This window comes from Haemophilus influenzae (assembly GCF_003494325.1).
GTDB lineage: Bacteria > Pseudomonadota > Gammaproteobacteria > Enterobacterales > Pasteurellaceae > Haemophilus > Haemophilus influenzae_I.
Genome location: NZ_QQIK01000002.1, coordinates 229,291 through 286,961, shown reverse-complemented (window position 1 = coordinate 286,961; position 57,671 = coordinate 229,291). Strand labels below are relative to the sequence as shown.

Annotated in this window: 40 protein-coding genes and 5 pseudogenes (2 of these 45 only partly in view); 18 read left to right on the top strand and 27 right to left on the bottom strand. The window is 38.2% G+C overall.

The genetic code is table 11. From position 1 onward, the window contains the following. The 4 genes from DV356_RS04555 to DV356_RS04540 all read left to right on the top strand — a co-directional run. Positions 1 to 299, top strand: partial view of a TusE/DsrC/DsvC family sulfur relay protein gene (locus tag DV356_RS04555; protein WP_038441149.1) — the 3' portion only. The gene continues 31 nt to the left of window position 1, outside the view; 299 of the gene's 330 nt are visible here — the last part of the coding sequence; its start codon lies beyond the left edge, outside the window; the stop codon is at positions 297 to 299. 107 nt (positions 300 to 406) lie between these two features. After that, positions 407 to 616 (top strand): TOBE domain-containing protein, encoded by a 210-nt coding sequence (locus tag DV356_RS04550; RefSeq protein WP_118806591.1) that lies wholly within the window; start codon positions 407 to 409, stop codon positions 614 to 616. A 162-nt stretch (positions 617 to 778) separates the two neighbouring features. After that, complete coding sequence (locus tag DV356_RS04545) at positions 779 to 3,211, top strand: TonB-dependent receptor plug domain-containing protein (protein ID WP_118806590.1); 2,433 nt, start codon at positions 779 to 781, stop codon at positions 3,209 to 3,211. 103 nt (positions 3,212 to 3,314) lie between these two features. Then, the gene (locus DV356_RS04540) at positions 3,315 to 6,095 is read left to right on the top strand and encodes a M16 family metallopeptidase (protein ID WP_118806589.1); all 2,781 of its coding nucleotides are present in this window, start codon (positions 3,315 to 3,317) and stop codon (positions 6,093 to 6,095) included. 123 nt (positions 6,096 to 6,218) lie between these two features. Here DV356_RS04540 and thrS read toward each other — a convergent pair whose 3' ends face one another. Next, positions 6,219 to 8,150, bottom strand: coding sequence for a threonine--tRNA ligase (gene thrS / locus DV356_RS04535; protein ID WP_118806588.1), 1,932 nt, complete (start codon positions 8,148 to 8,150; stop codon positions 6,219 to 6,221). Positions 8,151 to 8,434: 284 nt separating this feature from the next. On the opposite strand from thrS, the gene DV356_RS04530 reads away from it, so the two are divergent. Next, a complete protein-coding gene (locus DV356_RS04530; RefSeq protein ID WP_118806587.1) occupies positions 8,435 to 9,019 on the top strand; it encodes an FMN-dependent NADH-azoreductase in 585 nt (194 codons plus the stop codon). Positions 9,020 to 9,084: 65 nt separating this feature from the next. On the opposite strand, the gene topA is transcribed toward DV356_RS04530, so the two are convergent. Continuing rightward, the gene (gene topA, locus DV356_RS04525; RefSeq protein ID WP_118806586.1) at positions 9,085 to 11,691 is read right to left on the bottom strand and encodes a type I DNA topoisomerase; all 2,607 of its coding nucleotides are present in this window, start codon (positions 11,689 to 11,691) and stop codon (positions 9,085 to 9,087) included. A 95-nt stretch (positions 11,692 to 11,786) separates the two neighbouring features. On the opposite strand from topA, the gene DV356_RS04520 reads away from it, so the two are divergent. Then, positions 11,787 to 12,704 carry a LysR family transcriptional regulator gene (locus DV356_RS04520; protein WP_118806585.1) on the top strand — a complete coding sequence of 306 codons (918 nt, stop codon included), beginning with the start codon at positions 11,787 to 11,789 and terminating at the stop codon, positions 12,702 to 12,704. A gap of 63 nt (positions 12,705 to 12,767) precedes the next feature. Here the strand turns inward: DV356_RS04520 and pntB are convergent, their stop codons facing one another. The 11 genes from pntB to rng all read right to left on the bottom strand — a co-directional run bounded on the left by pntB (position 12,768) and on the right by rng (position 32,114). After that, the gene (gene pntB / locus DV356_RS04515; protein WP_118806584.1) at positions 12,768 to 14,192 is read right to left on the bottom strand and encodes a Re/Si-specific NAD(P)(+) transhydrogenase subunit beta; all 1,425 of its coding nucleotides are present in this window, start codon (positions 14,190 to 14,192) and stop codon (positions 12,768 to 12,770) included. Between the two features lie 10 nt (positions 14,193 to 14,202). After that, positions 14,203 to 15,741, bottom strand: a complete 1,539-nt coding sequence (gene pntA / locus DV356_RS04510) for a Re/Si-specific NAD(P)(+) transhydrogenase subunit alpha (RefSeq protein ID WP_005631652.1) — start codon at positions 15,739 to 15,741, stop codon at positions 14,203 to 14,205. 261 nt (positions 15,742 to 16,002) lie between these two features. Next, entirely contained in the window at positions 16,003 to 18,468 is a 2,466-nt protein-coding gene (locus DV356_RS04505) for a glycogen/starch/alpha-glucan phosphorylase (protein ID WP_118806583.1), read from the bottom strand. Positions 18,469 to 18,712: 244 nt separating this feature from the next. Further along, entirely contained in the window at positions 18,713 to 20,143 is a 1,431-nt protein-coding gene (gene glgA / locus DV356_RS04500; protein WP_118806582.1) for a glycogen synthase GlgA, read from the bottom strand. 107 nt (positions 20,144 to 20,250) lie between these two features. Beyond that, positions 20,251 to 21,552: a glucose-1-phosphate adenylyltransferase gene (gene glgC, locus DV356_RS04495; RefSeq protein WP_192882157.1), complete on the bottom strand. Its 1,302-nt coding sequence runs from the start codon at positions 21,550 to 21,552 to the stop codon at positions 20,251 to 20,253. A gap of 22 nt (positions 21,553 to 21,574) precedes the next feature. Next, on the bottom strand, positions 21,575 to 23,554 hold the full coding sequence (gene glgX, locus DV356_RS04490; protein WP_118806580.1) for a glycogen debranching protein GlgX: 1,980 nt from the start codon (positions 23,552 to 23,554) through the stop codon (positions 21,575 to 21,577). A 98-nt stretch (positions 23,555 to 23,652) separates the two neighbouring features. Next, complete coding sequence (gene glgB / locus DV356_RS04485) at positions 23,653 to 25,845, bottom strand: 1,4-alpha-glucan branching protein GlgB (protein WP_118806579.1); 2,193 nt, start codon at positions 25,843 to 25,845, stop codon at positions 23,653 to 23,655. Between the two features lie 9 nt (positions 25,846 to 25,854). Further along, entirely contained in the window at positions 25,855 to 27,945 is a 2,091-nt protein-coding gene (gene malQ / locus DV356_RS04480) for a 4-alpha-glucanotransferase (RefSeq protein ID WP_192882156.1), read from the bottom strand. A gap of 70 nt (positions 27,946 to 28,015) precedes the next feature. After that, on the bottom strand, positions 28,016 to 28,468 hold the full coding sequence (locus tag DV356_RS04475) for a YcgN family cysteine cluster protein (protein WP_005650678.1): 453 nt from the start codon (positions 28,466 to 28,468) through the stop codon (positions 28,016 to 28,018). Between the two features lie 77 nt (positions 28,469 to 28,545). Beyond that, complete coding sequence (glnS, locus tag DV356_RS04470) at positions 28,546 to 30,216, bottom strand: glutamine--tRNA ligase (RefSeq protein ID WP_065251704.1); 1,671 nt, start codon at positions 30,214 to 30,216, stop codon at positions 28,546 to 28,548. 422 nt (positions 30,217 to 30,638) lie between these two features. Then, on the bottom strand, positions 30,639 to 32,114 hold the full coding sequence (rng, locus tag DV356_RS04465) for a ribonuclease G (RefSeq protein ID WP_065251675.1): 1,476 nt from the start codon (positions 32,112 to 32,114) through the stop codon (positions 30,639 to 30,641). A 115-nt stretch (positions 32,115 to 32,229) separates the two neighbouring features. Here rng and putP point away from each other — a divergent pair, with 115 nt between their 5' ends. Together putP and cmoB are read left to right on the top strand one after the other, a co-directional pair. After that, on the top strand, positions 32,230 to 33,744 hold the full coding sequence (gene putP / locus DV356_RS04460) for a sodium/proline symporter PutP (RefSeq protein ID WP_065251676.1): 1,515 nt from the start codon (positions 32,230 to 32,232) through the stop codon (positions 33,742 to 33,744). Further along, complete coding sequence (gene cmoB / locus DV356_RS04455) at positions 33,741 to 34,706, top strand: tRNA 5-methoxyuridine(34)/uridine 5-oxyacetic acid(34) synthase CmoB (protein WP_065251677.1); 966 nt, start codon at positions 33,741 to 33,743, stop codon at positions 34,704 to 34,706. The genes putP and cmoB overlap by 4 nt, the downstream gene beginning before the upstream one ends. A 42-nt stretch (positions 34,707 to 34,748) precedes the next feature. On the opposite strand, the gene cdd is transcribed toward cmoB, so the two are convergent. After that, complete coding sequence (cdd, locus tag DV356_RS04450; RefSeq protein ID WP_065251678.1) at positions 34,749 to 35,627, bottom strand: cytidine deaminase; 879 nt, start codon at positions 35,625 to 35,627, stop codon at positions 34,749 to 34,751. Between the two features lie 273 nt (positions 35,628 to 35,900). Here cdd and DV356_RS04445 point away from each other — a divergent pair, with 273 nt between their 5' ends. Continuing rightward, positions 35,901 to 36,383: a Dps family protein gene (locus DV356_RS04445; protein ID WP_005650692.1), complete on the top strand. Its 483-nt coding sequence runs from the start codon at positions 35,901 to 35,903 to the stop codon at positions 36,381 to 36,383. Between the two features lie 571 nt (positions 36,384 to 36,954). Here the strand turns inward: DV356_RS04445 and pepT are convergent. Then, positions 36,955 to 38,193, bottom strand: a complete 1,239-nt coding sequence (pepT, locus tag DV356_RS04440; protein ID WP_038439878.1) for a peptidase T — start codon at positions 38,191 to 38,193, stop codon at positions 36,955 to 36,957. A 296-nt stretch (positions 38,194 to 38,489) separates the two neighbouring features. On the opposite strand from pepT, the gene potA reads away from it, so the two are divergent. The 4 genes from potA to DV356_RS04420 all read left to right on the top strand — a co-directional run bounded on the left by potA (position 38,490) and on the right by DV356_RS04420 (position 42,434). Continuing rightward, complete coding sequence (potA, locus tag DV356_RS04435) at positions 38,490 to 39,608, top strand: spermidine/putrescine ABC transporter ATP-binding protein PotA (RefSeq protein ID WP_048955135.1); 1,119 nt, start codon at positions 38,490 to 38,492, stop codon at positions 39,606 to 39,608. Further along, positions 39,592 to 40,452, top strand: a complete 861-nt coding sequence (gene potB, locus DV356_RS04430) for a spermidine/putrescine ABC transporter permease PotB (RefSeq protein WP_005650698.1) — start codon at positions 39,592 to 39,594, stop codon at positions 40,450 to 40,452. Before potA ends, potB begins: the two co-directional genes overlap by 17 nt. Continuing rightward, positions 40,452 to 41,222, top strand: a complete 771-nt coding sequence (gene potC, locus DV356_RS04425) for a spermidine/putrescine ABC transporter permease PotC (protein WP_005650699.1) — start codon at positions 40,452 to 40,454, stop codon at positions 41,220 to 41,222. Before potB ends, potC begins: the two co-directional genes overlap by 1 nt. Positions 41,223 to 41,351: 129 nt before the next feature. Next, positions 41,352 to 42,434: an extracellular solute-binding protein gene (locus DV356_RS04420; protein ID WP_005688477.1), complete on the top strand. Its 1,083-nt coding sequence runs from the start codon at positions 41,352 to 41,354 to the stop codon at positions 42,432 to 42,434. 80 nt (positions 42,435 to 42,514) lie between these two features. On the opposite strand, the pseudogene DV356_RS04415 reads toward DV356_RS04420, so the two are convergent. After that, positions 42,515 to 43,921 (bottom strand): annotated as a pseudogene (locus tag DV356_RS04415) (ATP-binding cassette domain-containing protein); the annotation flags it as partial. Between the two features lie 2 nt (positions 43,922 to 43,923). Between DV356_RS04415 and DV356_RS04410 the strand changes: the two are divergent. The 3 genes and pseudogenes from DV356_RS04410 to DV356_RS04400 all read left to right on the top strand — a co-directional run. Continuing rightward, a pseudogene (locus DV356_RS04410) lies at positions 43,924 to 44,772 on the top strand (cysteine desulfurase); the annotation flags it as partial. After that, positions 44,769 to 45,149 (top strand): SufE family protein, encoded by a 381-nt coding sequence (locus DV356_RS04405; protein WP_118806577.1) that lies wholly within the window; start codon positions 44,769 to 44,771, stop codon positions 45,147 to 45,149. The pseudogene DV356_RS04410 and the gene DV356_RS04405, both read left to right, overlap by 4 nt. Then, a pseudogene (locus DV356_RS04400) lies at positions 45,140 to 45,649 on the top strand (DUF2310 family Zn-ribbon-containing protein); the annotation flags it as partial. The gene DV356_RS04405 and the pseudogene DV356_RS04400, both read left to right, overlap by 10 nt. 87 nt (positions 45,650 to 45,736) lie before the next feature. Here DV356_RS04400 and DV356_RS04395 read toward each other — a convergent pair. Both DV356_RS04395 and DV356_RS04390 read right to left on the bottom strand, forming a co-directional pair. Beyond that, positions 45,737 to 46,267 (bottom strand): annotated as a pseudogene (locus DV356_RS04395) (phosphohexomutase domain-containing protein); the annotation flags it as partial. Positions 46,268 to 46,415: 148 nt separating this feature from the next. Beyond that, positions 46,416 to 47,582, bottom strand: a pseudogene (locus DV356_RS04390) (ATP-dependent metallopeptidase FtsH/Yme1/Tma family protein); the annotation flags it as partial. A gap of 115 nt (positions 47,583 to 47,697) precedes the next feature. Between DV356_RS04390 and DV356_RS04385 the strand changes: the two are divergent. Both DV356_RS04385 and DV356_RS04380 read left to right on the top strand, forming a co-directional pair. Further along, entirely contained in the window at positions 47,698 to 49,899 is a 2,202-nt protein-coding gene (locus DV356_RS04385; protein WP_118806576.1) for a TonB-dependent siderophore receptor, read from the top strand. Positions 49,900 to 49,958: 59 nt separating this feature from the next. After that, entirely contained in the window at positions 49,959 to 51,728 is a 1,770-nt protein-coding gene (locus DV356_RS04380) for an ABC transporter ATP-binding protein/permease (RefSeq protein WP_118806575.1), read from the top strand. Positions 51,729 to 51,866: 138 nt separating this feature from the next. On the opposite strand, the gene rpsO is transcribed toward DV356_RS04380, so the two are convergent. The 9 genes from rpsO to modA form a co-directional block, all read right to left on the bottom strand. Then, positions 51,867 to 52,136: a 30S ribosomal protein S15 gene (gene rpsO, locus DV356_RS04375; RefSeq protein WP_118806574.1), complete on the bottom strand. Its 270-nt coding sequence runs from the start codon at positions 52,134 to 52,136 to the stop codon at positions 51,867 to 51,869. After that, positions 52,120 to 52,467: a substrate-binding domain-containing protein gene (locus DV356_RS04370; RefSeq protein ID WP_005693485.1), complete on the bottom strand. Its 348-nt coding sequence runs from the start codon at positions 52,465 to 52,467 to the stop codon at positions 52,120 to 52,122. The genes rpsO and DV356_RS04370 overlap by 17 nt, the downstream gene beginning before the upstream one ends. Before the next feature lie 9 nt (positions 52,468 to 52,476). Beyond that, a complete protein-coding gene (gene molC / locus DV356_RS04365; RefSeq protein ID WP_118806573.1) occupies positions 52,477 to 53,238 on the bottom strand; it encodes a molybdate ABC transporter ATP-binding protein MolC in 762 nt (253 codons plus the stop codon). Continuing rightward, on the bottom strand, positions 53,231 to 54,244 hold the full coding sequence (gene molB, locus DV356_RS04360; RefSeq protein ID WP_118806572.1) for a molybdate ABC transporter permease MolB: 1,014 nt from the start codon (positions 54,242 to 54,244) through the stop codon (positions 53,231 to 53,233). The genes molC and molB overlap by 8 nt, the downstream gene beginning before the upstream one ends. Beyond that, a complete protein-coding gene (gene molA, locus DV356_RS04355) occupies positions 54,231 to 55,286 on the bottom strand; it encodes a molybdate ABC transporter substrate-binding protein MolA (RefSeq protein WP_118806571.1) in 1,056 nt (351 codons plus the stop codon). Before molA ends, molB begins: the two co-directional genes overlap by 14 nt. A 67-nt stretch (positions 55,287 to 55,353) precedes the next feature. Then, positions 55,354 to 56,199, bottom strand: coding sequence for a ModD protein (modD, locus tag DV356_RS04350; RefSeq protein WP_118806570.1), 846 nt, complete (start codon positions 56,197 to 56,199; stop codon positions 55,354 to 55,356). Positions 56,200 to 56,208: 9 nt separating this feature from the next. Further along, the gene (locus DV356_RS04345; RefSeq protein ID WP_005645090.1) at positions 56,209 to 56,808 is read right to left on the bottom strand and encodes an ABC transporter ATP-binding protein; all 600 of its coding nucleotides are present in this window, start codon (positions 56,806 to 56,808) and stop codon (positions 56,209 to 56,211) included. Between the two features lies 1 nt (position 56,809). Further along, positions 56,810 to 57,607: an ABC transporter permease gene (locus DV356_RS04340; RefSeq protein ID WP_032826922.1), complete on the bottom strand. Its 798-nt coding sequence runs from the start codon at positions 57,605 to 57,607 to the stop codon at positions 56,810 to 56,812. Continuing rightward, positions 57,582 to 57,671 carry the 3' end of a molybdate ABC transporter substrate-binding protein gene (gene modA / locus DV356_RS04335; RefSeq protein ID WP_118806569.1) on the bottom strand. Its footprint extends 648 nt past the window's final position, so 90 of the gene's 738 nt are visible here — the last part of the coding sequence; its start codon lies off the right edge, out of view; it ends in the stop codon at positions 57,582 to 57,584. The genes DV356_RS04340 and modA overlap by 26 nt, the downstream gene beginning before the upstream one ends.

The following is a 57,671-nucleotide window of genomic DNA, read 5'->3' as shown; positions in this document are numbered from 1 at the left end:
CTGACAAAGACGGTTATTTGCTTAATAGCCAACAATGGAACGAAGATGTCGCTCGCTCTATTGCACAGCTGGAAAGTATCGAATTAACAGATGCCCATTGGGAAGTGATTTACTTTGTACGAGACTTTTATCAAGAATATAACACCTCCCCTGCCATCCGAATGTTGGTAAAAGCCATGGCTGAAAAACTGGGTGCAGATAAAGGTAACAGTCGTTATTTGCAACGCTTATTTCCTGAAGGCCCTGCAAAACAAGCTACAAAATTAGCAGGTTTGCCGAAACCTGCAAAATGCCTATAAAAGTGCGGTCAATTTTTTAAAAGTTTTAAACGCTTAGTTTATTTACGACTTGTTTTTTGTAAGATAAAACACAGGCTCTTTTAAACCCTAACTAACAAGGAAATGTTATGAAAATTAGTGCAAGAAACCAACTAAAAGGTAAAGTTGTTTCAATCGAAAACGGTTCAGTAAATGCAATCGTTCACATCGATATCGGTGGCGGTAACGTGCTTTCTTCAACTGTGTCTTTAGCCGCAGTTAAAGAATTAAACTTAGAAGTTGATAAAGAAGCATACGCAATCATCAAAGCAACTTCTGTAATGGTTGGGGTAGAATAATTTCTTCCATAAAACAGAATTGAATATAACCGCACTTTTAAAAGTGCGGTTTTTTTATTTCTTTGATACCTATTTTAAGTCGAATTCCCCTTGTATTCATAAATTTTAAAAATATAATGATAATCATTCTTATTTCTATCTTTTATTTTAGGGAACTATACTATGTATCAAAAAAAGCCATTAATGTTGTTATTCTGCTCAACATTTGTCAGTCCATTTATTATGGGGCAAACTGTTGAAACAACCAACAACCAACAACCAACAACCAACAACCAACAACCAACAACCAACAAAAATATATTGCCCGAAATTGTTGTTTATGGCGACAATAATAAATCGCTTTCTTCCGTTAAAACTCTTTCTTCTGATGAGATAAGTAAAACGCCTACATCAAACGGTAACATCACTGATTATCTTCGTTCCAATCCCCATATTCGTTATGAAAATAGCGACCAAAATGGTTTTCAACGTGGTGAAATCAAGCCTGAAAATATTTCAATTAACGGCGCCGATCCAAATCAAACCGCCTACTTTGTTGATAATGTCAATATAAATAATGATCTTGCTATTGATAGCAGTATTTTTGACGGTGCTATGCAAGTTGTGCCAGGAATTAGTCATACTCAAGCTTATTTTTTTGATGCAACTATGCTTTCTAAAGTGGAAGTACAAGATAGTAATATTTCTGCTAGCTTAGGTGGCTTTATGGGTGGTGCCGTTATCGCTAAAACGAAACAATATAGTGGCACTGATAGCATAAAACTTAAATATCGCACGACAAATTCCTCTTGGGCAAAAATGGAAGCTGGAGACTCAGTACAAAAAATACTGAAGTTGGTACGTCCAGATGATATCGGAGTGGCAGAGTTACAACCTAAATACAATAAACAAACATTCAATATTTTGGCTGAAAAAAGACTAAATGATAATTTAGGAATGGTTTTTGGCTATAGCCGTAGAACATCATCTATTGAACAAAATCGTTTGATTGGTTACAAAACAGCAACCACAGAAGCACAACTAGATAAGCAAAATCATCAACGACTTTCCGATAATCTTTTATTAAATTTCAATTGGACACCACAAGAAAAAGAACGTATTGAACTCGGTTTACGTTATTCAAATTATAAAGAATTGAAATATTTCAAGGAAAATATAGGTAACAATGTAAGCGATTATCATCAAGCATTGGGGACAACACTAGCTTGGGTGCATTCATTTGACTCTGGCGTTTGGACAAATACCTTAGCATACGATCGTTTTAAAGATAAGCGTAAATCATCCTCAAATAATGTTGAAACAACATCGGTGTTAGATGAAGATGGTGAGTCACTGTATAATTTCGAAAAAGGCGGATATGGCAATAGCCGTTTAACCCAAGATAATTTGCATTTTTCTACTGAATATGTGATGGATCCTTTTAATTTAGGTTCTACCGAGCATTCTATTTCTATTGGAAGCATTTATCAGGCAACAAAATATCAATTCTATCGTCCACAAGATGTTCACCAAAAAGTAACCCTAATTATGCTTGATAAAAACGGAAACCTTATAACAAAAACTCCATTACCAAATAGCACAACATCAAAAGGTCGTGTAAAAACCACCTATCAGAATATCGTGGCTTATGCTGAAGATTTAATTAAATGGAATAAATTTGAATTGCGTCCTGGTATTCGCATTGAACGTGATGATTATTTAAAAAATAATAATATCGCCCCGCGCTTTGTTGCACGTTATCACCCTTGGGATGATACAGGATTTACACTAGGTTTAAATCGTTATTACGGTCGTTCTTTTGCTTCTTTAAAATTAGCCAATAGAATCTTAAAGATTAACGATGATTCAACACGTCAGCATCAAAACTTTTCATCCCTTAAAACGCCTTATGCAGATGAATTAAGCTTAAGCTTTGATCAGAATATAGGTAATTTAGCACTGAAACTCGGTTATATTCATCGTGATAATAAGAATCGTATTATGTTGAAGAAAGAAGCGACAAAAAGTTTTTATATTAATGGGCGTCCATTCGGTGTTGATATTTATACTTTCCAACTCAATAACATTGAACCTTGGAAATTAGGTAAAACTTATTGGACAACATCACTCGGTTTTGATTGGCTAAATACAAAACGAGCTGATGGCGAAGAATTTGATCTGAATAAACGTGTTTTTTTAGATGGTAAATTAATGACTTATCGTGAAATGTTACGACAAGTTAATAGTAACACGGAAGATTGGATTGCTCGTCTAGGTATTGATATGACGATACCAGATTACGATATTACTTGGTCAAATAAAGTGTATATGAAAGCACCAATTCGTCGTTATGATCCAATTAATGAAAATAATGATGACGACAATGCTCCTCCACGCTATCGTAGCTATCACTATGGCAGACATACACAATGGGATAGTAGCATTCGTTGGCAACCCACCATTCGTGGTAAACATAGTGTCTATTTGCAAGTAGATATTTTAAATGTACTCAATAAAACACGTAAAAATAAAGTCACTACTATTTCCATTAGCGATGAATACGGTGTTTATACGCCTGGGCGTGAATTTTGGCTAGAAGTTGGCTATCAATTCTAATTATCTTCAATGTATAGGGCTTGTGGGCTTTTGAAATATCCACCAGCCCTACTCTACACTCGTTTTACTTAGCGTAGAGTTTTCTTTTTTCTAGGTAAAAATAATGAAAAAAACAACCGCACTTTTTTTACTTATCTTTTCACTAATTGCTTGTCAATCCTTGGAACTATCGCCCAATAGTGATTTACCTTTTGATCCAAATATTCAGCACGGTAAACTATCAAATGGTTTGCAATACTTTGTATTAAAAAATACTGAACCCAAAGAACGCGTTTATATTCGATTAGTAATTAATGCAGGCTCAATGCACGAAGATGACGATCAAAAAGGCATTGCTCATTTAGTTGAACATATGGCATTTAATGGCTCAAAGAAATATCCAGAAAATCAAATTATTAATACGTTAGAAAAACTTGGAATGAAATTTGCACGAGATATTAATGCTTTCACCGATTTTGAAAATACAGTCTATACTTTAAATTTAGATAGCAACAATCAGCAAAAATTAGAATTGGCGTTTGATGTCATCAATGAATGGATGAATAATATTACTTTTTTACCTAAAGATGTGGATGGCGAACGTGGCGTAGTACAAGAAGAATGGCGGAGACGTTTAAGCCCAATGCTACGTATTGGCAATAAGAAAAGTGCTATTGAAATGGCGGGTTCTCGTTATGTATTGCGTGATCCAATTGGAGATATGGATATTATTAAAACAATTTCAGCTAAACGCGTCGCTGATTTTTACCACAAATGGTATCGACCAGATAATATGTCAGTAATTATTGTAGGCGATATTGATACAAAACAAGTAGTAAAACTATTAAAACAAAACCTATCCCAAGAAAACCCAATTACTAAAACAACATTGGAAAAAATTGATTTTAATATTCCTCTTATCAACAAATGGCGATTAGATTCTATTTCTGAACAAGGCACAACAATTCCGAGTATTGAATTAAGTTTTTTTGAAAATACAATTGAAACCAATACATTAGCGAGTTATAAACAAGAATTAATTCAGCAAATTACCACTCGATTACTTAACTTACGTTTACAGCAATGGGAAAAGGAAACAGAAAATGGCGTAGATTCTGCAAATTTTTATCGTACTCATTTAGGTAAAGAAACGCTACAAAGCATTTTTTCTCTCCAGCTTATAGATACACAATATTCAAAAACGATAGATAAATTATTTGCCTTTATTGCCAGTATAAAACAACAAGGTTTTACCCAAAATGAATTAAACGGCGAGATTAAACGCTTAACTCAACTCAATGAAAAACAATTAAATATTCGTTCTGGTAGTTTAAAAATTGCCGATGATCTCATTACTTCTGTGGCAAATAAGCAAGTGGTATTGAGCGTAAATGATCGTTATGAACTCAATAAACGTTTTTTATCTCAAATTACATTAGCTGATTTACAACGCACGTTAAATCAAACCTTAGCATTAAAAGCAAAATTACTATTAATCACTCAACCTTTGCCACAAAAAGCCTTGCCTTTTGATGTAGCAGAAATAGAAACTCGTTGGAACAATGCAATGAAAATGCAACAACATCAATGGGATGAAAAAAAACAACTCGAAAAATTACCGCACTTAACATTTAACACAGGCTCACTTTCTCAAGAAAAATACTGGGATCGTGGCGATATTTATGAATTTCGTTTAAGTAATGGAAGTAAATTGATCTACCACTATAGTGACAAAACTCCAAATCAAGTACATTTTCGTGCTGTTACTCAAGGTGGTTTACGTTCTATCCCAGATAAGGACTATCACTTATTGCGTGCTGCCGTTAGTGTAGTTGATGAAACAGGTGTTGGAGAACTTTCTCTTTCTGCGGTTAATCAAATTTTTTCGCGTGATCCATTGGTAATTGCAACTGTGATTGATGATGATAAACAAGGTTTTACTGGTGTATCTAAACCTAAAGATTTGGAAAATTTACTGACATTGTTCCGCTTAAAATTACGCTCATCCCCTATATCCAATCTTGCCTTAGAAAAATATCGACGTGAAACCCGTGATTATTTCAAACAGATTGATTTAGAAACACAATTTATGCAAGCCGTTTCAAAACTACGCTTTCCAAATATTGAAACTGTCTATACTCAAAAACAAGCACAGCAATTAGCATTTGATAAAAACCAATTAAGTAACGCTTATCAACGTTATATTTTAAATAAAACAGATTTTACCTATTTTATTATTGGCGATATTGAACTTAATCAAGTAAAGAAATTGGCGGAACGTTATTTAGCTTCTGTTGAATCAAAAACTCAGATACGTCATTTTGTCCCAACTATTATTCATACACCAACTCAATCATTTATTATGAATGGCTTGAAAGAACCGAGAGCTGATGTAGAAATATACCTTACCGCAGATAATACTTGGCGAGCGGAACAAAAATATTTATTCAATATTCTTTCAGATATTGTGCAAGAAAAATTACGCTTAATTCTACGTGAAAAAGTTTCAGGTGTTTATTCTGTAAATAGTTGGTTTATGCAAGATGTTCATACACCACAAATTGAGGGAAAAATTGAATTTAGTTGCGATCCTCACCGTGTAGAGGAACTTACGCATCTTACAAATCAGGTGCTAGATGATATTGTAAAAAATGGCATTGATGAAAATTTATTACGTAAAAAACTAGCGGAACAACATACTCAGATTCGACGTGAATTTGATTCTTTAGTTTCAGTTGCTTCGATTATTGAAGAAAGTTACTGGCAACAAGATAATCCAGATGCTATTTACACCTATCAACATTTAGATCAGTTAGCGATAAAAGCCACAATAGATGCGTTGGCGCAAAAAGCCCTAAAAAAATCAGGCAGATTTGTCAGCATATTAAAAGCAGCTTCTTATTAGAAAATAAATGAAATCTCAATAGATCTGAAACAGATAAAAAATAACGGTGATCGTTTAAACGATCACCGTTAAATTGAAATTACTATTTAAACAGTAAATTATATTGGTTATTTTTGAGAAGTATTACTCTTCATTCAATAACTTTAATTCACGGCTTCTTACTTGATTTTTCAAGATTTCTGCAAATTCTTCCACTGTAAATGAGCCTAAATCTGCACCTTTACGGGTACGTACAGCGATTTTACCTTCAGCGATTTCTTTATCGCCACAAACGAGCATATAAGGCACACGGCGTAAAGTATGTTCACGGATTTTGAAGCCCACTTTTTCGTTACGTAAATCAGTTTTCACGCGTAAACCTACATCGGAAAGCTGTTTTGCTACTTTCTGTACATAGTCAGCTTGGCTATCAGTGATATTCATCACAACTGCTTGGGTTGGAGCTAACCACGCAGGGAAGAAACCAGCATATTCTTCAGTAATGATACCAATGAAACGCTCAATTGAGCCTAAAATCGCACGATGAATCATTACAGGGGTTTTACGGCTATTGTCTTCTGCTACATAAGTTGCATCTAAACGACCTGGTAACGCGAAGTCTAATTGAACAGTACCACATTGCCATTCACGACCCAAACAATCGCGTAGTGCGAACTCAATTTTTGGACCATAGAATGCGCCTTCGCCTTCTTGGATTTCATATTTCAAGCCGTTATGTGCTAATGCAGCTGCAAGACCTGCTTCCGCACGATCCCACATTTCATCTGAACCGATACGATTTTCAGGGCGAGTAGAAAGTTTTACTGCAATATTAGTGAAACCAAAGGTGCTATAAATGTCGTACACCATTTTAATACAGCTAGTTACTTCGCTCTCAATTTGATCTTCAGTACAGAAAATATGCGCATCATCTTGAGTAAAGCCACGCACACGCATTAAACCGTGTAAAGAACCTGATGGCTCATTACGATGACAAGAACCAAATTCCGCCATACGGATTGGTAAATCACGGTAAGATTTTAAACCTTGATTAAAAATTTGAACGTGACCAGGGCAGTTCATCGGTTTAATTGCGTATTCACGGTTTTCAGATTGGGTTGTGAACATTAAATCTGCGTAATTTTGCCAGTGACCTGTTTTTTCCCACAACACGCGATCCATCATAAATGGGCCTTTCACTTCTTGATAATCGTATTGTTTTAATTTAGTACGCACGAACGTTTCAAGCTCACGGAAAATTGTCCAACCATCGTTATGCCAGAACACCATACCTGGTGCTTCTTCTTGCATATGATATAAATCTAATGCTTTACCAATTTTACGGTGGTCACGTTTTGCCGCTTCTTCTAAGCGTGTTAAGTATTCAGCAAGTTGTTTTTTATCCGCCCAAGCCGTACCATAGATACGTTGTAACATTTTGTTTTTGCTGTCGCCACGCCAGTACGCACCAGCGACTTTTTGTAATTTGAAATGCTGACAGAAACGCATATTTGGCACGTGTGGGCCACGGCACATATCAATATATTCTAAGTGATGATATAACGCAGGCGTTGCAGTACGTTCAATGTTTTCATCTAAAATTGCCATTTTGTATGGCTCGCCGCGTTTTTCAAAGGTATCACGCGCTTCTTGCCAAGTAACACGTTTTTTCACGACGTCATAATTGGTTTTTGCCAATTCCAACATACGTTTTTCGATTGCATCAATATCTTCTTGGGTTAAAGAGCGATCTAAATCTACATCATAATAGAAGCCGTTTTCAATAGTTGGACCAATTGCCATTTTTACATTTGGGAATAATTGTTTAATAGCGTGTCCAAGCAAGTGAGCACAAGAATGGCGGATAATCTCTAAACCGTCTTCATCTTTTGCAGTAATAATTTCTAACGTTGCATCTTGCTCGATAACATCGCACGCATCGCGACGTTCTCCGTTTACACGGCCTGCGATAGTGGCTTTAGCAAGACCCGCACCAATATCTTGTGCGACTTCAAGAACAGAAACAGGACGATCGAATTGACGTTGGGAGCCGTCAGGTAAAGTAATAATTGGCATTGTTTTTTCCTTATACAGTGGTCACCCATACGAAAGGTGACGTGTTCATTTAAAATTCTATAAAAATTAACCGCACTTTTGCCCTACTTGGCTTCATTCCTACCATTGAACGAGCGAAATTAGGCAAAAAATGCGTGGCGAATTCTATCACTTTCTTAAGGTATTGTTAAATAAATGCCCATATTTTACAAAAAGGAAATAATGTTTTTCTGGCTAGGGGCTTTATATCCTAAAAATAAAGGCTAGAATAACCGCACTTTTAAATACCCAGTTAAGGAATAAAAATGAGCAACGTATTAGTATTAAAATCTAGCATTTCAGGAAATAACTCTCAGACTAATCAATTAGTTGATTATGCTGTCGAAAAATTACAAGGTAATAACATTATCATACGCGATTTATCTCAACAACCGCTTCCATATTTTGATACCGCAGCTGCAATTGCTGTGCGTGGTGAACCTAAAAATGATGAAGAAACACAACTTCTTGCACTTTCCGATGAATTAGTCTCCGAATTAAAAAATGCAGAGACTCTGGTTATTGGTGTGCCGATGTATAATTTAAACGTTCCAACACAATTAAAAAGCTATTTTGATTTTATCGCACGTCCGAGCGTTACTTTCCAATATACAGCAAAGGGTCCTGAAGGTTTGTTGAAAGGCAAAAAAGCCATTGTGTTATGTGCATTTGGTGGATTGTATGATGAAGAAAATCTAGTGACACAATATATGAAATCAATTTTAGGTTTTATTGGCATCACAGATGTGCAATTTGTTTATGCAAAAGGCATTGGATTGGGTGCTGAAGCCATTGAAAAAGCACAATCATCTGCGAAAAATAAAATTAATGAACTTATCACAAGCCTTTAATCTTCAGATAATCTAAAAAATTTATTACAAACAAAAAAGTGCGGTAATTTACCGCACTTTTCTTGTTATTTTTTTCGTTCAACCCATTTTCCGTTGGTGAAATCAACAATCCATTTAGTCGCTTTTCCCTCTTTTTCAGAAGTCACATATTGCTTTTTCTCTTTACGACTAAAACGAACAATCGCTTCGTTCCCTTCAGGATCTTTTTGTGGTGCATCCGCTAAATAAGCTAATTTTTCAGGTAAACGCTCGCGATATTGCACAAGTTCTGAGATTTTAACTGGGCGTGTTTCGCGGGATTTCGGGAAGTTATGGGCTGACATAAACACGCCACTTGCACCATCACGCAATACAAAGTACGCATCAGATTTTTCACATTTTAGCTCAGGGAAATGTACTGGCTCTTCTTTCGGTGGTGCAACTTCGCCATTTTTCAAAATTTTGCGCGTGTTATCGCAATTTGTACATCCCATATACTTGCCAAAACGACCAAGTTTTAAGTGCATATCCGCACCGCATTTATCACACTCAACAACAGGGCCATCATAACCTTTAATTTTGAATGAGCCTTCTTCAATCAAATATCCATCACAATTTGGATTATTACCACAAATATGGATTTTACGATGGGCATCGATTACATAGCTGTCCATTGCCGTTCCACATTTTGTACAACGTTTACGATCCATTAATGCTTTGGTTTCTGAAGATTCATCTAAAACGTTCAATAATTCTGCTTCGGGAATTAAATTAATCGTTGTTTTGCACCGTTCTTTTGGCGATAACGCATACCCCGTGCATCCTAAAAACACCCCTGTACTTGCCGTGCGAATTGCCATTTTTCTGTCACAAGTTGGGCATTTAATATCTGTTTCCACAAGGCTATTCGGGCGCATACCGCCTTCAAGTTCATCTAATTCAGCTTTAGAAAGTTGGCTAGAAAAATCCTTGAAGAATTGATTTAATTCAGTTTTCCAATTTACTGAACCAGAGGCAATTTTATCTAAAGTATCTTCCATATTCGCGGTGAAATCGTAATTCATTAATTCACCAAAAGACTCATTGAGGCGATCAGTTACAATTTCGCCCATCTTTTCTGCATAGAAACGACGATTTTCAGTACGAACATAACCACGTTCTTGAATAGTGGAAATAATTGCCGCATAAGTGGAAGGTCTGCCAATACCACGTTTTTCCAATTCTTTTACTAAAGCCGCTTCAGTAAAACGAGCAGGTGGTTTAGTAAAGTGTTGAGTTGGTTGTACTTCTTTTAAAGCAAGTTTTTCTGACACAGTAACTGAAGGCAATTCTTGATCTTCAGGATTTTTGCCTATCTGTGGCAATACTTTTGTCCAACCATCAAAACGTAAAATTCTACCTTTTGCTTTCAAAGTATAATCGCCTGCTGAAACAGTCAATGTACTGCTATCATATTGTGCTGGTGGCATTTGGCAGGCTAAAAATTGACGCCAAATTAAATCATAAAGGCGTACTGCATCTTTTTCCATTCCCTCTAAAGATTCAGGCAATGCGCGAATATCTGATGGGCGAATAGCCTCGTGAGCCTCTTGCGCATTTTCTTTACTTGAATAGAAATTTGGTTTTTCTGGTAAATACTGCACCCCAAAATGATTTTCAATGTAGCTACGCGCCATATTCAGCGCATCTTGACTTAAATTGGTTGAGTCTGTACGCATATAAGTAATGTAGCCTGCTTCATATAAACGTTGGGCTAACATCATTGTTTTCTTAACGCCAAATCCTAAACGAGTACTTGCCGTTTGTTGAAGTGTTGATGTAATAAATGGCGCACGAGGGCGAGAACTTGTTGGCTTAGTGTCTAAATTTGTGACAACGTAATCAGAAACATTAAGAAAATCTACCGCACTTTGTGCCTCTTTTTGATTCTTTGGATCAAATTTCTTGCCTTTATAATCCGTGACATCCAAACGTATGGCTTGTTTATTTTGATTGTTCGTAAGGACGGCAACTTCCCAATATTCTTCAGGCTGGAACGCTTTAATTTCACGCTCGCGTTCGACTAATAATTTAACCGCAACTGATTGAACTCGACCAGCAGAAAGCCCGCGTGCCACTTTTTTCCAAAGTAATGGCGACACCATAAAGCCCACTACTCTATCTAAAAAACGACGAGTTTGTTGAGCATTAACACGATCCATATTTAATTGTTCAGGCTTTTCAAAAGCCTGTTTAATGGCATTTTTAGTGATTTCGTTAAACACCACGCGACTAAAACGATCATCGTTACCACCAATCACTTCACGTAAATGCCACGCAATCGCTTCCCCTTCTCTATCCAAGTCGGTTGCGAGATAAATGTGATCTGCTTTTTTAGCAAGCGACTTTAATTCGGAAACCACTTTTTCTTTACCAGGCAGAATCTGATAATTTGCTTTCCAATCGTGATAAGGATCAATCCCCATACGTTTAACTAAGGCGTTACGTTCCTTTTCTGCCTTAATTTTTGCCTTTTCTTCGGCATCCATACCTTTGGTTGAAATTGGTTTAGCTTTTTCACCTGTACTAGAACCAACCGTCGGCAAATCACGAATATGTCCAACGCTCGATTTCACGACATATTGGCTACCTAAATACTTATTAATAGTTTTTGCTTTTGCTGGCGACTCCACAATCACCAAGGATTTACTCATTTGATTACCTAATATTACTAGAATTTTGTAAAATTGGCGGTATAGTGCAAAGTTATGTTGGCAAAATCAAGCATTTTTTCAAAAAAGGTCTATAAATGGATAAACTCAACGCGATTTCTATTTTCTGCAAAGTCATTGAAACCCAAAGTTTTACTTTGGCAGCAAAGCAACAAAATATTTCTGTGGCGATGGCAAGCAAATTAGTTTCACAATTAGAAGAACATTTAAAAACACGATTGTTACAACGTACCACCAGAAAAATTATGCCTACTGAAGCTGGAATGATGTATTATCAACGCTGCCAAGGAATTTTGCTTGATTTAGATGAAGCAGATTCCAGCATCACCCACCTTACCAGTTCATTACAAGGAAATTTACTGATTTCCGTTCCTCGTGATTTTGGTTTACTTTTTATTGCACCAAATTTACCCACTTTTATGGCTAAGCATCCTCATTTGCATATTGAAGTTGAATTTAATGATAAGAAAATCAATTTATTATCCGAAGGCTATGATCTTGCTCTTCGTATTGGTTATATGGAAGATAGCTCGTTGGTTTCACGTAAAATAGGAACTACTACTGTTCATTTTGCAGCGTCGCCTAATTATCTTGAAACGAATGGTATTCCACAAACGCCTGATGATTTAGAACATCACAATGGTTTACTTTATAAAAATGCAATGAATCAGGTAAATTGGGTTGGTTCACGTATAAATCAAACCCAACGTTTCAAAATCCAATCCAAAGTGGTAAGCAATAGCGGTTTTGCCTTATTAAATATGGCAAAAGCGGGACTAGGTATTGCTAATTTACCAAAATTTATTTTAGGTAGAGCCTTTGAAAAAGGCGAGCTTATTGAAATATTGCCAGAATATAAACAACAAAAATTAGAAATTCATGTGGTCTATCCAAACAGAAGACATTTACCAATAAAAGTACGGGCATTTATTGAATTTTTATCTGGATTGGGCTTGTGTTCAGAAATTTTGGAAAATCATGAAGATAATATTTAAATGCTATAAATAAAAATACCGCACTTAAGCAACCCAAAGTGCGGTTATTTTTATGCGTGTTTTTTATAATGCTTTTAAGATGTCTTCAACGCGATCTTTTGCATCACCAAAGAGCATTTGCGTATTCTCTTTGAAGAATAATGGGTTTTGTACGCCAGCGTAACCCACTGCCATTGAACGTTTGAACACAATCACATTTTGTGCTTTCCATACTTCTAACACAGGCATTCCCGCGATTGGGCTATTTGGATCTTCCATCGCCGCTGGGTTTACCGTATCGTTCGCACCTATAACCAATACCACATCGGTATCAGCGAAATCATCATTGATTTCATCCATTTCAAGTACGACATCGTAAGGTACTTTCGCTTCAGCTAAAAGCACGTTCATGTGGCCCGGTAAACGTCCTGCAACAGGGTGAATACCAAAACGAACGTTCACACCACGTTCACGCAATTTTGCCGTAATATCAGCGACTGGATATTGTGCTTGTGCAACAGCCATACCATATCCCGGCGTGATAATCACAGAACTTGCATTTTTCAACAATTCAGCCACTTCTTCCGCTGTAGTTTCACGGTGTTCGCCTTGTTCTTCCCTTGAAGAAACTTGAACATCGTTACCAAAACCACCTGCAATTACGCTCACAAATGAACGGTTCATCGCTTTACACATAATGTAAGAAAGAATTGCACCAGAAGAACCAACAAGCGCACCTGTAACGATGAGCAAATCATTATTCAACATAAAACCTGCCGCAGCTGCTGCCCAACCTGAATAAGAGTTAAGCATTGATACCACAACTGGCATATCTGCCCCACCGATTGATGCCACTAAGTGCCATCCAAATGCAAGCGCAATCGCTGTCATTAATAACACAGGGAAAATGCTTTCTGGATTATTCAAGAATGCAACCATCAATAATGCAGATACCACAAGTGCGGCTAAATTTAATTTATGGCGATGCGGTAACATTAATGCTTTTGAATTAATTTTTCCGCTTAATTTACCAAATGCGACAACAGAACCAGTGAAAGTGACTGCACCGATAAAAATACCTAAAAAGACTTCGACATTATGAATATTCGTTAATACCGCTTGTTCAGCTACAAATGCGGCTTGTGCTGCTGCATCTAATCCTTCTGGCATTAACGCCTCGTGGTGTAAACCATAGCTATTAAAGCCAACGAGTACAGCCGCTAAACCGACGAAACTGTGAAGAATCGCCACAAGTTCTGGCATTTCAGTCATTTCTACTTTTAATGCACGTTGAACACCGATTACTCCACCAATGATCATCGCAATAATGATCCAAAATGTTCCTTCAGAATGAGGTCCAAAAATGGTTGCGATAAGGGCAATTGTCATACCAACAATACCGAACCAACAACCTGCTTTAGCAGTTTCATGTTTAGAAAGTCCTGCCAAGCTCATAATGAAAAGTAATGCTGCTAAAATATACGCAGCCTGTACTAAACCTTCAGACATTGTGCGCTCCTTAACCTTTTCTAAACATTGCTAACATACGTTGTGTGACACGGAAACCACCAAAAATATTGATGCTTGCCACCAAAATCGCCACAAAAGCTAACGCATCGATAAATAGATTGCCTGTTGGCTGACGAATTTGTAATAACGCGCCTACAATAATAATGCCTGAAATTGCATTTGTTACTGCCATTAATGGTGTGTGAAGTGCATGGCTAACATTCCAAACCACGTAATAACCCACCACACAAGCTAAAACAAATACGGTGAAATGTGATAAAAATGCAGCGGGCGCCACAGAAGCTAACCAAAGGAATAACACACCAACACCTGCCATCACACCGTATTTCACGCGAGGATCTGTTGGTTTAGATTCTTTTTTTTCTGCCACTGGTGCAGCTTTGGTTTCTTGTTTTGGTTGTGCAGACACTTGAATTTGTGCTGGTGGAATTTCTTCCCCATCACGAACAACAGTCACACCACGAAGAACCACATCTTCAAAATCAATATTGATATTGCCATCTTTCTCTTTGCACAAAAGTTTTAATAAATTGACTAAGTTTGTGCCATAAAGTTGAGAAGATTGCGTTGGTAAACGGCTTGGGAAATCTGTATAACCAATCACTTTCACTTGGTTTTCAGTTGTAACAACTTTCCCTGCTTGCGTATATTCACAGTTACCGCCAGTTGCAGCTGCTAAATCCACAATCACCGAACCTGGTTTCATTGAATCCACCATTTCTTTGGTGATTAAACGAGGCGCTGGTTTACCCGGAATGGCTGCCGTAGTAATAATAATATCGACTTCTTTAGCTTGTTCTGCATAAAGCTCCATCGCACGACGGTTAAATTCTTCCGACATCACTTTCGCATAACCATCACCACTGCCGCCTTCTTCTTTGAAATCAATTTCTAAGAAGCTCGCGCCCATACTCTGAACTTGCTCTTTCACTTCAGGACGAGAGTCAAAAGCACGAACAATCGCCCCAAGGCTATTTGCTGCACCAATTGCCGCCAAACCAGCCACACCCGCACCAATAACCAACACTTTTGCTGGTGGAACTTTACCTGCAGCAGTAATTTGCCCAGTAAAGAAGCTACCAAATTCATGCGCAGCTTCAATGACAGCACGATAACCAGAAATATTCGCCATAGAAGAAAGCGCATCCAATGCTTGCGCACGAGAAATACGAGGCACCGCATCCATTGCTAACACATTAATTTTCTTCGCGGTGAGTTTTTTCATTAACTCAGGATTTTGCATGCGCCAAATAAAGCTCACGAGAGTTGCCCCTTCCTTCATTTGAGCGATTTCTTCATCTGTCGGTGCATTTACTTTGAAGATAATATCCGATTGCCAAATTTCAGCCGACGTACCGATCTTCGCGCCTGCCTCTAAAAATGCTTGATCTTCAAAACTAGCTTTAAAACCTGCATCGTGTTCCACGATCACGTCAAAGCCCAATTTCAATATTTGCTGAACCGTTTTCGGCGTTGCCGCCACACGGCTCTCATTCTCAAGCAGCTCTCTAGGTACACCAATTAACATACTGTTTCCCTCTGATTGATGATTGGGTTAATGAAATTAATGAACAAACCTTCGCCTATTCATCGTTAAAATGACAAAAAGTCAAACGGATGCAAATGTATCATTAATTGAATGAAAATAGGTAACGTTTTTAAGTGGTTTTACAAGATATTGTGATAGGGATCACGAAAAATCCCACATAAAAACATCTCAAAAATTTACCGCACTTTCCATAAAAAAAACACCACAAGTAAAAAACTTGTGGTGCTTTTAATTTTATTATTAATCACCTAATTGAACAGGCTCAACTTTCCAAATTCTCTCCGCATACTCTTTAATTGTGCGGTCAGACGAGAAGAAGCCCATATTCACGATATTTTGAATAGTGCTTTCAATCCATTGGTCGCGTTGTTTATATTTCTCATCCACGACTTTTTGAGTTTCTACATAACTGCGGAAATCAGCGAAAGTTTGATAATAATCGTGGTATTGCAAGCCTTGTAATAATTGATGATAACGTTGAGGATCTTCTGGTGAGAATTTACCCTCAATAATTTGATCCACGACTGTGCGTAATTGGGCATCATTTTGATAGTATTCAAATGAACGATACCCTTCTCGACGAAGTTGCTCAACTTGTTCCACAGTGTTGCCGAAAATAAAGATATTATCTTCTCCCACGTTTTCCAAGATCTCTACGTTCGCACCGTCAAGTGTACCGAGTATCAATGCACCATTTAAAGCAAACTTCATATTACTAGTGCCAGAAGCCTCTGTGCCTGCAAGGGATATTTGCTCTGAAATATCTGCTGCTGGGATGATAAGCTGTGCAAGGCTCACGCTGTAATTTGGAATAAATACAACTTTTAAACGGTCTTTCAAACGCTCATCATTGTTGATTACATTTGCCACATCATTGATTAAGTGAATGGTTTGTTTCGCAGCATAATAAGCCGAAGCCGCTTTACCTGCTAAAATAAATACGCGAGGTTGCCAATCTTTTTCAGGGTTGGCAAGCATTTCATTGTAGCGAGCGATAATATGTAATACGTTCAACATTTGGCGTTTGTATTCGTGAATACGTTTGACTTGAACATCAAATAACGCATTTGAATCAAGTTCAACACCTAATTCAGATTTCACGTATTCCGCCAATTTCACTTTGTTCGCAAATTTAATATCAGCGACAGCTTCTTTAAATGCTTTTTCTTGTGCGAACGGTTTGAGTTTTTCGATTTGGCTTAAATCGCAACGCCATTCTGAGCCGATATATTTATCAAACAATGCGGCTAATTGTGGGTTCGCCACGGCTAACCAACGACGCGGTGTGATACCGTTTGTTACGTTGGTAAAGCGTTCTGGGAAAATGCGAGCGAAATCTGCAAAGGTTGAAGTTACCATTAAATCGGAATGGATTTCGGCAACCCCGTTAATTTTGTGTGAACCTACCACGGATAGCCATCCCATACGCACTTTGCGTTGGTAGCCTTCTTCGATAAGAGAAACGCGACGGATAAAATCGTTGTCAGTCGTCACATAAGTGCGGACATATTCCAAGAAGTGATCGTTAATTTCAAAAATCATCTGTAAATGACGCGGTAAGATTTTCGCCATCATTTCCACTGGCCAAGTTTCTAATGCTTCGGACATTAAAGTATGGCAGGTATAAGAGAAAATATTACGCGTAATCTCCCACGCTTTTTTCCACTCGAAACCTTCATCGTCCACTAAAATACGCATTAATTCAGGAATTGCTAACGCTGGGTGGGTATCGTTTAAGTGAATCGCCACTTTATCCGCCAAGTTTTCAAGGCTGTCGTGGGTGCGTTTGTGACGGCGTAAAATATCTTGAAGCGATGCAGAGACTAAGAAATACTCTTGACGTAAACGTAATTCGCGACCATTCCAAGTAGAATCATCAGGGTAAAGCACACGTGATAAATTTTTATTTGCAGAATGCTCTTCCAACGCGGCTAAATGTTCGCCACGGTTGAAGTCGGCAAGGTTAAACACTTCGCCTGCGTGTGCCGACCATAAACGTAATGTCGCAGCAGAATTATTTTGATAACCCGGGATCATTTGGTCGTAAGCAAGTGCGGTCACTTTTTCGGTATCTTGCCAAATACATTTTTTGCCTTCAAAGTGAATGTTACCGCCAAATTCTACGGTAAAGCGTTTAGATGGGCGAATAAACTCCCAAGGTGCACCTTTTTCAAGCCATGCATCTGGGCGCTCGACTTGCTGACCATTTTCGATTTTTTGGCGGAACATACCATATTCATAACGAATACCGTAGCCCATACCTGGTAAGCCAAGCGTTGCGATAGAATCCATAAAGCAAGCGGCTAAACGACCTAAACCGCCATTACCCAAGCCAGGATCAACTTCTTTTTCTAAAACCTCTTCTAAATCCACATTTAATTCAGAAAGAGCTTCTTGTGCTAATCCATAAATGCCTTCTGCAATCATGGCATTAGATAGCGTACGTCCGATTAAAAATTCCATTGAAAGGTAGTAAACACGGCGAGAATCTTCTGCTCGAGTTTGGCGAGCAGTAGTGATCCAACCCTCTGTTACTAAATCACGCACAGCGTGGAGTGTTGCATTGAGCCAATCGCGTTGGCTAGCTTCACGTGGAGAGCGACCGATTAAGAAAATAAGTTTGTAAACGATTGATTTTTTAATTGCTTCAACGGTCATTTCAGGACGATTATATTGGAATGGAGAATCAAAATTATCCATTATCATAGGTAAAACCTCTATTAGAATGCTAAGAAATGATTAACGTAGGGTGTGAATTTTCAAAATTCACGCACGTTTGCAAAAATCAATCAAAATTTGACCGCTCTTTGAGTGCGTGAATGTTGTTCACACAGCCTACAAAAGTAGTTCGAATTTTATGCTTATCTTTGCAAAAAACAAGCACAATCACACCGCTTGCAAAATATCCTTTCACAAGCGGTGTGATTGTTAAGAAAGTTTACGAATAAAACTACAAGCGTTCATAAAGCGTTCTATATTGCTCTGCAGCTTTACGCCAGCTGAAGTCTTGTTCCATTGAATCGGTGCGAACCATCGCCCATGCACGCGGTTTTTGCCATAAGGCAAAGGCACGCTGCAAGCAATGGCGGAGAGCTTCAGGCGTTGCACTTTCAAACACAAAACCTGTTGCGGTGCGAGCTTTGATGCTTTCTGAAGTGCTATCCACCACTGTATCCGCCAAACCACCTGTTTTACGAACAAGTGGCAGTGTGCCATATTGCAAACCATAAAGTTGGGTTAAGCCACAAGGCTCGAAACGGCTTGGCACTAAAATCACATCACCACCTGCTACCATTAAATGCGAAAGGGCTTCATCGTAGCCGATTTTTACCGCAATATTTTCTGGATATTGGGCGGCAAGATCGCGGATACCTTGTTCCAAGTGTGGTGCACCTGAACCTAAAATCATCAACTGCCCGCCCTGTTTGACGATTTCATCTGCACTTTCGATTAATAAATCTACACCTTTTTGCTCGGTTAAACGGGTAACCATCACAAATGCCAAGGCATTTTCATCTTGCGGTAAATTAAAATAAGCTTGCAGTTCAGCTTTGTTTTTCTTTTTACCTGCCATATATTTCAGCTTGTAATGGTGTGGGATGTATTGATCCACGTTCGGATGCCAAATATTTTCGTCCACGCCGTTTAAAATCCCCACCAAACGATCTTGAGCTTTTAAGCCAGAAAGCAAGCCTTGCAAACCGTAGGCAAATTCTGGTGTCGTGATTTCTTGGGCATAAGTTGGGCTAACTGCCGTACTTGCATTGGAATAGAACAAGCCTGATTTCAAGTAAGAAATCTGCCCAAATAATTCCAAGCCTTCTACGTGGAACATTCCTGTTGGCAAGCCGATTTCATACAAATGATGATAAGAAAACTGCCCTTGATACGCCAAGTTATGAATAGTGAACACCGATTTCGCAGGGCGACCTTTGTTGAACAGATATGCTGCACACAAACCTGCGTGCCAATCGTGGGCGTGTACCACTTCTGCACGCCACCAGCTATCTAGACCTGTGGCTAATTCTGCCCCCACCCAACCGAGCAAGGCAAAACGTTTGTAGTTGTCGCCGTAGTCGTTGTAATAGGCATCGTGATAAGGATTGCCTTCGCGACCGTATAAGTGCGGTGCGTCAATCAAATAGATCCCGACACCGTTATATTCTCCATAACGCAACACCACGTGCCCAGCGAAGTTATCAAATTCGGCAACCACTTGGGTATTCGGAATGCCTGCTGTAATTGCAGGATAAGCAGGCAATAAAACGCGAGCATCTAGCCCGATTTGGTTCTGTGCTTGGGGTAATGCCCCTAAAACATCGGCAAGCCCACCTGTTTTTAAGAGCGGATAGAGTTCCGAACAAACGTGTAGTATTTTCATTGAGTTTTTTATTTTCCCTATAAATATGAATAATGCTCGATCAGCCGCCCTCTTTGCTAAAGAGGGGGTTCAGAAAGTGCGGTCAAAATTGACCGCACTTTTCCTAACTAATCTAAATGTCCTTCTTCGCCAATCTCGTGTCCCTCAAGTATCTTTAACATTTTCGAGGTCACAAGAATCACTTTACCTGTTGAGCTAATACGGAAGCGTTTTTTATCTTCTTCCCTATCTACACCAATTTGCATACCATCAGGAATTTCACATTCGCGGTCGATAATACAATTTTTCAACACGCAATTTTTGCCGATTTTAACTTGTGGTAGCACCACGCAGTGATCCACTTTTGAAAATGCATCAATTTTAATGTGGTCGAATAATACAGAATTGCTGATCGACGCATCGGTAATCACACAACCGCCGCCAATAAGTGAGTTATCTACAGGATGCACACTGGAGTGTTTGTAGAAAAATTTTGATGGATAAGCCTGAATAGGATTACCACGAATTGGCCAGCTTTGATCGTAAATATCTAATTGTGGATTTTCAGAGACTAAGTCGATATTAGATTGCCAGAAGCTATCAAGTGTCCCTACATCACGCCAGTAAATTTCGCCCTCGGTGTTGCGTCCCATACAAGAACGGCTAAATGGGTGAGCATAAAGCGCGCCTTCTTCTAAACATTTTGGCAATACATCTTTACCGAAATCATGGCTAGTTTGCGGGGTATTAACTTCCTGCTCAAGCATTTTATAAAGATAATCCGCATCAAATACATAAATCCCCATTGAGGCAAGCGAAACATCAGGTTTACCCACCATTGCTGGCGGATCTTTTGGTTTTTCCACGAAAGCTTTTACTTTCAAGTTTTCGTTTACAGCCATTACGCCAAATTCGTGTGCTTCAGAACGGGGCACTTCAATGCAACCAACAGTACATTTTGCCCCACTATTGACGTGATCCATCAACATCACGCTGTAATCTTGTTTGTAAATATGGTCGCCCGCTAAGATCAAAATATATTTCGGGCGATAGTGATTTTTAATAATAGCCATATTTTGATATACCGCATCCGCCGTGCCACGATACCAAGTAGAATCGTCAATTTGCTGACGAGCTGGCAACATATCGACAAATTCGCCACGCTCTTGCGGTAAGAAAGACCAGCCTGTTTGCAAATGACGAAGCAAGGAGTGTGCCGCATATTGAGTCACAACCCCAATTCGGTTTAAATCTGAATTAATACAATTAGAAAGTGCAAAATCGATAATGCGACGATTACCACCAAAATAAAGCGCTGGTTTTGCACGTTTATCTGTCAATTCGTGTAAACGTGAACCTCGTCCACCTGCGAGAACAAGTACCAAAGTGTTTTTAACTAAATCATATTTGTTAAGGTCGCCAGATTTCATAAGGATCTCCATAGTCTTATTGTTATTCGTCATTCAGCATACAAAAGCCCATTGAACTAAGTTCGGCTTGTTGTGCTTCAAGGGTTACATTATGTGTGCCGATTTGGGGCTTCCATTTCCCATTAGGCAAGTGAAACATTTGACCTTCGGCTTTGGCATTAATCAACAAAAGCCAACGATTGTCTAAAACCACCTGTAATGCTTTGGTTTGTTGATTTTGCCAATCTTCAACTGTCATCGGTTCGCCTGCAATGTTAAGCCATTGCACATTCTCGCCCGACCACCATTGATCTCGGTTTAAACTGCCCATTTTTTTGCGGATTGCAATCGTTTGCTTGGTCAGTTCAAATAATTCTTTGTTAAAATTTGCCCATTTAAGCCAAGTAATCTCGTTATCTTGGCAATAGGCATTGTTATTACCATATTGCGTGTTGCTGAACTCATCGCCCGCCAGCAACATTGGTGTGCCATTCGCCAGCAATAAACTCATTAATAAGCCGCTTTGTGCAAAAGTGCGGTTATTTTCCACCGCACTTTTTTGCGGTTCGGAAAGGAGGTCCGTTGAACCTTCAATGCCGTGGTTATAGCTGTAATTTTCGTTTCTGCCATCGCGATTTTCTTCGCCGTTCGCTTCGTTATGTTTTTCGTTGTAGCTGACTAAATCCTGCATCACAAAGCCATCGTGGGCGGTGATGAAATTCAGTGTGGTATGCGACAAGCGGTCATTTTTCTTGAACAAATCACTAGAGCCTGCAAAGCGTTCAGCAAATGTGCTGATTTCGCCACTTTTCCATAACCAAAAACGGCAGAGATCATCGCGGAATCGGTCGTTCCATTCGGCAAAATAACTTGGGAAATTCCCGACTTGATAACCGTAATGCCCAATATCCCACGGCTCGGCAATCAATTTAATATTTTGTAAGCTTGGCTCATTTTTAATATCTGTAAAAAGCTGAGCTGACGAATTGAAATCAGGTGTATCACGCCCTAAAACAGTGGCTAAATCAAAACGGAAGCCATCAATGTGGCATTGCTCCACCCAATAACGCAGGCAATCTACGACCCATTTTCGCCCTACATCAGAGGATAAATTGAGCATATTGCCGCAGCCTGTCCAATTGATATAACGCCCTTGATCATTGCGCCAATAGTAAGTTTGATCATCAATGCCACGCTGACTGAATGTTGGGTAAGTTTGCTCTGATTCTGCGGAATGGTTAAACACCACATCTAAGATAACTTCAATGCCCGCTTTGTGAAACGCCTTTACCATCGCTTTAAATTCAGCCAATGGATTATTTGTCGCCGCATATTTAGGTTCTACCGCAAACATCGCTAAGGGATTGTATCCCCAATAATTTTGTAAGCCTCGTGCCTGTAAGTGCGGTTCATTTATATGGAAATTTACAGGCAGCAACTCCACCGCAGTTACGCCTAATTCTTTCAAATACGCCAAATTCATAGGATGTGCTAATCCAGTATAAGTACCACGCAACGCCGCAGGGATTTTCTCGTTTAACTGGCTAAACCCTTTAACATGTAATTCATACACAATGGTTTCAGCCCAAGGCGTATTGGGTGAAGTGTCATTTTCCCAATTAAAATCTTCCGAAATCACAACCGCTCTTGGGACAAGATGCGCGTTGTCGCGATTATCCGAAAGCAAGAACCAAGAACGACTTTCTTCGCTACTTAAATCAGGTTTACCATTCACGGCTTTCGCATAGGGATCGAGTATCAATTTCTGCGGATTGGCAAATTCGCCGTGAATACGAAAAGCATATTCCGTACCAGTTTTCACGCCAATTACCGCCAAATGCCACACATTTTCAGTACGTACCATCGGCAAGCGTGTTTCTTGATTTTGTTCGTCAAAAAGGCAAAGTTCTACGCCAGATGCCGCAGCGGAAAACAGGGCGAAATTGGTAATTTGCACGTTGTTTTCGACCGCTTGTGAGTATCCCATTGGAATAGGATTGCCGTTGTTGTAGATTTTGAACATATTTTTATCGCTTTTGTAGGGGCAAATTACATTTGCCCAAAAACATCGGTGGTTTATCAGGGCGAATGTAATTCGCCCCTACAATTTATCTATTCGGATTATTTCGTCTTCAATCTCAAATAAACTGTTGCTAACGGCGGAATGGACACTGAAATCGAATTTTCTCGTCCGTGGCTTTCGATTTGTTCACTTGCGACACAACCAAAATTGCCCACGTTTGAACCTTCGTAATACATCGAATCGGTATTTAAAATTTCTTCGTATTTTCCTGCAACATTCACGCCGATGCGGTAATTGTGGCGAGGCACAGGGGTAAAGTTACTGACGACAATAATACGTTCTCCGTTTGAACTGCGACGTTCAAAGGCGAACACAGAATTTGCCGCATCATCAACGACAAGCCAATCGAAACCCTCTGGGGAGTTATCGAGCTCAAAGAGCGGTCGATTTTTTTGATAAATTTGATTGAGGTCTTTAACCAGCTTCAATACGCCTTTATGCCAGCCTCCGCCAATATTTTCATCAAGCAAGAACCAGTCCAAACTTTCTTCGTAATTCCACTCACGACCTTGAGCAAATTCATTCCCCATAAAGAGTAATTTTTTGCCTGGGTAGCCCCACATATAACCGTAATATGCACGCAAGTTAGCAAATTTTTGCCATGTATCGCCCGGCATCTTGCCAAGAAGTGAATATTTACCGTGAACCACTTCATCGTGAGAAAGTGGTAGCACAAAATTTTCGCTATATTGATACACCATTCCAAAGGTCATTTTGTTGTGATGATATTGGCGGTAAATGGGGTCAAGCTGCATATAGGCGAGCGTATCGTTCATCCAGCCCATATTCCATTTGAAATTGAAGCCCAAGCCGCCGTTTTCGCTCGGGTGGGTTACGCCTGCAAAAGAGGTAGATTCTTCCGCAATAGAAATTGCACCCGCCATTTCACTGTGAATTTTCCAGTTGGTGTGTTTTAAAAACTCGATGGCTTCTAAATTTTCACGTCCGCCGTATTGGTTTGGAATCCACTCGCCTTCGGCACGACTGTAATCGCGGTAAATCATCGAAGCCACGGCATCCACGCGAATACCATCTACACCAAAACGTTCAAGCCAATACAGTGCATTACTGGATAAGAAATTTTTGACCTCATTACGCCCATAGTTATAAATCAAGGTATTCCAATCTTGATGATAGCCTTCGCGAGGGTCTTCATGCTCATACAAAGCTGTACCATCAAATGCAACTAAACCATGCGTATCACTTGGGAAATGCCCTGGCACCCAATCTAAAATCACGTTGATGCCTGCTTCGTGAGCACGTTTTACTAAACGGCGAAATGCCTCAGGTGAGCCAAAACGACTGGTTGGCGAATAAAGTCCAAGTGGTTGATAGCCCCAAGAACCATCAAATGGAAATTCAGAAAGCGGTAAAAATTCTATATGGGTGAAGCCCATCTCTTTTACATAAGGAATTAATTCATCAGCAATTTTATCGTAATCTAGCCAAAAATTGTTTTCTAAATTACGACGCCAAGATCCTAAATGCACTTCATAAATAGAAATTGGTTGGTTGCCTTGGTTTGCTTTTTTGCGTGCTTCAGTCATTTCCACTACATTTGGCAAGGCACTCACTTGCGAAGCTGTATCAGGGCGAAGTTGCGAACTAAAGGCAAATGGATCGGCCTTCAAACGAAGATTGCCATGGCAATCAATTAATTCAAACTTATAGAGCTGTCCTAAACTGGCTTTTGGTAAAAAGAGCTCCCAAACACCACTTTTCGAGTGGAAACGCATCGGGTGGCGACGACCATCCCAATAGTTGAAATCACCTACAATAGAAACTCGTCTTGCATTAGGTGCCCACAAGCGGAAATTCACCCCGCTCACACCATCACATTCCATAAAATGCGCACCAAGCACTTCATATGGGCGAAGCATAGATCCTTCAGAAAGTAGCCATTGTTCTAAATCGTCAATCATTGGATGAAAACGATAAGGATCTTCGATAATTTGTGCTTCATTACCCCAAAAAACCTGTAATTGATAAGCAAAAAATTGACGACAATTTGGAATAACACCAACAAAAAATCCACGCTCATCGACACAATCCAGTTCCGTTATTTCTTTACCACTTTCACGCTCAATCACCACCATTCGATTGGCATCTGGCAATAACGTACGGATTTCAATTCCTTGCTCGGTTTCGTGCATACCAAGCGTAGCAAAAGGATCACCATTGCTCGCATCAAAAAAACCATCAATAATTGCTTGTGTTACTGCAGTTGTCATATTTACTCCTTATACATTTCGCCCTTGGTTAATTTGCACAAAGAACGTTTTTAAAGCTTCATTGCTAAAAATAAACGCTAACGGTTGAGCAAGTTTCTTGCACCAGTTTGGATATTCATTTGAGGTGCTCGGTAAATTAAAACTGATTTCTTGGCTAAGTAAATTTTCTAATTGCACACCAATCAATCGGCTGTTACTTTCCGCTAAATAATAATGGATCATTCGATTTAAATAATCGTGCATCGCCATAGAAAGTGCATCGCCCTCATAATGCGGCGGTAAATAATTATCACGATGCAAACTATTTAATAAGGCTTGTTTATCCATGACACGTTGATCATATTTTTGCTTGAGCACTTCCCCATTCAGAATACCGAGTTGATTAAATAATTCTAAATCACGGCAATGCCAAAAACTTTGTAATGAGGGAACATCATGTGTACCAATAGCGGCATAAGCATTTCGAGGATAATCAGATATACGGGGAAATTCGCCATTTCGTTGGGCAAAATACAATACAAAATAAGAGAAAATTTGAAACTCGTTTAATTTCCACCGCACTTCATCAGGCACAGTGCCGAGATCTTCACCGATAATCAAACATTCATTGCGAACACTTTCAATGGCAAGAATCGCCATTAATTCATTAAAAGGATAATGCACATAAGCACCGTCAGCCGCGGTTTTTCCTTCTGGAATCCACCACAAACGGAATAAGCCCATAACATGATCGATGCGTAGCACACCGAAATATTGCATATTGGCACGTAGCATATCGATAAATGGTGCAAAGCCACGTGCTTTTAGCACTGTTGGATTATAAGGTGGCAAATTCCAATTTTGTCCTACAGGGCCTAACGGATCGGGCGGCGCACCAATAGAGGCATTTACACAATATAAATCAGGATCGCTCCATACATCAGCACTGCCACGAGAACTATTTACGGCTAAATCGCCATAAATACCCAACTTCATGCCAGACTGTTTACAAAGATTTTGTAATGCGGAAAGTTGTTCTTCTGTAAGCCATTGCAACCAAGCAAAAAATTGGATTTTCTCATGGTGTATTTTTAATAGGGCTTTTCTTTTTGCCGCACTTAAATGTTGCCATTCCTTACGCCAGCCAAGCCAACCTATGGTATTTTCTTCTGCTTGATGATCGGCGTGTTCTTGCAAATCCAAGACATTAAATAAACCCTGTAACAACAAAGGTTCACCTTTGTTTTTTAAATACTCAGCAAAGATTTTTCGACGTGTCACAATTTCAACGGATTGACTACGCTGAAAGAAATCAAACAGGGGCTCAAGTGCGGTTAATTTTAAAGCCAAAATTGAAGAATAATCGACGCAATCACTTTCACTTAAAGCAGCAATTTTTGCTTGAATATCCTCACGCTTAAACCAATTTTGTACTGAACGGCAACGCTTAAATTCTGGTAAGTTTGGAATCGCTAAATATAAAAAATTCAACCAACGACGAGAGGAGGAACTATAAGGGCTAGCCCAGTTTGGCACAGCCGGATACGGCAAATGTAATGGATTAATTCCCACATAATCCGCCCCTTGTTTTGCACTTTGTTCAATCAAATAGGCCAAATCGCCAAAATCGCCAATCCCCCAGTTTTGTTCTGAGCGTAAACTGTAAAGTTGCACATTCACGCCCCACACTTTTTTATTTTTTAATACGGATGGTTGAAAAGCTGTTTTAGGAGAAATAAGTAAACGAATGCGGTACTGTTCAGTATCGGAAAAAATAGATAATTGATAATAGCCAAAAGGAAGTGGAGGCAAAGAAAGTGCGGATAAATTTGAAAGTATTTTTTCTAACAGAATAGCATTAGATTCATCAATCAGCTGATAACGATATTCCGCAGATGGTGGCAAATCTAGACGATTGAGTCGATAATCAATCGGTTCATTTTCAAACGCAGCCAGTACATCATCAAACTGTCCTTTCGCTTTTGGCGGAGGCTGCAAAAGCTCAACAAAAGTTGAAACCGTCTTTTCATCCGCGAAAATAAGATGTCCATCAATATCATAGTGAGAAAGCGCGATACCGCATTCTTCTGCTTTTTGTTTGAGAGAATCCGAGATTTGCATAGACACCACATCACAACTGTATAACTCTTGTTAGGGATTATAGCTAAGCTGAAAGTGATGACAACCGGCTTTATTTAAAAGTGTGATCTTCGTCAATAATAAATTCAAACCAATCAATCACATCGCGTTCGTGGATACCATTTTTAATCAAAATATCCGCATTTTTTACAGAATGGGGAGAGCCAGAAATAAGCGGATGCCATTCAGGGAGTGTTTTTCCTTCATAAAGCAAACGATAGGCACAAGTATCAGGCAGCCAATGAAAATCAGGTAAATTCTTTTTGGTGAGTTTGGTGCAATCGGTTTCAATGTTAAAACGCTCTGAATAATTACCGCACTTTCCTGTTTCCAGATCTAAAAGATTACAAGCAATTCGGGTGTAATAGAGTTTTTGGCGTTTACCTCGCCCTTGAATATATTTGCGATAACAGCATTTGCCGCAGCCATCACATAAGGCTTCCCATTCAGATTCAGTCATTTCAAGCAGGGATTTTGTTTGCCAGAAATTGGGTTCAAGTTGCATATTGGATTGCATAGTTGATACAAATAAAAAGTGCGGTCAAAATCACGTTTGTTTTGACCGCACTTGGTTGATTAAAATTAGAATCCTTCTTTTAAGCTTACTGTTAAGTTAAATACCAAATGTTCAGGTCGGCTATCTTTACTATCTGCACAGAAATAACCCTCACGTTCAAATTGGTAGCCTTTCTCTGCTTCTGCATTTGCGAGGCTTTGCTCTACAAAACCTTGTTTTATCACTAAAGAATTTGGGTTTAACACGCTTTCGATATCATCTTCAGCCCCTGGATTTGGTACAGTAAATAAGCGATCATACAAACGGAATTCAGCTGGATGATTATTAACCGCAGAAACCCAATGAATGACACCTTTCACTTTACGTCCATCCGCTGGATTTTTACCTAAAGTTTCAGGATCGTAAGTACAGAAAATCGTGGTGATTTCGCCACTTGCATCTTTTTCTACACGTTCCGCTTTAATCACATAAGCATTACGCAAACGCACTTCTTTGCCTAATACTAGGCGTTTATATTGTTTGTTCGCTTCCTCACGGAAGTCTGCGCGATCAATATAAAGTTCTTTCGTGAACGGCAATTGACGTTCCCCTAATTCAGGACGATTTGGATGATTTGGGGCAGTTAAAACCGCTTCGCTTTCAAAATTTTCAATTACCACACGAACAGGATCAATCACTGCCATTGCGCGTGGTGCATTTTCATTTAAATCCTCACGAATGCAGGCTTCAAGTGCAGAATATTCCACCACGTTATCTTGTTTAGTCACACCAATACGGCGACAAAATTCACGTAACGAAGCTGGTGTATAACCACGACGGCGTAAACCTGAAATGGTTGGCATACGGGGATCGTTCCAACCATCCACGATTTCATCATTTACCAATTTCAATAATTTACGTTTAGACGTCAATGTGCCTTCTAAATTTAAACGTGAAAATTCATATTGATGCGGTAATGGACGCTCAATACTGATATTTTCCAATACCCAGTCATATAAACGACGGTTATCTTGGAATTCTAATGTACAGATTGAATGAGTGATACGTTCGATTGCATCAGAGATACAGTGAGTGAAATCGTACATTGGGTAAATACACCATTTGTCACCTGTTTGGTGATGGCTAGCGAATTTAATACGATAAATTACTGGATCACGCATGACCATAAATGGCGATGCCATATCAATTTTTGCACGTAAACTTACTTTCCCCTCTGCAAACTCACCGTTCTTCATTTTTTCAAATAACGCTAAGTTTTCTTCAATAGTGCGGTCACGATATGGGCTGTTTTTACCAGGTTCGGTTAAGGTACCACGATATTCACGCATTTCTTCTGGAGAAAGTTCATCAACATAAGCCAAACCTTTTTTAATCAATTCAATCGCATAGCCATAAAGCGCATCGAAGTAATCAGATGCATAACGCGGTTCGCCCTCCCATTTAAAACCTAACCATTCCACATCCGCTTTGATAGAATCTACATATTCCACGTCTTCTTTTACTGGATTGGTATCGTCAAAACGTAGGTTACATAAACCTTGGTATTCTTTTGCCAAGCCAAAATTCAAGCAAATAGACTTTGCGTGACCAATATGCAAATAACCATTCGGCTCTGGCGGAAAACGGGTATGAACGCTTTTATGTTTACCCGAAGCTAAATCTTCATCAATAATTTGGGTAATAAAATTATGAGTGCGGGTATTTTCTGCACCCAAAGATGTCTCTGTATGGCTCATCATTTTCTCTCGTTAAAATAAAAAAATATTCGGCTATTCTATACAAATCTAAGGGAAAATAAAGGTTCATCTCCTGTTCTTGCCATAGAAATACTAGATTTAAATAAAAGATTGTAAAAACTTGCCATAAAAAACCGCCACGAAATTATCGTGGCGATGTATAAATGCACAAAGTGCGGTAAGTTTTTTGAATGTTTAGCTTACCAAACCCAGCCAGCTCCCATTTGATAGGAAATTTTGCTGTTTTTGCCTGCATTCACGGCGATACCGCTTTTTAATGTGATGTAGTGGAGGGAGGCGTATCAACTAAAGCTGCCTAATTTTACGTCATATAGATAAAATATAAAGGAAATATTGTTTTTATAAATAAAAAGTGCGGTGAAAATCTCAAAAATTTTTACCGCACTTTATTGAAATAGAGTTTACATTACAACCACATCAAACTGTTCTTGGTTATAAAACTGTTCTGTTTTTACTTTTACTCGTTTTCCAATAAACATTTCCACTTCTGGCAGTAAACCGTGAGATTCTTCATTAATAAGATATTCTGAAACTGCTGGCGAGGCATAAACAACAAATTGTTCACTACTGAATAAATGATACACCCGAATAATTTCACGCATAATTTCGTAGCAAACTGTCTCAACAGTTTTCACCCGACCACGTCCATGACAAGTTGGGCATTCATCGCATAACACGTGTTCAAGGCTTTCGCGGGTTCTTTTACGAGTCATTTCTACAAGGCCTAATTGCGTAAAGCCATTCACATTAGTTTTCATACGATCTTTAGAAAGCGCATCACATAAAGATTGCAATACTCGATTGCGATGTTCATCTGTTTGCATATCAATAAAATCAATAATGATTATGCCACCAAGATTACGTAGTTGGAGTTGCTGCGCAATGGCTTTAGTTGCTTCAATATTGGTATTGAAGATGGTTTCTTCTAGATTACGATGCCCCACAAATGCGCCTGTATTAATATCAATGGTGGTCATGGCTTCTGTTTGCTCGATAATTAAATAGCCGCCCGATTTGAGATTAACACGTTTATCTAAAGCTGTTTGGATCGCATTTTCAACCCCATACACATCAAAAATAGGTTGATTGCCAGAATAAAGAACAAGTTTATCGCTTAGTTCAGGCATAAATTCATCGGTAAACTCTTTTACTTCGCCAAAGCAAAGTTTAGAGTCGATACGAATTTTTTCTAAGTTTGTGCCGATAAAATCACGCAAAATACGTTGTGGAAGTGCTGGCTCACCGTAAATTTTTGATTTGGTTGGATATTTAGATTTACGTTCTAAAACTTTACGCCATAAGCGTTTTAAAAATTCAGCGTCTTGACGTAATTCTTCTTCGCTTGCCCCTTCTGTGGCGGTACGAATAATAAAACCGCCGAGTTCATCACAAAAAGGTTCAACCAACGCTTTTAAACGGGCGCGCTCTTCTTCGCTTTCAATACGTTGTGAAACGCCTACGTGGCTATTTTCTGGCATAAAAACAAGATAACGTGATGGCAATGTGATATCCGTTGTTAAACGTGCACCTTTTGTACCTAGCGGCTCTTTCACCACTTGTACAACAATATCCTGCCCTTCTCGTACTAATTCTGAAATGCTCTTAACTTTAAATTGCTTTTGTTCATTTTCATCTACACATTCCGTGTGAGATACAATATCAGCGGCGTGTAAAAAAGCCGCTTTTTCCAAACCAATATCAACAAAAGCCGACTGCATTCCTGGTAACACTCGAGTGACACGACCTTTATAAATATTTCCGACAATTCCTCGTTTAGCTTGGCGTTCAATATGCACTTCGCGCAACATTCCTGTTTCGACTAGCGCAATGCGTGTTTCGTTAGGCGTTACGTTCATCAATAACTCGACAGAATCCATTTTATATTCCTAATTTCTTAAATTTCATCAAATATTTAGTCTAAATAGAATAATAGCCCGAAATAAGGTAAAATGCACCCTTTCTGAAATTTTTAACCCATTTTGGACTTATAAAATGTTTGGATTCGACCCAACTCTTATTACTTTTACTATTTATATTTTCGGGATGTTGCTGATTGGCGTACTCGCCTATTATTACACGAATAATTTATCAGATTACATTCTCGGTGGACGTCGTTTAGGCAGTTTTGTTACTGCAATGTCTGCTGGTGCTTCAGATATGTCTGGTTGGCTTTTAATGGGCTTACCTGGTGCGGTATATTTATCAGGCTTAGTTGAAGGCTGGATTGCTATTGGTTTAACTATCGGGGCTTATTTTAACTGGCTTTTAGTGGCTGGTCGTTTGCGTGTTTATACAGAATTAAATAATAATGCGCTCACTCTCCCAGAATATTTTCACAATCGTTTTGGTTCATCACACAAATTATTAAAACTTGTTTCTGCCACTATTATTTTAGTGTTTTTTACTATTTATTGTGCTTCTGGTGTAGTGGCTGGCGCAAAATTATTCCAAAATATATTTTCTGTGGAATATTCCACCGCACTTTGGTACGGCGCAGCGGCAACCATTGCTTACACGTTCATCGGAGGTTTCCTTGCGGTAAGCTGGACAGATACCATTCAAGCCACATTAATGATTTTTGCATTAATTTTAACCCCTGTTTTTGTGTTATTGAGTTTCGCCGATACCGCTCAATTTTCCGCAGTACTAGAACAAGCTGAGGCTGCCGTAAATAAAGATTTCACGGATTTATTTACTTCTACCACACCACTTGGTTTATTAAGTCTTGCGGCTTGGGGATTAGGCTATTTCGGGCAACCGCATATTTTAGCACGCTTTATGGCTGTGGATTCTGTCAAATCACTTATCAAAGCACGTCGTATTAGTATGGGTTGGATGGTGCTTTGCTTAGGAGGAGCAATTGGCATTGGCTTATTCGCTATTCCGTATTTCTTTGCCAATCCAGCTATTGCAGGCACAGTCAATAATGAACCAGAGCAGGTTTTTATTGAATTAGCTAAACTTTTATTTAATCCTTGGATCGCGGGCATATTACTTTCCGCTATCTTAGCCGCTGTAATGAGTACATTAAGTGCTCAATTATTAATTTCTTCAAGCTCAATCACTGAAGATTTCTATAAAGGTTTTATTCGCCCTAACGCATCTGAAAAAGAGCTCGTATGGCTTGGCAGAATTATGGTGTTAGTTATTGCCGCACTTGCTATCTGGATCGCACAAGATGAAAACAGCAAAGTATTAAAACTTGTAGAATTTGCTTGGGCGGGGTTTGGTAGTGCATTTGGCCCTGTTGTACTTTTCTCTCTTTTCTGGAAACGAATGACATCATCGGGCGCAATGGCGGGTATGCTTGTAGGCGCAGTAACAGTATTTGCTTGGAAAGAAGTGGTTCCAGCTGATACTGATTGGTTTAAAGTATATGAAATGATCCCAGGCTTTGCTTTCGCCAGCCTTGCAATTATTGTTATTTCATTACTTTCCAATAAACCAGAACAAGATATTCTTAATACCTTTGATAAAGCAGAAAAGGCTTATAAGGAAGCAAAATGATCGACTTTCGCCCTTTTTATCAACAAATTGCTACTACAAATTTATCGGACTGGTTAGAAACCTTACCACTCCAATTGAAAGAATGGGAAACTCAAACTCATGGCGATTATGCGAAATGGAGCAAAATTGTTGATTTTTTGCCTGATTTACATGCTGATGAAATCGATCTAAAAAGTGCGGTGAAATCTGACCGCACTTCTCCCCTTTCAGAAGGTGAAAAACAACGAATTATCCATCATTTAAAACAATTAATGCCGTGGCGAAAAGGACCTTATCATCTTTTCGGCATTCATGTAGATTGTGAATGGCGTTCAGATTTTAAATGGGATCGTGTTCTTCCTCATTTAGCTCCCCTGCAAGGTCGCACTATTTTAGACGTGGGTTGTGGCAGCGGTTATCATATGTGGAGAATGGTAGGCGAAGGCGCAAAAATGGTGGTCGGGATTGATCCTACCGAGCTTTTCCTTTGCCAATTTGAAGCTGTACGCAAACTGCTTAATAATGATCGTCGAGCAAATCTTATCCCGCTAGGTATTGAGCAAATGCAACCATTAGCGGCATTTGACACTGTATTTTCAATGGGCGTACTCTATCATCGTAAATCCCCATTAGATCATTTAAGCCAATTGAAAAATCAATTGGTAAAAGGTGGCGAATTGGTATTAGAAACATTAGTGGTGGATGGCGATGTAAATACTGTGCTCGTACCAGCAGATCGCTATGCGAAAATGAAAAATGTTTATTTTATCCCCTCTGTCGCTGCACTAATTAACTGGCTAGAAAAAGTTGGCTTTACCAACGTACGTTGTGTGGATGTAGCGACAACTACATTAGAAGAACAGCGTAAAACTGATTGGTTAGAAAATGAAAGCCTAATTGATTTTTTAGATCCAAATGATCACAGTAAAACCATTGAAGGTTATCACGCACCGAAAAGAGCGGTAATTTTAGCGAACAAATAAAAAAGGGAATTATTCCTTTTTTATTTTACTCGCATTTCATATTTACAAAGAATAATACTCTAATTCTACTGAAGTTAATGTGGATAATAAGGTTTCAGCCATTGTTTTATGGCTCAATTTTAATGCTTTTTCAGCCATCACAATTCGCTCAATATCACTCAATTTTTTATCATTTAAATACGCAAAATTAAGTGCGGTTTGCAACGCTGGCAAACTCGGATTAAATGCGGCGTTTTCTGCATAACGTCCTGTCACCACATCACCATTTTTAAATAAAATCGTAATGCCGTGCGGACTATTTGAATAAGGACAATGAGATTGATTTGCCGCTAAAATAGCTTGATTAACCAAATCATCTTGATGATCAGCAACTAAATCATGATTTTCTTCCGCCAAAAGATGCACTGCAATATCGAGATCTTTTGGCCCAAAAGCATCCGGTAAATAAGAATGTAATGGATTATTTTGGCTATGCGGCAAATGAATTGAAATTTTTTCAGCACCGTGCAATTCATTCATAAATTGACGACAATGTCCGCACGGCGTGTAATTGACCACCATATCTGAAATACGGCGTTCATTACGCAACCAAGCGTGAGAAATTGCACTTTGTTCCGCGTGAATCGTTTGCTGAATGGCTGAATTAGCAAATTCTTGATTCGCGCCGAAATAAAAATCCCCTTGTTCGCCAATAGCAATTGCCCCCACATTAAAATGAGAAATAGCAGTATGACTATAACTTGCAGCAAGTGGCAACAAGTGCATAGCCAATTTTAGTGGGGTAAGTTCAAAATTATGACAAAGCTGCTGCACTTGGGAATAATTTAAAAAACCAGCCCAATTTTGTGAACGAAGTTCATTCACAATAGCTTGATTAAGTGCATCATCTTGTGGCAAGGTGCGCTTAATAAGTTCTTGCATAACATATCCTTAGAAAAAATATTAAAAATTATAACTGTACTTATTAAATCAAAATTTATTGTTAGCTGCGATAGTTTGATTAAATATTCATTAAAATTGTGATCTTGATCACTTATTTGATAGCTTCTATTTATTACAATTTCTTAACAAATAAGACTAAGGCTATCAATTATATTGAATAGAACAATTTCACTTCAAATTATAGAAAGGTATAATACCCATATCAAAGGGAGGGCATTAGCTCAATTATTCAACTAGAAAAAGGAAATTATTATGTCAAAAACATCAATCGGACTAGATAAAGTTCAATCAGCAGAATTAGCCGATAAACTTAACGAATTACTTGCAACCTACCAAGTTTTCTATACTAATGTGCGGGGCTACCACTGGAACATTAAAGGCGTAAACTTCTTTGCATTACACGCAAAATTTGAAGAAATTTATACTAATTTAGTTGCTAGAGTAGATGAGGTGGCTGAACGTATTTTAACTTTAGGTTACACACCAAATAATGCTTACAGCCAATACTTAAAAATATCTCGAATTAAAGAAGATATTGCAGTAAGTGAGGCACAAGAATGTTTATCAGGCACATTACAAGGTCTAAAAACATTACTAGATCAACAACGTGAAATTCTTGCTTTTGCAAATAACGCTAATGATGAAGGTACTGCATCACAAATGAGTGACTATATTAAAGAACAAGAAAAATTAGTATGGATGTTCCAAGCAGCGTGCCAAACTTGCCATAATTAATGAATAAATTTCAACGCTAACGAAAACTAACCTGCAATTAATCTAACTCAATAAAGTTAGATTAATTTAATTTGTCTAAGATTAAATTTGATCCAGCAAATTACCTCAAAAGTAAGAGTTTCCTATTTAGAATAAGAATGTCAAATTCAGTCTGAATAAAGGAAACTCTTATACCTATTATTCACAGTGATCTCTTTAAACTAATTTAGTTAATTTAGCCACTAAATTTAACGTTTTTTAAATCAGTAAATAAATCTATAGAAATAAATATTGTAGAGCGTTAAAAATTTTGATTATTAACTATTTTTTTAGTTGATAAAATATATTCTTGAGAATTTAGAGTTAAATTAATAGGATAAAAAATAATTTAAAATGAAGAAATATTAAATTTGTTAGCTATTTTATTATTTCTTGTCCAATTAGATAAAAAAAGCCCCTAAATAATTAGGGGCATTAAAAAGGAATTTATGAATAAAATCTCTAAAGTTTAGCTTCATCAAAGGAATCTCGATAAAACGCCACCATTATATTGAGTAATCTAAAGAATAGCAAGAAAAATCTTTACATTTCTTTACAAATCTTTACATTTCAGCATTTCGATAATTACTTGGACAGTATTTTCCATGCCTTGTAAAGAAACCAACTCGTGTTTACTATGGAAATTATAGCCGCCAGTAAAAATATTTGGGCATGCTAAACCTTTAGAGGCTAAAAATGCCCCATCTGTACCGCCTCGAATCGGCTTATGATTTGGTTTAATTCCCACCGCTTTCATTGCGCGATCAGCAAGTTCAATTGATTGAGGAACGTTTTTTACCACATCATACATATTTTGGTAGCTATCTTGAATTTCTAACTCTATAGGCTTTTTCAAACCTTTTTTAGCATTAAATTTTTCCACCTGATTTTTAATAAAAGCTTTTCTTTGTGCGAAATTCTGTTCGTCAAAATCACGAATCAAATAGGTAAGCTCTACTTGCTCAATATCGCCAGAAAAATCTTCTAAATGATAAAAGCCCGCTTTCCCATCGGTTTTTTCTGGTACTTCATCAACAGGAAAAACTTGCTGAAATTCACAAGCTAAAGTCAGCGCATTCAGCATTTTTCCTTTTGCATAACCTGTGTGAATATTTCGCCCGAAAAACCGCACTTTTGCCGTTGCAGCATTAAAGTTTTCGTATTCTAATTCCCCTACTTCTCCCCCATCAATGGTATATGCCCAATCACAGGAAAACTTTTCCATTGGGAAATAATGGATTCCCAAACCAATTTCTTCATCAGGCGTAAAAGCAACACGAATATTGCAATGGGGAATATTCTCTTTTTGAAGAATGGAAAGTGCGGTCATAATTTCTGCAATTCCCGCTTTATTGTCAGCCCCAAGCAAAGTGGTTCCATCAGTAACAATAAGCGTTTGTCCGACTAATTTTTGCATAAAAGAATAATAAACAGGGCTAATAAATTCCTCGCCAATACCTAATGCAATATCTCCGCCACGATATTCTTCTATCACTTCTGGGCGTACATTTTTACCACTACATTGTGGAGACGTATCAAGATGCGCAACTAAACCAATGGTTTTCGTTAAGTTAGGATCATTAGCGGGTAAAAATGCTGTTACCACTGCATATTTACTTACTTCAACATTCTCCAAACCAAGTTGGATTAATTCTTTTTGCAACTGCATGGCTAACTTCATTTGCCCGACTGAGCTGGGGGAATGCTTCGCATGAGGTTTTGATTGGGTGTGAAAAGACACATAATGTAAAAATCGTTCTAAAAGTTCTGTTTTATCTATTTGAGAAATCATATTCTCGCTCCTTTTAAAAATCTCTTTTTTAGTTTAACGAGAAAAATAGAAAACATCTTGATATATAACAATATTTATAAAATTAACGAAGTAAAATTCATCGAAAGTGCGGTTAAATTTCTCGTTATTTTTATGAACGGCAGTTTTTTTACTTTCTAAGGTATTAAGTCCTTTTCATTATTAATAATTCACTATATCATAGGCGTCTATTTTTATATGTCGCCCCTGCAGTCTTGCAGGTTTTATTTCTACTCAGTACCAAATCATTGGTGAAATTAGGGAGAAAACCAAAGCTAGTGGAAAATCAGCTTCAAAACAAGCCTATTATTGAGCTTCGTTCAATCAAAAAATCCTATGGTTCTAACACCATTATTAACAATTTCAATCTTACAATTAATAACGGTGAGTTTGTCACTATTCTTGGCCCCTCAGGCTGTGGTAAAACCACAGTTTTACGCTTACTTGCTGGCTTAGAAGAATTGGATTCAGGTAGCATTATTTTAGATGGTGAAGATATCACCAATGTGCCAGCAGAAAAACGTCATATTAATACGGTATTCCAAAGCTATGCGCTATTTCCACATATGACAATTTTTGAGAACGTGGCTTTCGGTTTGCGTATGCAAAAAGTACCAAACGAGGAAATTAAACCGCGTGTTTTAGAAGCCTTGCGTATGGTACAACTAGAAGAGATGGCTGATCGTAAGCCAACTCAACTTTCTGGCGGACAACAACAACGTATTGCCATCGCTCGTGCCGTAGTAAATAAACCAAAAGTGTTGTTACTTGATGAGTCTTTATCTGCATTGGATTACAAATTGCGTAAACAAATGCAACAAGAACTCAAAATGTTACAACGTCAGCTTGGCATTACCTTTATTTTCGTCACCCACGATCAAGAAGAAGCGATTACAATGTCTGATCGTATTGTATTATTGCGTAAAGGTAAAATCGCACAGGATGGTTCTCCACGTGAAATCTATGAAGATCCAGCTAACTTATTCGTTGCTCGTTTCATTGGCGAAATTAACGTATTTGAAGCTACTGTGATTGAACGAAAATCAGAACAAGTTGTACTGGCAAATGTTGAAGGTCGTATTTGTGATATTTATACGGATATGCCTGTGGAAAAAGATCAAAAACTTCAAGTACTCCTTCGCCCTGAAGATATTGTGATTGAAGAATTAGATGAAAATGAACATTCTAAAGCAATTATCGGTCATATTATTGACCGCACTTATAAAGGAATGACATTAGAATCAACGGTAGAGTTTGATCATAACGGAATGCGTGTCCTTGTAAGTGAATTCTTTAATGAAGATGATCCACATATGGATCATAGCATAGGACAACGCGTAGGTATCACATGGCACGAAGGCTGGGAGGTTGTACTCAACGATGAAGATAATCAATAATAAATTCCAGAAAATTACTGTTGCGATTATCTTCAGTTGGCTAATCTTCTTTGTGCTGATTCCAAACTTATTGGTACTTGCCGTAAGTTTTCTGACTCGAGATGGTAGCAACTTTTATGCATTCCCAATTACTATTGAAAACTATACAAACTTGTTTAATCCGCTTTATGCACAAGTTGTGTGGAATTCATTGTCTATGTCGGGCATCGCCACCATTATTTGCTTACTAATAGGTTATCCATTTGCTTTTATGATGAGTAAAATTCATCCTAAATATCGACCGCTCTTATTGTTCCTTGTGGTTTTACCATTTTGGACAAACTCGTTAATTCGTATTTATGGAATGAAGGTATTTCTTGGCGTGAAAGGCATACTTAACACGATGTTAATTGATATGGGAATTTTGAGTGCGCCAATTCGTATTTTGAATACCGAAATTGCGGTAATCATTGGCTTAGTTTATTTACTATTGCCATTTATGATTTTACCACTCTACTCTGCCATTGAAAAACTAGATAATCGTTTATTAGAAGCAGCACGAGATTTAGGCGCAAATACATTCCAACGTTTCTTCCGAGTGATTTTACCATTAACTATGCCAGGCATTATCGCGGGTTGTTTATTGGTATTATTGCCAGCAATGGGAATGTTTTATGTAGCAGACCTACTCGGTGGAGCAAAAGTCTTGCTTGTTGGTAACGTAATTAAGAGCGAATTCTTAATTTCTCGTAACTGGCCATTTGGTTCTGCAGTCAGTATTGGTTTAACTGTTCTAATGGCATTGTTGATTTTCGTGTACTACCGAGCGAATAAACTATTGAATAAGAAAGTGGAGTTAGAATAATGAGTCGTTTACTACGTAATGCATTTATGTTTGTGGTATACGCTTATTTGTATATCCCAATTATTATTTTAGTCACTAATTCCTTTAACAAAGATCGTTATGGTTTGAGTTGGAAAGGTTTTAGCTGGAACTGGTACGAGCGTTTATTTAATAACGACACCTTAATACAAGCTGCGATTCATTCGGTAACTATTGCATTTTTTGCGGCTACCCTAGCTACTATTGTAGGTGGATTAACTGCAATCGCACTTTATCGCTATCGATTCCGCGGTAAACAAGCAGTAAGCGGTATGCTATTTATCGTTATGATGTCTCCAGATATTGTAATGGCAGTATCTTTACTTGCATTATTTATGGTTGTGGGTATTTCATTGGGCTTCTGGTCTTTACTACTTGCCCACGTAACTTTCTGTTTACCGTATGTGACCGTAACTATCTTCTCTCGCTTAAATGGCTTTGATTCCAGAATGTTAGAAGCGGCGAAAGACTTAGGTGCAAGCGAAGTGACTATTTTACGTAAAATTATCCTTCCTTTAGCATTACCTGCAGTTGTATCTGGTTGGTTATTAAGTTTCACTATTTCATTAGATGATGTTGTGGTTTCATCATTTGTCAGTGGTGTAAGTTATGAAATCTTACCATTGAGAATATTCTCTCTAGTGAAAACCGGTGTAACACCTGAAGTTAATGCTTTAGCAACGATTATGATCGTGCTTTCATTAGCTCTTGTCGTTTTAAGCCAGCTAATTACACGAAAAAATAACCATTAATTAACAAAAGGTTTCACAAACCTTTGAATTTAAAATAGAATACGCCTTGACGCACAATCAAGGCGTTTTTTTATGCCTGTCATTCGGCAGGTGGTTTTTTACGACTCTTTAACAGGAGAACAAACAAAAATGAAAAAATTTGCAGGTTTAATTACTGCCAGCTTCGTAGCTGCAACTTTAACCGCTTGCAACGATAAAGATGCTAAGCAAGAAACTGCAAAAGCTACGGCTGCTGCTAATGACACTGTGTATCTCTACACTTGGACTGAATATGTACCAGATGGTCTTTTAGATGAGTTTACTAAAGAAACTGGCATCAAAGTTATCGTTTCAAGCCTAGAATCAAACGAAACAATGTACGCTAAACTCAAAACTCAAGGCGAGTCTGGTGGCTATGATGTTATCGCACCTTCTAACTACTTCGTTTCTAAAATGGCACGCGAAGGAATGTTAAAAGAACTTGATCACAGCAAATTACCTGTTCTTAAAGAATTAGATCCTGATTGGCTCAATAAACCTTATGATAAAGGTAACAAATACTCTCTTCCGCAACTTTTAGGTGCGCCGGGTATCGCATTCAATACCAACACTTACAAAGGCGAACAATTCACTTCTTGGGCAGACTTATGGAAACCTGAATTTGCAAACAAAGTTCAATTATTAGACGATGCGCGTGAAGTATTCAACATCGCTTTATTGAAAATTGGTCAAGATCCAAATACTCAAGATCCAGCCATTATCAAACAAGCCTATGAAGAATTATTGAAATTACGTCCAAATGTACTTTCTTTCAATTCCGATAACCCAGCTAACTCGTTCATTTCAGGCGAAGTGGAAGTGGGTCAATTATGGAATGGTTCGGTACGTATTGCTAAAAAAGAAAAAGCACCTTTAAATATGGTATTCCCAAAAGAGGGGCCTGTACTTTGGGTTGATACTCTTGCAATTCCTGTAACAGCTAAAAATCCTGAAGGCGCACACAAGCTGATTAACTACATGTTAGGGAAAAAAACAGCTGAAAAATTAACCTTAGCTATCGGTTACCCAACCTCAAATATTGAAGCGAAAAAAGCATTACCAAAAGAAATCACTGAAGATCCAGCGATTTATCCGTCAGCTGATATATTAAAAAATAGTCACTGGCAAGATGACGTTGGCGATGCAATTCAATTCTATGAACAATATTATCAAGAATTAAAAGCAGCAAAATAATTGGTCAATTAGCAAAGAATTAAAATCTGATTCTGTGCAATATTTCCTCTAAATAAAAACGCCCTTTAGGGCGTTATTTTTTAAGATTTACCGTCAGCCAAATTTTTCTTTTCTTCTAATTCTTCCCAGCGTAAAAATGCTGTTTCTAATTCGGCTTCAGTATCCGCCAATGCTTTTAATTTAGCGTCGGTAATATCGTGAGCTTGTTGGAAAAATGCTGGATCGGCTATTTCAGCTTGAAGTACGGTGATTTTAGTTTCCAACTCTTCCAATAGTTGTGGAAGTTGTTCTAGCTCTCGTTGTTCTTTATAAGAAAGTTTCACGGATTTCGGCTTAGAAGTGCGGTCATTTTTCACCGCACTTTCTTCTTTTAGTGGTTCAGATTTCTTCGCCTTAGCCTGTTCTTCCACCGCTTTGCTTGCCCAAAAATTGGCTTGTTGCTGTTTCGCATCAAAGAATCCTCCCACATACTTATTCAAATGCCCTTCACCTTCGAATAAATAACATTCTGTCGCAGTATTATCGATAAATTGACGGTCATGGCTCACAATTAACAATGTGCCTTGATAATCAGTCAAAATTTCTTCTAAAAGCTCCAATGTTTCTACATCAAGGTCATTGGTTGGTTCGTCAAGAATCAATAAATTATTTGGTTGGAGCAACAATTTTGCGAGTAATAAACGATTTCGTTCTCCCCCCGATAAGGCTTTAACTGGGGTCATTGCACGTTTTGGCGGGAACAAGAAATCTTGCAAATACCCTAGCACATGACGTTTTACACCATTGATTTCAATATCTTGTTTACCATCTGCCACATTATCCATTACGGTTTTTTCGGGATCTAAATCAGCACGGTATTGGTCAAAATAAGCAATGTCTAATTTAGTACCACAACGGATTTTGCCTGATGTTGGCTGAATTTCACCCAGCAATAATTTAATGAACGTGGTTTTCCCACAGCCATTTGGCCCAACAAGGGCAATTTTGTCTCCACGTAAAATCGTTGTTGAAAAATCTTTTAACAAGGTTTTTCCTGCGATTTCATAGCTCACATCTTCCATTTCAAAGACAATTTTGCCTGAACGGCTTGAGGTATCTAATTGTAATTTGGCTGTTCCCATTACCTCACGGCGTTGTCGGCGTTCCTCACGCATCGCTTTTAATGCTCGCACTCGCCCTTCATTTCTTGTGCGGCGAGCCTTGATACCTTGGCGAATCCACACTTCTTCCTGTGCAAGACGTTTATCAAATAATTCATTCTGCAAGGCTTCAACGCGTAGATTTTCTTCTTTCGTGGTTAAATATAAATCGTAATTGCCAAGATAAGACTGCAATTGACCGCGATCTAAATCCACAATGCGTGTTGCCATTTTGCGAATAAAAGAACGGTCATGGGAAATAAATACAATGCTACCTTGGAAATCCAGTAAGAAATTTTCCAGCCATTCAATAGCTTCCACATCCAAGTGGTTAGTTGGTTCATCAAGTTGCTAATTTTGTCACTTGGCATGAAACGGCGAAAAAGTGCGGTGCAAAAATTCGAGTTTTACCGATTTTAGATAATTGGCTAATTGATGAAAATGCGCTGATTTCAGCCCTTTCTGAAAAAACAAAACTCGTTGCGCTGAATTTTGTTTCAAATGTCACGGGCACAGAACAGCCGATTAAACGCCTGATTCAACTGGTTAGAAAACATAGTCATGCGTTGGTTTTAGTGGATGCAGCACAAGCGATTAGTCATATTAAAATTGATTTACAAGACTTAGATGCAGACTTTCTCGCATTTTCTGCCCATAAAATTTATGGCCCAAATGGGCTTGGTGTTTTAACAGGAAAATTGACCGCACTTTCTCAACTTCAACCGCTCTTTTTTGGTGGGAAAATGGTTGAGCGTGTGTCAAATGATCGTATTACTTTTGCCGAATTGCCTTATCGTTTAGAAGCAGGCACACCCAATATTGCTGGGGTTATTGGCTTTAATGCGGTGCTGGATTGGCTACAAAAATGGGATTTTACCGCAGCAGAACAGCACGCTATATCCTTGGCTGAATCCGTCAAAGTGCGGTTAAAATCTTACGAGAATTGCCGATTATTCAATTCTCCTCAAGCAAGCACCGTTGTTTGCTTTGTATTTGATGGCATTGACTGTTCTGATCTTTCTACACTTTTGAGCGAACAAAATATTGCGCTTCGTGTGGGCGAACATTGTGCCCAGCCTTATTTAGCACGCTTAGGCGAACGCACCACATTACGCCTGTCTTTTGCCCCTTATAATACACAAGAAGATGTAGAGGCATTCTTCACCGCCTTAGATAAAGCACTGGATTTATTACAATGATAGAACAATTAAAACAAGCTAAAAATTGGGAAGATCGCTATCGCCTGATTATTCAAGCAGGCAAAAATTTACCTCGCCCAAGCGATAATGAACTCGCTCAAATGCAACCTATTACTGGCTGCGAAGCACAAATGTGGTTTCAAATTATGCCTAAAAATGACCGCACTTTTCAATTCAGCGGATTTAGCGAAGCCAGAATTATGAATGGCTTACTTTGGATTTTATTCAATCAAATCAATGGCAAAACAACGGATGAATTGAATACATTTGATATTACTGTATTTTTTAGCGAACTCGGCATTTCACAACGTTTAAGTGAAATGCGTTTAAACGGCTTAAACCAAATCGGACAGCAATTAAAAAATTTATGTATTTAATCGAAACCTATTTTCGCCTGACTGCGCTCGAAAATAATATTGAATCACAAAGTCGTTTACTCAATGCAGTGATCGATCAATGGCGGTATAACGGGCAAATTATCGGACGTGAAATTCCTTTATATTTAGCGGAAGAAGATGGCGCACAAGGTTTTGCTATGCGTGTCATTTGCCCTGAGCAAGATAGTCTTTTCCCACAAAATAATAACGCAGAAGTGAATCGGGCATTACAAGAAGCCGAAAAGTGCGGTGTAATTTTTGATGGTTTTCAACTTGTGGGCGATGATTTCAATTCAGATCAAACGGCAGAAAATGCGTCGCCAGCTTGGCAAGTGCTTTACACAACTCATTTACAAAGCTGCTCACCGATTCATAGTGGAGAAAATTTCGCACCAATTCCGTTGTATAAACAGTTGAAAAATCAACCGCACTTAAGCCAAGATCTGATTAAATGGCAAGAAAATTGGCAAGCCTTATCGCTATTAGCCATTACTTCCGCTTCGCCGTGACGCATAATAAAAATGTTCATTTTGCTTTCCTAAAAACTTTATAAAAATAAACCGCACTTTACTAAGTGCGGTCAAAAATTAATTAATTTTTTTCACGGCTTCTGCAATTTCTTCTGCACATTGTTGTGCAAGTTCAGCATCTTGGCATTCCACCATAACGCGAATAAGTGGTTCCGTACCCGATTTACGCAATAAAATACGACCTTTACCTTCTAAGCGTTTTTCAACCTCTGCGGCAACAGATTTTACAGCATCATTTTCAAGTGGATTTTCCCCACCTGCAAAACGTACATTGATTAACACTTGAGGGAATAATTTAACCGCACTTGCTAATTCATTTAATGATAATTTATGCTGTGCCATCGCCGCCAATACAGCTAATGACGCAACAATGCCATCTCCCGTTGTATTCTTATCCGCAATGATAATATGTCCTGAATTCTCCCCCCCAAGCGTCCAATCATTTTCAACCATTTTTTCCAATACATAACGGTCTCCCACGTTTGCACGTAAGAAAGGAACGCCAAGCATTTTTAAGGCTATCTCTAGGCTCATATTACTCATTAAGGTGCCAACGACACCGCCTTTTAATTGACCTGAGCGCAATGCTTAAATCAAGACATTTATTATTTGCGTAAAGTTTCATAAAGTGCGGTTAATTTTTAGAGTGATTTTGGTGGGCGATTATAGCGAAATACATCCAAGAAAAAAATCATTAGGAAAAAATAAAGCCTTTCCGAAGAAAGGCTTTGATGAGTTAAACATTAAAATCATCGGTATTTTCTACCGCACTTTCGGGCTTTGTATCATTCGTTGTTGAATTTGCATAAGCAGCCTGCTGAGTTTTCGGCTCTCCCCAACCTGATGGCGGTGTGATAGGTTCGCGATTCATCAATTGTTTAATTTGCTCTTCTTCAATGGTTTCATATTTGACTAACGCATCTTTCATCGCATGAAGAATATCCATATTGTCGATCAAAATCTCTCTTGCTCTCGCATAGTTACGATTTACAATTGCACGCACTTCTTCATCAATCGAATGCGCAGTTTCATCTGACATATGTTTCGCTTTCGCCATTGAACGACCTAAGAAAACCTCGCCCTCATCTTCCGTATAAAGAATCGGACCTAACTTTTCAGAGAATCCCCATTGCGTTACCATATTACGCGCGATATTAGTTGCGACTTTAATATCATTTGATGCACCTGTTGAGATATTTTCTTCGCCGTAAATCAAATCTTCCGCTAAACGCCCTGCATACAAGGTAGAAAGCTTACTTTCTAATTGTTTTTGGCTAATACTAATTTGATCACCTTCAGGTAAGAAGAATGTCACACCCAAGGCACGTCCTCGAGGAATAATCGTCACTTTGTGAACAGGATCGTGTTCAGGCACTAAATACCCCACAATCGCATGACCAGCTTCATGATAAGCAGTGGATTCTTTTTGCTTATCCGTCATAATCATAGTGCGACGCTCTGGCCCCATATTGATTTTATCTTTCGCTTTTTCAAACTCAAGCATGGTTACCGTACGTTTATTCACTCGAGCAGCAAACAAAGCCGCCTCATTGACTAAATTTGCTAAATCTGCACCAGAATAGCCCGGCGTACCACGCGCTAACGTCATTGCATCAACATCTTGCGCAACAGACACTTTACGCATATGCACTTTTAAGATTTGCTCACGACCTTTCACATCAGGTAAGCCAACAACTACTTGCCGGTCAAAACGGCCTGGACGAGTTAAAGCTGGATCAAGTACATCTGGACGGTTAGTTGCTGCAATAACAATTACGCCGTCATTACCGCTAAAGCCATCCATTTCAACTAGCATTTGGTTTAAGGTTTGTTCACGCTCATCGTGTCCGCCGCCTAAGCCCGCACCACGTTGGCGACCCACTGCATCGATTTCATCATAATACCATTGATTAATGTAATAGACATTAAATGATAATGATTTTCATTGCTTAATTTGTTATATTTTTTTATACTTGTAACCTTTTTTTAACCTAGATTTAACTTTTGGGAAGCAATTTATGAATTTTAAATTAAGCTTAGTTTACACCGCACTTTTTGCTGGGATTTCTGTTTCTGCGTTAGCAGAAACGCAACATAAAGCTAATACTGAAACGATTGAACAAATTAATGTTCAAGATACAGGTATTAAACAAAATGGTTATCAAACAACAGGGACATCTGTCGTATCAAAAGCTGAAGTGCCAGTATTCGACACGCCAAACACAGTAAATATTCTTTCAACTAAACTACTAGAAGATCGCAAACCTGAATCACTCATTGATGCGCTTTATAACGTCAGTGGTGTGAGCCAAGCGAATACGTTAGGTGGTATGTTTGATGCTATCCAAAAACGTGGTTTTGGTAGAAACCGTGACAACTCAATTATGCGTAACGGTTTACAAGCTGGCCCAGCTAAAAACTTTAGCGCGACAACTGAAACCGTTGAAGTTTTAAAAGGACCTGCATCTGTACTTTATGGTATTCAAGATCCAGGTGGTGTAGTTAATATCATTACTAAAAAACCACAACAAACGCCACGTTATGTCGTTGGTGGAACCTTAGGTAATCATAGCCTGTGGGGAACGCAATTAGATTTTACTGGTGGTTTAGGAAATGGTTTTGCTTACCGCTTTATCTATGACAAACAAGAAAAAGACTACTGGCGTAATTTTGGCAAAGTGAAAAATACGACTTACGCCCCCTCTCTTTCTTGGGAAAATGATAAAACTAAAGTGCTTCTTTCTTATGAACACAAAGATATTCTTGAGCCATTTGATCGTGGTACAAATCTTTTAACGGCAACTAATGCATTACCAGATATTCCTGTATCGCGTCGTTTAGATGAGCCAAATAATGAAACCACGGTAAAAACAGATAATATTGATTTTAAAGTTGAGCACAAATTAAGTGACTGTTGGAAATTAAATTTTGGCTATAGCTACGCACGTTATAAATATTTCTATAATCAAGCCCGAATTAAAGATATTAATGTATCAAACATTAATCAACCAAAAAAAACCAATAAAACACTTGGATTAACTGCTCGTAGCGCAACTCGAGATATTGAGCAACAAACTGGAGAGCAACGTATCCATAGTATTTCTTTAAACACAGTCGGGGAATTTGCTATTGGAGATATTGCGAATCGCTTTGTTGTGGGCACAGATCTTATGAGAAATAAAATGGATTTAGGACCAATTTATAATACTAGAGACATAAATGATGGTAAGGTTATTAATATTGACAACCCAAATTATACCAATCCAGTGGCAATAAAGAAAAATGAAAATAACAATGCCTACCAATTTAATCACTTAAAAACTTTAGGTCTTTATATTCAAAATACCACTTATTTTACAGATAACTTTATTATAACGGGAGGACTTCGTTATGAATATTTTGATCAAGTTGTTGGTCGATCAACATTAAAGAATATTAGAAGTGGATATCTGGCTCAAAAAGACGGGAAACTTCTCTATCAGTTAGGTAGTGTTTATAAATTTACTCCAAATATTGCAACATTTTTTAACCATGCAGAATCATTCCGTCCACAAAATAATAGAACGCTTATTATTAATGGCGAACTTCCTGCTGAACAGGGCAAATCTTTTGAAACAGGTCTAAAATATGAGAATGCATATTTAAATGCAACTGTAGCTTTATTTAATATAAACAAACGTAATGTTGCAGAAACAGTTAATGTTAATGGCACAAATGAACTACAAATTGTTGGAAAACAGCGTTCTCGTGGCATTGAGTTTGATCTAAATGGACAACTTACTGATAATTTAAGTATTGCAGCAAACTATACTTACACAAAAGTAAAAAACCTAGAAAATCACAACAATAAATTAGCTGTTGGTAAACAACTTTCTGGCGTACCAAAACATCAAGCATCATTATTCTTAGCCTATAATATCGGCGAATTTGATTTTGGTAATATTCGTGTCGGTGGAGGTGCGCGTTATTTAGGTTCTTGGTATGCCTATAATAATACTTATACAAAAGCGTATAAACTTCCACAGGCTATTGTTTATGATGCATTTATTGCCTATGACACAAAAATTTCAGGGAAAAAAGTATCCTTTCAGTTAAATGGTAAAAACTTATCTAATAAAGTTTACTCCCCATCAACTTCAGGGAATGCAAGCAGAACGCTTATTCCTGTTGCGTTAGGCTATGCTCGTGAAGTTATATTAAACACTAAAATTGAATTTTAATTTAGTCATTAAAACCTAGGGCAAACTGGATTCGCTCTTTTTCTATTTATGGAAAACTAATGAACTGGCAAACCGAACTTAATAATAGTTTAAACTGGATTTTAACCGCACTTTTTTGGGTGATATTGTGCTTTAGCGTAACAATGTTAGCCTTAAAACAAACTACTTTCGGCAAAAAATTCTGGTGTATTGTCTCTCCATCAATGGATAAAAAAACAAGCATTAAACTAATTTTAATGTTGTTAGCGCTATTTATAATGATATTGTTGGAAGTACGATTTAGTGTACTTAATTCATTTTTTTACAATGGATTGTATAGCTCAATGCAAGAATTAAATATTAAGAAATTTTGGTTCTTTGCAAAGCTAAATGCTCTCCTTGTGGTAGCACAAGTTATACATGCCATTGCTGATTACTTCTTTCAACAAGTATTTGAAATTCGTTGGTTGGAAAGCTTTAATGCAACACTTGTTAAACGCTGGCTAAATAAGAAAAAATACTATCGCCTAAAATATGAACGAGATTTACCGGATAATATCGATCAACGTATCGAACAAGATGCGAGAGAATTTATTACCAGTACGGTACAAATTGTGCGAGGCGTGATTAACTCGGTGCTCACGACCATTGAATTTACGATTATTTTATGGTCACTTTCCGGCGTATTAACTTTATTCGGATTTAATATCGAAAAAGGCGTTGTTTTCTTCATTTATGCCTTTATTATTTTTGCAACACTTATGTCTGTGTGGATTGGTCGCCCTCTAATTAAGCTAAATTTTACGAAAGAAAAACTCAATGGCAATTATCGTTATTCCTTAATCCGTGTACGAGACAATGCAGAAAGCATTGCTTTTTATAATGGCGAGCCAAAAGAACAAACTTTCTTACAACATCAATTCCGTCAAATTATTCATAACCGTTGGTCCATTGTATTAAAAATGTTGGGCTTAAATAGTTTCAACTCTGGAGTAACTCGCGTGGCCAAATTATTGCCTTTAATGTTACAAGCACCACGTTTTTTTTCTGGTCAGATAAAACTAGGAGATATGCATCAAACAGTCCAAGCATTTAACCGATTAATGACCGCACTTTCATTCTTCCGCTTGTTCTATGAGCAATTCACACTCTATCAAGCTCGGTTAAATCGTCTTTATGGTTTTATAACAAAAATGGATGAATTAGATAAACAAAACGTTCATCATCCTTTTCATTGCTCTCATCGTGTCGCCTTAAAAAACTTCGGTATTAAAGATGAACAAGGTCATGTACTACTCAATAATTTAAATATTCATTTAGAAAATGGAGATGCCCTATTGATTCAAGGTGCATCTGGAACAGGAAAAACATCGCTGCTAAAAGCAATTGCAGGAATCTATCCTTTTGAAACCATAGGTATTGCGGAGCATCCATGTATGGGAAGTTTATTCCTGCCACAACGACCTTATATGCCGCAGGGTACTTTACGAGAAGCAATTTGTTACCCGAATATCAATCCAAGTCATGCAGAATTAGAACAAACCATGAAAGATTGTGCGCTAGGAAAATATATACACTCACTTAATATAAAAAATGACTGGCAAGCGATTTTATCGCCCGGTGAACTTCAAAGAGTGGCGTTTATTCGTATTTTACTCACAAAACCAGATGTCGTATTTCTCGATGAAACGACTTCAGCATTGGATGAAACAACCGAGAATTTACTCTACCAAACAATTAAAGAGCGTTTGCCCGAAATGATCATTCTCAGCGTAGGTCATCGTAGCACATTACAGCAATTTCATAACAAACAACTAAAATTAGATGTATGTTTATTATGTGAAAATTAGAAAATAGCAAGTTAATATATCAGCCAAATATTTTATTTATTTTGATGCTAGTCTGAAGAGCGCCTATAAAATTAAAATAAAACTATAAAAAAAGCCCTCGATATTCGAGGGCTTGATTTTTTACTATCGTAATAAAAATTAGCGACGTAAATCTAAACGAGCGATAGTGCTTTGGTATAAAGCAAGATCAGTACGTTTTAAGTAGTCTAAAAGTTTACGACGACGAGAAACCATACGTAATAAACCACGACGACCATGGTGGTCTTTTTTGTGCTCTGCAAAGTGAGTTTGTAAGTGGTTGATTTGTGCAGTTAATAATGCGATTTGAACTTCAGAAGAACCGGTATCTTTCGCATCACGACCAAATTCAGCAACGATTGCTGCTTTTTTTTCAGTACTTAGAGACATTTTTTACTCCTAAAAAAGAGCGATCAAATAGCAATTCAAAAATGGATTTATGACGGAAGTGTTCTAAATTTAACGTAGTTAATGCTAATTGATTAAAGGCTATCGTTAATTTTTGATAAATTTTTTTAGAATCAGCTAATTGAAGCACATTTCCAGGATTTGCACTAATAAAAATATCACCTCTATTCCCTTGCTCAATTTGTTGACGCAAGATTCCGGCTGGACCACAAAATGCTTTAATCTCTATATGATGAATTTGTCGAAAAATATCAGATAATTCTTGCAGAGCATAACAAAAACTACCTGCGCTAAAAACAGTAATTGATTCCACAAGTTTTCCTTACTTTAATAACGTTTTATACAAGGGAACAAAATGCGTAAAAAAAGATTCTTTATATTGAGCTTGTTGTTCAAACATCGGTAAATGAAAAAGTGCGGTCAAATTTTCTGAGGTTAAAATATTCCTTGTTTCGCCAAATTTAAAATTTTGTTTATTTAACAATAAAGTTTTATTGGCTATCGCTACAACTTGATTAGGTTGATGTGTTGTGAATACGACAGTCATGTTCTGTGATTGTGCCAAATCGATAAGTAAAGACAGTACAATATCTTGATTTGCAAGATCTAATGCTGAAGTTGGCTCATCCAACAGTATCAATTTGCATTCTGAAGCAATGGCTCTCGCAATTAAAATTAGTTGTCGCTGCCCGCCCGAAAGCGAAGTAAATTCGCGCTTTGCCAAATGGGTCAAGTTCAAATAATCCAGTGCCTGCATGGCGACTTGATAATCATGCGGTTTCGGTTTGGCAAAAGTATTAATATGGGTTGAGCGCCCCATCAGCACAATATCCAATACGGAATAAGCAAAAGGCGAAGAAAAGAATTGCGGCACAAAACCGATAGATTGATACACCTCAATCTTGCCCTGAATCGGGCGATGAATACCAAGCAACAAATCCAACAAGGTACTTTTCCCGCAACCGTTTTGCCCTAAAATCGCCAGAATATCTCCTTTATTCAAATCAAAATTCAGTTGCTGAAACAGGAAGTTTTCCGCTTGGTAATAAAAACCTAGATTTTCCACGGAGAGCGCTTTATTCATTCATGCCTCCGCGTTTTAGTTTATATACCAATACACCAAACAACGGTGCACCAATAAGTGCGGTCAAAATACTGATTGGAATTTCGGCATCGGATAGGGAACGCGCAACATTGTCCACAAGCAACATATAAGTCGCCCCAACAAGCATGGTGCAAGGCAATAAACTTTGATGATTGGCGCCTACCAGCATACGGCTAAGATGAGGAATGATCAGCCCGACCCAGCCGATACTGCCGCTAATTGCCACCTGGCATGCCACTAACGAACCGCTTAAAAAGATCACTAACCAACGTAATGGGGCCACTTTCACGCCCAAAGCCTTGGCTTCTTTCTCATCTAAAGACAGTAAATTCAAGCGCCAACTTAAGCTGAGCAAAATCGAGCTACACAGCAAAAACGGGACAAAGAAAAAGAGGAGTTTTTCCCAGTTAGAGGTGGCAAAACTCCCCATCAACCAAAACACAATGCTTGGCAATTTTTCTTCTGTGTCGGAAATGTATTGCAATAGGCTCACTAGGGCTGAAAAAAGCCCGCTTAAAATCATGCCGATAAGAATAAGCATCAACAAGCTGCGTTGATTAAATTTGAAGCTAAATAGAAAAACCAAGGCAAGCGTGCCGAAGCCAAATAAAATAGTGCTGGCAAATAAGCCGTATAAACTGAATCCAAAGAAAATTGCCAAGGTGCCACCGAAGGCTGAACCGGAGGTCACGCCGATAATATGCGGATCCACTAACGGGTTACGAAAAATGCCTTGCAATACCACACCACTCAATGCCAAACCGGCACCCACGCAAAGTGCGGTTAAAATTCGAGGTAAACGCACTTGAAAAATCACCTGTTGCTGCACCGGGTCGATCTCAAGTGCGGTCGCTTTTGCCCACAGAATTTGCCCAATTTGCGGTACAGACAAAGAATACCGCCCTATTCCCAAAGAAATCACGGCGGTAATCACAAGCAACAGCGTTAAGCCAAAGAGAATTTTAGGGTAACTATCTGGCTGCATTGTCGGGTTTGTAAGAAGTGCGGTAGAATTTTTGGTAATAATCGTTCACCATTTTATCCAAATCCACGTCTTGGAAACGTTGCGGATAAAGGGCTTTAGCCAACCATACTTCGCCCAATGCTAAGGCTTCCGGCATCGGGTATCCCCAGGCTTTAGCATATTCCGGCATCAAAAAAACTTTTTTATCTTTCAGTGCCTGAATATTCGCCCAACCTTGATCGTTCAAAATTTGTGGTACTACATCAGGATAACGATCTTGCACCAAAATCACCGCAGGATTCCATTCCAACACATTTTCTAGAGAAACCTGTTTGAAACCTTTAATGGTTGCCGCTGCGACGTTATAAGCGCCCGCATGTTCCATCATAAGCCCCGTATATTTACCGGAACCATAAGTGCCTAAATCCGGATTTGCCATATAAGTGCGTACACGTTTATCGGCAGAAACGTCGCCTAGGCGATCTGCCAACAACTTGCGATTAGCAAAGGCAGCTTTCACTAACTCATCGCCTTGTTGTTTTTTCTCAAACACCTCGGCAATCAGTTCAATGCCCTGTTTTAAGCCGTCATTATAAGCTTTATCTTCGTCAGTTAAGGTTGGATTAAGTTTACCTTTTTCGCCCACTTCACCAGTACGCAAGGAAATGGCTACCACAGGGATATTCACGTCACTGATTTGCTTGATCATTTCAGACGGTGCGTAGTTAGTCACAAACACCACATCCGGTTTTAACGCCAACAGACTTTCAATATTAACGGAATTCAAATCGCCCGGCATCGCCATGTTTTCCAGCTCCAGCGCAAGGCGAACATAGTTTTTGCCTAGTTGTTTCTTCCAGTTGGAAAGCACTCCCACAATCTGTTTTGTGGCATCCAACTGCACGGCAATATTCAAGGTTTGGTGCTGTAACACCACGGCTCGGTTAATGTGATCGGGAATTGTCACTTTGCGATCGAGTTGGTCTGTAATAATGCGATCAGCTAATGCTGAAAAAGAAAGGGAACCGAGCAAGCCGGCAATTAACAATGATTTAAGTTTCATCGCACATCCTTATTTTAAGTAAGAAAATATCATTATACACATATTTATATAATGATAAACTCTGTACTCATATCTTTTCAATCACCACCTTTATATCTTCTGGCGGTGCATAATAAGGTGCAGAAGTGATAAATAAACGAATACCCAATTTGGCGTAATCTGATACATTATTTTTATTTACTCCTCCAGCGACAGAAAGCAGAATATCTTTCTGTTTTGATTGAAGTAGATCTAAAGCCTTTTTCACATCCTCCAATAACCATTTATCAAGTTGAATAATGTCGGGTTCAGCCATATACATTTGCTCAAATTGAGCATAATTATCTGCTTCTAAAGTAATTTTATTTTCAGGTGCTTCTTGACGTAATCTATCCACAATTTTCGTCCAATCATTTGGATCAGAAAGTAAGTTTCGATGATTAGTAAAAACCAAAAGAGTTTCGCTAACGCCTTGTCGATGAATATGCCCACCAGCGGCTAATACAGCATTCGTCGCAAGTTTACGCGTATTAGGAATACTTTTACGCGTGCAAGCCACAACAGCAGTTGGATTAACCGATTTGGCATTGGCAATCATTTCTGCAGTATATTGAGCAACCCCACATGACCATTCAAGCACCAATTGCACCACTTTCCAAGCTTGATGTAATTGTTCAGACATTCCTTCCGCACTGATCAACAAAGCACCTGATTCAACCCACTCCCCTTCTTTTACATATAAGTGCGGTTGAATATCCAGTTTTTTTAATAATTTTTCCGCAACAGAAACACCCGCCACAACCCCTGCATTTTTACGCTTAAACAGAATTTTTGCCGGAATATTTTCAATACCAAGGGCATGAGTGGTTAAATCACCACGATAAATGTCCTCAAGCAATAAATCATCCAATTCTTTATCTGAAAAATAAATCATCGTAACTCCTTAAATTAATTGACCCTGATATAACTGAATCTGCTTACCTGAAAAATACTCGGCTTCTTTTGGCTCATGCGTTACTAAAATTGTTGTAATTTCATTTGTTTGAATTAAATTTTTTAACACTTTCCAAATATCTTTACGCGAAGACCAATCTAAAGAAGAAAAAGGCTCATCTAAAAGTAATAAATCAGGACGATAAATTAGTGCCCTTGCTAAAGCTACACGCTGTTGTTCTCCACCGGACAACTGATGAGGATAGCGATTAATAAGATGATCTATTTTTAATTCAGATAATAATATCTGTTGTTCTGCATCAGATGCTGATGGATTAGCAAGTATTAAATTTCCTCGTACCGTTTTATGAGGAAACAAATAAAGTCGTTGATTTAAATAACGAAAATTTCTCTTCCACGGAGGATTATTTTCTAGAACTTGGTTATTCCATAAAATAGAGCCAGAATAATCAATATAACCAGCAATCGCATTTAATAAAGTCGTTTTTCCGCTACCTGATTCACCAACAACAGAAAGGCATTCACTTTTTTCAATTGAAAAAGAAATAGATTTTAAAATATTAGTTTGAAGATTCTGAACTATTAACATACTAAACAGCCCTATTAATCATCCGTAAAACTAGCAACAAACATGTAGATATAAATAAAAGCCATAATGATGCGCCAATAGCGATTTCAAAATCACCACTTGAAATATTCAAATAGACTGCCATAGGTAAAGTTTCGGTTTTAAATCGCGTTGCTCCTGCCAACATTAATGTGGCTCCGAACTCCCCTATTGCGCGAGACCAAGCTAAAACTGAAGCACAAACCAAAGGCTTCCAACACATAGGAATCTCTATTTTTATTAAAGTCTTAAACGGTGATAACCCAAGAGTATAAGATGCAAATCGATAACCTGATTCAAAGGAAGAAAAAATACCGCGAGTGCTGCGCAATAAAATCGAACTCGCAATATAAGTCTGAGCAATAATGATCCCTACAGGGGAAAAAATCCATTTACTTATAAAAGGAAGTAGTTCAGCCAATATCCCTTGTGAACTAAAAAGTAGAAGCAAACTTAGTCCTGTGACTAATGGTGGCAAAACCATTGGTAAATCAAACAAAGTGTCAAAAAATGATTGAAAAGGCAACCGCACTTGACTCATTCGCCATGCAGATGGGATAGCAATACATAATGCTAATATCAAAGAAAAAAGAGACGTTCCCAATGACATTAGCAATGCAAAATGCAATTCGGAATTAAATAATATTTGTTGAAAAAAATAAAAATCTAATTTTGCGATTAAAGAAAGCACCGATCCCATAATAACAAATAATAGTATTAATAATGGGATCAGCGCTAACTTTAAACTTAGACAATTATTTAGCCGGTAAGAAACCTTCATCAGTAAAATACTTCACGCCTTGAGGAGATTTAAAGAAATCAAATAACTGTTGAGCTTCTTTTGG

Bases quoted from the DNA above. Each gene is read 5' to 3' on its own strand.
- DV356_RS04550 (WP_118806591.1), top strand. From the start codon at position 407: ATGAAAATTAGTGCAAGAAACCAACTAAAAGGTAAAGTTGTTTCAATC.
- DV356_RS04545 (WP_118806590.1), top strand. From the start codon at position 779: ATGTATCAAAAAAAGCCATTAATGTTGTTATTCTGCTCAACATTTGTC.
- DV356_RS04540 (WP_118806589.1), top strand. From the start codon at position 3,315: ATGAAAAAAACAACCGCACTTTTTTTACTTATCTTTTCACTAATTGCT.
- thrS (WP_118806588.1), bottom strand. From the start codon at position 8,150: ATGCCAATTATTACTTTACCTGACGGCTCCCAACGTCAATTCGATCGT.
- DV356_RS04530 (WP_118806587.1), top strand. From the start codon at position 8,435: ATGAGCAACGTATTAGTATTAAAATCTAGCATTTCAGGAAATAACTCT.
- topA (WP_118806586.1), bottom strand. From the start codon at position 11,691: ATGAGTAAATCCTTGGTGATTGTGGAGTCGCCAGCAAAAGCAAAAACT.
- DV356_RS04520 (WP_118806585.1), top strand. From the start codon at position 11,787: ATGGATAAACTCAACGCGATTTCTATTTTCTGCAAAGTCATTGAAACC.
- pntB (WP_118806584.1), bottom strand. From the start codon at position 14,192: ATGTCTGAAGGTTTAGTACAGGCTGCGTATATTTTAGCAGCATTACTT.
- pntA (WP_005631652.1), bottom strand. From the start codon at position 15,741: ATGTTAATTGGTGTACCTAGAGAGCTGCTTGAGAATGAGAGCCGTGTG.
- DV356_RS04505 (WP_118806583.1), bottom strand. From the start codon at position 18,468: ATGATAATGGATAATTTTGATTCTCCATTCCAATATAATCGTCCTGAA.
- glgA (WP_118806582.1), bottom strand. From the start codon at position 20,143: ATGAAAATACTACACGTTTGTTCGGAACTCTATCCGCTCTTAAAAACA.
- glgC (WP_192882157.1), bottom strand. From the start codon at position 21,552: ATGAAATCTGGCGACCTTAACAAATATGATTTAGTTAAAAACACTTTG.
- glgX (WP_118806580.1), bottom strand. From the start codon at position 23,554: ATGTTCAAAATCTACAACAACGGCAATCCTATTCCAATGGGATACTCA.
- glgB (WP_118806579.1), bottom strand. From the start codon at position 25,845: ATGACAACTGCAGTAACACAAGCAATTATTGATGGTTTTTTTGATGCG.
- malQ (WP_192882156.1), bottom strand. From the start codon at position 27,945: ATGCAAATCTCGGATTCTCTCAAACAAAAAGCAGAAGAATGCGGTATC.
- DV356_RS04475 (WP_005650678.1), bottom strand. From the start codon at position 28,468: ATGCAACTTGAACCCAATTTCTGGCAAACAAAATCCCTGCTTGAAATG.
- glnS (WP_065251704.1), bottom strand. From the start codon at position 30,216: ATGAGCCATACAGAGACATCTTTGGGTGCAGAAAATACCCGCACTCAT.
- rng (WP_065251675.1), bottom strand. From the start codon at position 32,114: ATGGATTCTGTCGAGTTATTGATGAACGTAACGCCTAACGAAACACGC.
- putP (WP_065251676.1), top strand. From the start codon at position 32,230: ATGTTTGGATTCGACCCAACTCTTATTACTTTTACTATTTATATTTTC.
- cmoB (WP_065251677.1), top strand. From the start codon at position 33,741: ATGATCGACTTTCGCCCTTTTTATCAACAAATTGCTACTACAAATTTA.
- cdd (WP_065251678.1), bottom strand. From the start codon at position 35,627: ATGCAAGAACTTATTAAGCGCACCTTGCCACAAGATGATGCACTTAAT.
- DV356_RS04445 (WP_005650692.1), top strand. From the start codon at position 35,901: ATGTCAAAAACATCAATCGGACTAGATAAAGTTCAATCAGCAGAATTA.
- pepT (WP_038439878.1), bottom strand. From the start codon at position 38,193: ATGATTTCTCAAATAGATAAAACAGAACTTTTAGAACGATTTTTACAT.
- potB (WP_005650698.1), top strand. From the start codon at position 39,592: ATGAAGATAATCAATAATAAATTCCAGAAAATTACTGTTGCGATTATC.
- potC (WP_005650699.1), top strand. From the start codon at position 40,452: ATGAGTCGTTTACTACGTAATGCATTTATGTTTGTGGTATACGCTTAT.
- DV356_RS04420 (WP_005688477.1), top strand. From the start codon at position 41,352: ATGAAAAAATTTGCAGGTTTAATTACTGCCAGCTTCGTAGCTGCAACT.
- DV356_RS04405 (WP_118806577.1), top strand. From the start codon at position 44,769: ATGATAGAACAATTAAAACAAGCTAAAAATTGGGAAGATCGCTATCGC.
- DV356_RS04385 (WP_118806576.1), top strand. From the start codon at position 47,698: ATGAATTTTAAATTAAGCTTAGTTTACACCGCACTTTTTGCTGGGATT.
- DV356_RS04380 (WP_118806575.1), top strand. From the start codon at position 49,959: ATGAACTGGCAAACCGAACTTAATAATAGTTTAAACTGGATTTTAACC.
- rpsO (WP_118806574.1), bottom strand. From the start codon at position 52,136: ATGTCTCTAAGTACTGAAAAAAAAGCAGCAATCGTTGCTGAATTTGGT.
- molC (WP_118806573.1), bottom strand. From the start codon at position 53,238: ATGAATAAAGCGCTCTCCGTGGAAAATCTAGGTTTTTATTACCAAGCG.
- molB (WP_118806572.1), bottom strand. From the start codon at position 54,244: ATGCAGCCAGATAGTTACCCTAAAATTCTCTTTGGCTTAACGCTGTTG.
- molA (WP_118806571.1), bottom strand. From the start codon at position 55,286: ATGAAACTTAAATCATTGTTAATTGCCGGCTTGCTCGGTTCCCTTTCT.
- modD (WP_118806570.1), bottom strand. From the start codon at position 56,199: ATGATTTATTTTTCAGATAAAGAATTGGATGATTTATTGCTTGAGGAC.
- DV356_RS04345 (WP_005645090.1), bottom strand. From the start codon at position 56,808: ATGTTAATAGTTCAGAATCTTCAAACTAATATTTTAAAATCTATTTCT.
- DV356_RS04340 (WP_032826922.1), bottom strand. From the start codon at position 57,607: ATGAAGGTTTCTTACCGGCTAAATAATTGTCTAAGTTTAAAGTTAGCG.